This window comes from Anabaena sp. CCY 9910, from assembly GCF_963920875.1.
In the GTDB taxonomy this organism is placed as follows: domain Bacteria; phylum Cyanobacteriota; class Cyanobacteriia; order Cyanobacteriales; family Nostocaceae; genus Trichormus; species Trichormus variabilis.
Window position 1 is genome coordinate 1 of the sequence record NZ_CAWUDJ010000045.1, and the last position, 53,568, is coordinate 53,568.

Annotated in this window: 56 protein-coding genes, 24 tRNA genes and 1 pseudogene; 29 read left to right on the forward strand and 52 right to left on the reverse strand. The window is 41.0% G+C overall.

All coding sequences use genetic code 11. The features are described from left to right. Both ACM5QX_RS24240 and ACM5QX_RS24245 read right to left on the reverse strand, forming a co-directional pair. Positions 1 to 3,416 (reverse strand): NB-ARC domain-containing protein (locus tag ACM5QX_RS24240; protein WP_414755880.1); only part of this gene is annotated, 3,416 nt, incomplete at its 3' end. Positions 3,417 to 3,458: 42 nt separating this feature from the next. After that, positions 3,459 to 3,770 (reverse strand): trypco2 family protein, encoded by a 312-nt coding sequence (locus ACM5QX_RS24245; RefSeq protein ID WP_414755881.1) that lies wholly within the window; start codon positions 3,768 to 3,770, stop codon positions 3,459 to 3,461. A 446-nt stretch (positions 3,771 to 4,216) separates the two neighbouring features. Between ACM5QX_RS24245 and ppk2 the strand changes: the two genes are divergently transcribed. Beyond that, the gene (ppk2, locus tag ACM5QX_RS24250; RefSeq protein ID WP_414755882.1) at positions 4,217 to 5,134 is read left to right on the forward strand and encodes a polyphosphate kinase 2; all 918 of its coding nucleotides are present in this window, start codon (positions 4,217 to 4,219) and stop codon (positions 5,132 to 5,134) included. Between the two features lie 63 nt (positions 5,135 to 5,197). Here ppk2 and ACM5QX_RS24255 read toward each other — a convergent pair whose 3' ends face one another. From ACM5QX_RS24255 to ACM5QX_RS24270, 4 genes are all read right to left on the reverse strand, one after another. After that, on the reverse strand, positions 5,198 to 5,347 hold the full coding sequence (locus tag ACM5QX_RS24255) for a hypothetical protein (RefSeq protein ID WP_414755883.1): 150 nt from the start codon (positions 5,345 to 5,347) through the stop codon (positions 5,198 to 5,200). A 124-nt stretch (positions 5,348 to 5,471) separates the two neighbouring features. After that, positions 5,472 to 5,810: a hypothetical protein gene (locus tag ACM5QX_RS24260; RefSeq protein WP_414755884.1), complete on the reverse strand. Its 339-nt coding sequence runs from the start codon at positions 5,808 to 5,810 to the stop codon at positions 5,472 to 5,474. 1,556 nt (positions 5,811 to 7,366) lie between these two features. Then, positions 7,367 to 11,827: a MobF family relaxase gene (gene mobF, locus ACM5QX_RS24265; protein ID WP_414755885.1), complete on the reverse strand. Its 4,461-nt coding sequence runs from the start codon at positions 11,825 to 11,827 to the stop codon at positions 7,367 to 7,369. After that, the gene (locus ACM5QX_RS24270) at positions 11,821 to 12,207 is read right to left on the reverse strand and encodes a hypothetical protein (RefSeq protein ID WP_414755886.1); all 387 of its coding nucleotides are present in this window, start codon (positions 12,205 to 12,207) and stop codon (positions 11,821 to 11,823) included. Before ACM5QX_RS24270 ends, mobF begins: the two co-directional genes overlap by 7 nt. A 450-nt stretch (positions 12,208 to 12,657) precedes the next feature. Here ACM5QX_RS24270 and ACM5QX_RS24275 point away from each other — a divergent pair, with 450 nt between their 5' ends. Both ACM5QX_RS24275 and ACM5QX_RS24280 read left to right on the forward strand, forming a co-directional pair. Then, entirely contained in the window at positions 12,658 to 12,786 is a 129-nt protein-coding gene (locus tag ACM5QX_RS24275) for a hypothetical protein (protein ID WP_414755887.1), read from the forward strand. Between the two features lie 544 nt (positions 12,787 to 13,330). Further along, positions 13,331 to 13,765 (forward strand): response regulator, encoded by a 435-nt coding sequence (locus tag ACM5QX_RS24280; protein ID WP_414755888.1) that lies wholly within the window; start codon positions 13,331 to 13,333, stop codon positions 13,763 to 13,765. 870 nt (positions 13,766 to 14,635) lie between these two features. On the opposite strand, the gene ACM5QX_RS24285 is transcribed toward ACM5QX_RS24280, so the two are convergent. From ACM5QX_RS24285 to ACM5QX_RS24295, 3 genes are all read right to left on the reverse strand, one after another. After that, on the reverse strand, positions 14,636 to 17,134 hold the full coding sequence (locus ACM5QX_RS24285) for a VapE domain-containing protein (protein ID WP_414755889.1): 2,499 nt from the start codon (positions 17,132 to 17,134) through the stop codon (positions 14,636 to 14,638). Between the two features lie 268 nt (positions 17,135 to 17,402). Beyond that, positions 17,403 to 18,140 carry a hypothetical protein gene (locus ACM5QX_RS24290; RefSeq protein ID WP_414755890.1) on the reverse strand — a complete coding sequence of 246 codons (738 nt, stop codon included), beginning with the start codon at positions 18,138 to 18,140 and terminating at the stop codon, positions 17,403 to 17,405. Between the two features lie 169 nt (positions 18,141 to 18,309). Further along, entirely contained in the window at positions 18,310 to 18,489 is a 180-nt protein-coding gene (locus tag ACM5QX_RS24295) for a ribbon-helix-helix domain-containing protein (RefSeq protein ID WP_414755891.1), read from the reverse strand. A 340-nt stretch (positions 18,490 to 18,829) separates the two neighbouring features. Here ACM5QX_RS24295 and ACM5QX_RS24300 point away from each other — a divergent pair, with 340 nt between their 5' ends. The 13 genes from ACM5QX_RS24300 (at position 18,830) to ACM5QX_RS24360 (ending at position 29,874) form a co-directional block, all read left to right on the forward strand. Continuing rightward, positions 18,830 to 19,762: a ParM/StbA family protein gene (locus tag ACM5QX_RS24300; RefSeq protein ID WP_414755892.1), complete on the forward strand. Its 933-nt coding sequence runs from the start codon at positions 18,830 to 18,832 to the stop codon at positions 19,760 to 19,762. Positions 19,763 to 19,766: 4 nt separating this feature from the next. Continuing rightward, the gene (locus tag ACM5QX_RS24305) at positions 19,767 to 20,183 is read left to right on the forward strand and encodes a hypothetical protein (protein WP_414755893.1); all 417 of its coding nucleotides are present in this window, start codon (positions 19,767 to 19,769) and stop codon (positions 20,181 to 20,183) included. After that, complete coding sequence (locus ACM5QX_RS24310) at positions 20,180 to 20,338, forward strand: hypothetical protein (protein WP_190571138.1); 159 nt, start codon at positions 20,180 to 20,182, stop codon at positions 20,336 to 20,338. Before ACM5QX_RS24305 ends, ACM5QX_RS24310 begins: the two co-directional genes overlap by 4 nt. Then, positions 20,331 to 20,597 (forward strand): hypothetical protein, encoded by a 267-nt coding sequence (locus ACM5QX_RS24315; protein ID WP_414755894.1) that lies wholly within the window; start codon positions 20,331 to 20,333, stop codon positions 20,595 to 20,597. The genes ACM5QX_RS24310 and ACM5QX_RS24315 overlap by 8 nt, the downstream gene beginning before the upstream one ends. An 8-nt stretch (positions 20,598 to 20,605) precedes the next feature. Beyond that, a complete protein-coding gene (locus ACM5QX_RS24320; RefSeq protein ID WP_414755895.1) occupies positions 20,606 to 20,809 on the forward strand; it encodes a hypothetical protein in 204 nt (67 codons plus the stop codon). An 88-nt stretch (positions 20,810 to 20,897) separates the two neighbouring features. Next, the gene (locus ACM5QX_RS24325) at positions 20,898 to 21,200 is read left to right on the forward strand and encodes a hypothetical protein (RefSeq protein ID WP_414755896.1); all 303 of its coding nucleotides are present in this window, start codon (positions 20,898 to 20,900) and stop codon (positions 21,198 to 21,200) included. Positions 21,201 to 21,209: 9 nt separating this feature from the next. Then, complete coding sequence (locus ACM5QX_RS24330; RefSeq protein ID WP_414755897.1) at positions 21,210 to 21,881, forward strand: hypothetical protein; 672 nt, start codon at positions 21,210 to 21,212, stop codon at positions 21,879 to 21,881. Positions 21,882 to 21,953: 72 nt separating this feature from the next. Further along, positions 21,954 to 22,532, forward strand: a complete 579-nt coding sequence (locus ACM5QX_RS24335) for a hypothetical protein (RefSeq protein ID WP_414755898.1) — start codon at positions 21,954 to 21,956, stop codon at positions 22,530 to 22,532. Next, positions 22,529 to 24,352: a hypothetical protein gene (locus ACM5QX_RS24340; protein ID WP_414755899.1), complete on the forward strand. Its 1,824-nt coding sequence runs from the start codon at positions 22,529 to 22,531 to the stop codon at positions 24,350 to 24,352. Before ACM5QX_RS24335 ends, ACM5QX_RS24340 begins: the two co-directional genes overlap by 4 nt. Positions 24,353 to 24,560: 208 nt before the next feature. Next, positions 24,561 to 25,232, forward strand: a complete 672-nt coding sequence (locus ACM5QX_RS24345) for a response regulator (RefSeq protein WP_414755900.1) — start codon at positions 24,561 to 24,563, stop codon at positions 25,230 to 25,232. Then, on the forward strand, positions 25,225 to 25,395 hold the full coding sequence (locus tag ACM5QX_RS24350; RefSeq protein ID WP_414755901.1) for a hypothetical protein: 171 nt from the start codon (positions 25,225 to 25,227) through the stop codon (positions 25,393 to 25,395). The genes ACM5QX_RS24345 and ACM5QX_RS24350 overlap by 8 nt, the downstream gene beginning before the upstream one ends. Before the next feature lie 183 nt (positions 25,396 to 25,578). Next, the gene (locus ACM5QX_RS24355; protein ID WP_414755902.1) at positions 25,579 to 28,092 is read left to right on the forward strand and encodes a GTPase; all 2,514 of its coding nucleotides are present in this window, start codon (positions 25,579 to 25,581) and stop codon (positions 28,090 to 28,092) included. Positions 28,093 to 28,107: 15 nt separating this feature from the next. Then, entirely contained in the window at positions 28,108 to 29,874 is a 1,767-nt protein-coding gene (locus tag ACM5QX_RS24360) for a GTPase (RefSeq protein WP_414755903.1), read from the forward strand. Positions 29,875 to 30,535: 661 nt separating this feature from the next. On the opposite strand, the gene ACM5QX_RS24365 is transcribed toward ACM5QX_RS24360, so the two are convergent. After that, complete coding sequence (locus ACM5QX_RS24365) at positions 30,536 to 31,186, reverse strand: hypothetical protein (protein WP_414755904.1); 651 nt, start codon at positions 31,184 to 31,186, stop codon at positions 30,536 to 30,538. An 880-nt stretch (positions 31,187 to 32,066) separates the two neighbouring features. Between ACM5QX_RS24365 and ACM5QX_RS24370 the strand changes: the two genes are divergently transcribed. Further along, positions 32,067 to 32,498, forward strand: a complete 432-nt coding sequence (locus ACM5QX_RS24370) for an RNA polymerase sigma factor (protein ID WP_414755905.1) — start codon at positions 32,067 to 32,069, stop codon at positions 32,496 to 32,498. Between the two features lie 189 nt (positions 32,499 to 32,687). Further along, positions 32,688 to 32,882 carry a hypothetical protein gene (locus ACM5QX_RS24375; protein ID WP_414755906.1) on the forward strand — a complete coding sequence of 65 codons (195 nt, stop codon included), beginning with the start codon at positions 32,688 to 32,690 and terminating at the stop codon, positions 32,880 to 32,882. 83 nt (positions 32,883 to 32,965) lie between these two features. On the opposite strand, the gene ACM5QX_RS24380 is transcribed toward ACM5QX_RS24375, so the two are convergent. The 5 genes and pseudogenes from ACM5QX_RS24380 to ACM5QX_RS24400 all read right to left on the reverse strand — a co-directional run bounded on the left by ACM5QX_RS24380 (position 32,966) and on the right by ACM5QX_RS24400 (position 35,008). Further along, the gene (locus ACM5QX_RS24380; protein ID WP_414755907.1) at positions 32,966 to 33,097 is read right to left on the reverse strand and encodes a hypothetical protein; all 132 of its coding nucleotides are present in this window, start codon (positions 33,095 to 33,097) and stop codon (positions 32,966 to 32,968) included. Positions 33,098 to 33,134: 37 nt separating this feature from the next. Continuing rightward, positions 33,135 to 33,359, reverse strand: a pseudogene (locus ACM5QX_RS24385) (integrase); the annotation flags it as partial. 95 nt (positions 33,360 to 33,454) lie between these two features. Next, positions 33,455 to 33,901 carry a hypothetical protein gene (locus ACM5QX_RS24390; RefSeq protein ID WP_414755908.1) on the reverse strand — a complete coding sequence of 149 codons (447 nt, stop codon included), beginning with the start codon at positions 33,899 to 33,901 and terminating at the stop codon, positions 33,455 to 33,457. A 79-nt stretch (positions 33,902 to 33,980) separates the two neighbouring features. After that, a complete protein-coding gene (locus ACM5QX_RS24395) occupies positions 33,981 to 34,547 on the reverse strand; it encodes a hypothetical protein (protein ID WP_414755909.1) in 567 nt (188 codons plus the stop codon). 8 nt (positions 34,548 to 34,555) lie between these two features. After that, positions 34,556 to 35,008, reverse strand: coding sequence for a hypothetical protein (locus ACM5QX_RS24400; RefSeq protein ID WP_414755910.1), 453 nt, complete (start codon positions 35,006 to 35,008; stop codon positions 34,556 to 34,558). 592 nt (positions 35,009 to 35,600) lie between these two features. Here ACM5QX_RS24400 and ACM5QX_RS24405 point away from each other — a divergent pair. Both ACM5QX_RS24405 and ACM5QX_RS24410 read left to right on the forward strand, forming a co-directional pair. Beyond that, positions 35,601 to 35,924, forward strand: coding sequence for a hypothetical protein (locus tag ACM5QX_RS24405; protein ID WP_414755911.1), 324 nt, complete (start codon positions 35,601 to 35,603; stop codon positions 35,922 to 35,924). After that, positions 35,905 to 36,366, forward strand: coding sequence for a hypothetical protein (locus ACM5QX_RS24410; protein ID WP_414755912.1), 462 nt, complete (start codon positions 35,905 to 35,907; stop codon positions 36,364 to 36,366). Before ACM5QX_RS24405 ends, ACM5QX_RS24410 begins: the two co-directional genes overlap by 20 nt. Positions 36,367 to 36,760: 394 nt before the next feature. Here ACM5QX_RS24410 and ACM5QX_RS24415 read toward each other — a convergent pair whose 3' ends face one another. Together ACM5QX_RS24415 and ACM5QX_RS24420 are read right to left on the reverse strand one after the other, a co-directional pair. After that, entirely contained in the window at positions 36,761 to 37,609 is an 849-nt protein-coding gene (locus ACM5QX_RS24415; RefSeq protein WP_414755913.1) for a hypothetical protein, read from the reverse strand. A gap of 281 nt (positions 37,610 to 37,890) precedes the next feature. Continuing rightward, positions 37,891 to 38,910 (reverse strand): tyrosine-type recombinase/integrase, encoded by a 1,020-nt coding sequence (locus ACM5QX_RS24420; RefSeq protein ID WP_414755914.1) that lies wholly within the window; start codon positions 38,908 to 38,910, stop codon positions 37,891 to 37,893. A gap of 159 nt (positions 38,911 to 39,069) precedes the next feature. On the opposite strand from ACM5QX_RS24420, the gene ACM5QX_RS24425 reads away from it, so the two are divergent. Next, complete coding sequence (locus ACM5QX_RS24425; protein ID WP_190570265.1) at positions 39,070 to 39,252, forward strand: hypothetical protein; 183 nt, start codon at positions 39,070 to 39,072, stop codon at positions 39,250 to 39,252. Here the strand turns inward: ACM5QX_RS24425 and ACM5QX_RS24430 are convergent. The 9 genes from ACM5QX_RS24430 to ACM5QX_RS24470 all read right to left on the reverse strand — a co-directional run bounded on the left by ACM5QX_RS24430 (position 39,240) and on the right by ACM5QX_RS24470 (position 44,022). Next, entirely contained in the window at positions 39,240 to 39,740 is a 501-nt protein-coding gene (locus ACM5QX_RS24430; RefSeq protein ID WP_414755915.1) for a hypothetical protein, read from the reverse strand. The two genes, ACM5QX_RS24425 and ACM5QX_RS24430, sit on opposite strands and share 13 nt — an antisense overlap. Positions 39,741 to 39,789: 49 nt before the next feature. Continuing rightward, on the reverse strand, positions 39,790 to 40,086 hold the full coding sequence (locus ACM5QX_RS24435) for a hypothetical protein (RefSeq protein WP_414755916.1): 297 nt from the start codon (positions 40,084 to 40,086) through the stop codon (positions 39,790 to 39,792). Positions 40,087 to 40,143: 57 nt separating this feature from the next. Next, positions 40,144 to 40,359 carry a hypothetical protein gene (locus ACM5QX_RS24440; RefSeq protein ID WP_414755917.1) on the reverse strand — a complete coding sequence of 72 codons (216 nt, stop codon included), beginning with the start codon at positions 40,357 to 40,359 and terminating at the stop codon, positions 40,144 to 40,146. A 23-nt stretch (positions 40,360 to 40,382) separates the two neighbouring features. Continuing rightward, positions 40,383 to 40,853, reverse strand: a complete 471-nt coding sequence (locus ACM5QX_RS24445; protein WP_414755918.1) for a hypothetical protein — start codon at positions 40,851 to 40,853, stop codon at positions 40,383 to 40,385. Positions 40,854 to 40,874: 21 nt separating this feature from the next. After that, entirely contained in the window at positions 40,875 to 41,105 is a 231-nt protein-coding gene (locus ACM5QX_RS24450; RefSeq protein ID WP_414755919.1) for a hypothetical protein, read from the reverse strand. Positions 41,106 to 41,155: 50 nt separating this feature from the next. Further along, entirely contained in the window at positions 41,156 to 41,536 is a 381-nt protein-coding gene (locus ACM5QX_RS24455; protein ID WP_414755920.1) for a hypothetical protein, read from the reverse strand. A 178-nt stretch (positions 41,537 to 41,714) separates the two neighbouring features. Beyond that, positions 41,715 to 42,209: a DUF262 domain-containing protein gene (locus ACM5QX_RS24460; RefSeq protein WP_414755921.1), complete on the reverse strand. Its 495-nt coding sequence runs from the start codon at positions 42,207 to 42,209 to the stop codon at positions 41,715 to 41,717. Beyond that, positions 42,206 to 43,060 carry a hypothetical protein gene (locus ACM5QX_RS24465; RefSeq protein WP_414755922.1) on the reverse strand — a complete coding sequence of 285 codons (855 nt, stop codon included), beginning with the start codon at positions 43,058 to 43,060 and terminating at the stop codon, positions 42,206 to 42,208. The genes ACM5QX_RS24460 and ACM5QX_RS24465 overlap by 4 nt, the downstream gene beginning before the upstream one ends. Continuing rightward, positions 43,057 to 44,022 (reverse strand): HNH endonuclease, encoded by a 966-nt coding sequence (locus ACM5QX_RS24470; RefSeq protein WP_414755923.1) that lies wholly within the window; start codon positions 44,020 to 44,022, stop codon positions 43,057 to 43,059. Before ACM5QX_RS24470 ends, ACM5QX_RS24465 begins: the two co-directional genes overlap by 4 nt. A gap of 8 nt (positions 44,023 to 44,030) precedes the next feature. Between ACM5QX_RS24470 and ACM5QX_RS24475 the strand changes: the two genes are divergently transcribed. From ACM5QX_RS24475 to ACM5QX_RS24500, 6 genes are all read left to right on the forward strand, one after another. Further along, positions 44,031 to 44,273, forward strand: a complete 243-nt coding sequence (locus tag ACM5QX_RS24475; RefSeq protein ID WP_414755924.1) for a hypothetical protein — start codon at positions 44,031 to 44,033, stop codon at positions 44,271 to 44,273. Next, positions 44,270 to 44,725: a hypothetical protein gene (locus tag ACM5QX_RS24480; RefSeq protein ID WP_414755925.1), complete on the forward strand. Its 456-nt coding sequence runs from the start codon at positions 44,270 to 44,272 to the stop codon at positions 44,723 to 44,725. The genes ACM5QX_RS24475 and ACM5QX_RS24480 overlap by 4 nt, the downstream gene beginning before the upstream one ends. Before the next feature lie 3 nt (positions 44,726 to 44,728). After that, positions 44,729 to 45,892, forward strand: coding sequence for an HNH endonuclease domain-containing protein (locus ACM5QX_RS24485; RefSeq protein ID WP_414755926.1), 1,164 nt, complete (start codon positions 44,729 to 44,731; stop codon positions 45,890 to 45,892). A gap of 72 nt (positions 45,893 to 45,964) precedes the next feature. After that, the gene (locus ACM5QX_RS24490; protein WP_414755927.1) at positions 45,965 to 46,279 is read left to right on the forward strand and encodes a hypothetical protein; all 315 of its coding nucleotides are present in this window, start codon (positions 45,965 to 45,967) and stop codon (positions 46,277 to 46,279) included. 4 nt (positions 46,280 to 46,283) lie between these two features. After that, on the forward strand, positions 46,284 to 46,673 hold the full coding sequence (locus ACM5QX_RS24495) for a hypothetical protein (RefSeq protein ID WP_414755928.1): 390 nt from the start codon (positions 46,284 to 46,286) through the stop codon (positions 46,671 to 46,673). A gap of 96 nt (positions 46,674 to 46,769) precedes the next feature. Further along, complete coding sequence (locus tag ACM5QX_RS24500) at positions 46,770 to 47,855, forward strand: DUF3696 domain-containing protein (RefSeq protein ID WP_414755929.1); 1,086 nt, start codon at positions 46,770 to 46,772, stop codon at positions 47,853 to 47,855. Between the two features lie 136 nt (positions 47,856 to 47,991). Here ACM5QX_RS24500 and ACM5QX_RS24505 read toward each other — a convergent pair whose 3' ends face one another. Further along, positions 47,992 to 48,171, reverse strand: a complete 180-nt coding sequence (locus ACM5QX_RS24505; RefSeq protein ID WP_414755930.1) for a hypothetical protein — start codon at positions 48,169 to 48,171, stop codon at positions 47,992 to 47,994. Positions 48,172 to 48,370: 199 nt separating this feature from the next. On the opposite strand from ACM5QX_RS24505, the gene ACM5QX_RS24510 reads away from it, so the two are divergent. Next, entirely contained in the window at positions 48,371 to 49,114 is a 744-nt protein-coding gene (locus tag ACM5QX_RS24510) for a ParA family protein (RefSeq protein ID WP_414755931.1), read from the forward strand. 17 nt (positions 49,115 to 49,131) lie between these two features. Further along, positions 49,132 to 49,761: a hypothetical protein gene (locus ACM5QX_RS24515; protein ID WP_414755932.1), complete on the forward strand. Its 630-nt coding sequence runs from the start codon at positions 49,132 to 49,134 to the stop codon at positions 49,759 to 49,761. Positions 49,762 to 49,933: 172 nt separating this feature from the next. On the opposite strand, the gene ACM5QX_RS24520 is transcribed toward ACM5QX_RS24515, so the two are convergent. The 25 genes from ACM5QX_RS24520 to ACM5QX_RS24640 form a co-directional block, all read right to left on the reverse strand. After that, positions 49,934 to 50,016: transfer RNA gene (locus tag ACM5QX_RS24520), tRNA-Ser, on the reverse strand. A gap of 7 nt (positions 50,017 to 50,023) precedes the next feature. Further along, positions 50,024 to 50,097 (reverse strand) — tRNA-His (locus ACM5QX_RS24525). Between the two features lie 6 nt (positions 50,098 to 50,103). Continuing rightward, positions 50,104 to 50,177: transfer RNA gene (locus tag ACM5QX_RS24530), tRNA-Ala, on the reverse strand. A gap of 6 nt (positions 50,178 to 50,183) precedes the next feature. Then, positions 50,184 to 50,255 (reverse strand) — tRNA-Arg (locus ACM5QX_RS24535). Positions 50,256 to 50,345: 90 nt separating this feature from the next. Continuing rightward, positions 50,346 to 50,416 (reverse strand) — tRNA-Met (locus tag ACM5QX_RS24540). A gap of 1 nt (position 50,417) precedes the next feature. Continuing rightward, a tRNA-Leu gene (locus ACM5QX_RS24545) sits at positions 50,418 to 50,491 on the reverse strand. 32 nt (positions 50,492 to 50,523) lie between these two features. Next, positions 50,524 to 50,596 (reverse strand) — tRNA-Lys (locus ACM5QX_RS24550). A gap of 43 nt (positions 50,597 to 50,639) precedes the next feature. Further along, positions 50,640 to 50,717: transfer RNA gene (locus ACM5QX_RS24555), tRNA-Leu, on the reverse strand. Between the two features lie 20 nt (positions 50,718 to 50,737). Continuing rightward, positions 50,738 to 50,811 (reverse strand) — tRNA-Leu (locus ACM5QX_RS24560). 3 nt (positions 50,812 to 50,814) lie between these two features. Further along, positions 50,815 to 50,891 (reverse strand) — tRNA-Pro (locus ACM5QX_RS24565). A 1-nt stretch (position 50,892) separates the two neighbouring features. Continuing rightward, positions 50,893 to 50,970, reverse strand: a tRNA-Leu gene (locus ACM5QX_RS24570). Between the two features lie 28 nt (positions 50,971 to 50,998). Then, positions 50,999 to 51,073, reverse strand: a tRNA-Gln gene (locus ACM5QX_RS24575). Between the two features lie 5 nt (positions 51,074 to 51,078). Next, a tRNA-Gln gene (locus ACM5QX_RS24580) sits at positions 51,079 to 51,154 on the reverse strand. 5 nt (positions 51,155 to 51,159) lie between these two features. Next, a tRNA-Asn gene (locus tag ACM5QX_RS24585) sits at positions 51,160 to 51,234 on the reverse strand. Positions 51,235 to 51,243: 9 nt separating this feature from the next. After that, positions 51,244 to 51,317: transfer RNA gene (locus ACM5QX_RS24590), tRNA-Phe, on the reverse strand. A 5-nt stretch (positions 51,318 to 51,322) separates the two neighbouring features. Further along, positions 51,323 to 51,396 (reverse strand) — tRNA-Arg (locus ACM5QX_RS24595). Between the two features lie 6 nt (positions 51,397 to 51,402). Further along, positions 51,403 to 51,490 (reverse strand) — tRNA-Ser (locus ACM5QX_RS24600). Positions 51,491 to 51,494: 4 nt separating this feature from the next. Further along, positions 51,495 to 51,579, reverse strand: a tRNA-Tyr gene (locus tag ACM5QX_RS24605). Positions 51,580 to 51,705: 126 nt separating this feature from the next. After that, a tRNA-Glu gene (locus ACM5QX_RS24610) sits at positions 51,706 to 51,779 on the reverse strand. A gap of 128 nt (positions 51,780 to 51,907) precedes the next feature. Then, a tRNA-Trp gene (locus ACM5QX_RS24615) sits at positions 51,908 to 51,978 on the reverse strand. A 3-nt stretch (positions 51,979 to 51,981) separates the two neighbouring features. Further along, positions 51,982 to 52,056: transfer RNA gene (locus ACM5QX_RS24620), tRNA-Ile, on the reverse strand. A gap of 5 nt (positions 52,057 to 52,061) precedes the next feature. Next, positions 52,062 to 52,135 (reverse strand) — tRNA-Cys (locus ACM5QX_RS24625). A gap of 5 nt (positions 52,136 to 52,140) precedes the next feature. Then, positions 52,141 to 52,217 (reverse strand) — tRNA-Glu (locus ACM5QX_RS24630). A gap of 3 nt (positions 52,218 to 52,220) precedes the next feature. Continuing rightward, a tRNA-Asp gene (locus ACM5QX_RS24635) sits at positions 52,221 to 52,296 on the reverse strand. 202 nt (positions 52,297 to 52,498) lie between these two features. Continuing rightward, positions 52,499 to 53,035, reverse strand: a complete 537-nt coding sequence (locus ACM5QX_RS24640) for an HNH endonuclease (RefSeq protein ID WP_414755933.1) — start codon at positions 53,033 to 53,035, stop codon at positions 52,499 to 52,501. Positions 53,036 to 53,568 lie beyond the last annotated feature (533 nt).

Consider the following 53,568-nt stretch of genomic DNA (forward strand, 5'->3'; position numbering starts at 1 on the left):
AACAATTCTGGCAGCTTAATAGCCAAACTACTTAAGGCTTTGGCGCGATATGACTTATCGTGAATCTGCCTAACAGCAGCCAGAGCCTCACTTAACAAATCAGGAGACAGAATAAGAGCCAAACTACTTAGGGCATCGGCACGACTTGATTCAGGCTGAATTTCCCTAGCAGTAGCCAGAGCCTCACTTAACACATAAGGAAGCAGAATAGGAGCTAAACTACTTAAGTCATCGGCAAGACTTGATTTATCGTGAATCTGCCTAGCAGCAGCCAGAGCCTCACTGAACAAATCACGAGGCAGAATAAGAACCAAACTACTTAGGGCATCTGCAAGACTTGACTCAGACTGAAATTCCCTAGCAACAGGCCGAGCCTCTGATAAAAATTCTGGCAGCTTAATAGCCAACCTACTTAGGGCTTTGGCGCGACTTGACTTATCCTGAATCCGCGTAGCAGCAGCCAGAACCTCTAGTAACAATTCTGGCAGCTTAATAGCCAAACTACTTAGGGCTTTGGCGCGACTTGACTCATTGTGAATCTGCCTAGCAGCAGCCAGAGCCTTACTGAACAACTCAGGAGGCAGAATAGGAGCCAAACTACTTAGGGCATCGGCAAGACCTGACTGATTGTGAATCTCCGTAGCAGCAGCCAGAGCCTCTGGTAACAATTCTGGCAATTTATCAGCCAAACTACTGAGGGCTTTGGCACGACCCCACTCATCGTGAATCTCCCTAACAGCAGCCAGAGCCTCATTTAACAAATCAGGAGGCAGAATAGGAGCCAACCTACTTAGGGCACAGGCGCGATAATACTCATTCTGAATTTCCCTAGCAATAGCCAGAGCCTCTGGTAACAATTCTGGCAGTTTATAAGCCAAACTACTTAGAGCTTTGGCGCGACATGACTCATCATGAATCTCCCTAACAGCAGCTAGAGCCTCACTTAACAAATCAGGAGGTAGAATAGGAGCCAAACTACTGAGGGCTTTGGTGCGACATGACTCATCATGAATCTCCCTAACAGCAGCCAGAGCCTCACTTAACAAATCAGGAGGCAGAATAGGAGCCAAACTATTTAGGGCATCGGCGCGATATGACTCATCCTGAATCTGCCTAGCAGCAGCCAGAGCCTTTGACAGTGCTAATTCTTTTAGGTTTGGTGGCAAATGATTGGCTAGCTGTGTAAGCAAGTTTGCTTTATCATCTGGATTCGAGCTTTGTAGCACGTAAGCGAGTCCTTGCTCAGGAGTCCACATATTTTTTTGAACTAACGCAATTAGCAGTTCTACTGGTAGATTAGCTGCCAGACTATTAAGAGATGCAATAATCAAAGCATAGCGACACTGCAACCCAATAACTTGAGGTAGGGTTGCTTCATTCCAGGAGTCTTCTGCCAATTGCCAAGCACGAGCAACATCAGTTACAAAGTTGGCAGTTTGTCCCAAGCGATCGCAAGCCTCATACCAACCATTACCTCCTGTTTCTGAATCTTCCCGCAATAATTTGTGAATCTCTTCTACGTTTCGAGCCTTTTCCAAATGCCAAACTAGATGCTGATGGATATAACCGTCATAAGGTAGGGTATGCCACAAACCATATTGGGTTTTTTGTCGGTATTTCTCCAAAAAGGTGGCGTGAGCATGAGCAAGAGTTATACCTAGCCCTGGTAAATCTCCTCGACGCTTAGGTGTTGGAGAAGAAGTTAATAGATTGCGTGCTAAATCGTGGAATAAGTCATGTAAACGATAGGTTGGTGTTCCATCTACCAAAGGGACACCAGGCAATAATAGTGCTTTCGAGTGCAAATAATGCAATTCATCCTCTGCATCCCGCTCCTCATCCATATCCCACAGCGTTACAGCCATTTGCCTAGTAATAGTTACATCCTCCGGTAGTATTCCTAGCCAAATGAAATTTTCTCGCGTTTCCTTTGATAATCTCTGAACGCTCAAATTTAATGATGCAGTTAAACTGAGTTTTTTTAAGCAAGCTTCATCATTAGTATCTCTGGCTGCTGGATCATCAATTGTTCTTAAGCGGGCTACCTCTTGCTGCATATCCTGCACAAGAACTGTCCAAGAAATACCACCAGCAACTTGGGCAGCTGCTAGTTCCAATGCCAAAGGCAAGTAACCAAGCTCTTGAGCTAAAACTTCAGCTGGTTGAATTTCTGTGTCAGTGAAATTACGTCCTAATTTTTTAGTCAGCAGTTCCATCGCTTGGGATGGCTGCATCACATCCAGAGAATATGTGTTGGCTCCGAGAACTTGAGCAATTCCTGCTTCGCGGGTTGTTACTAAAACTTGACAACGCGCTCCACCAACATTAAAGGCTTGGGCATCTTCTGTATTCCAAACATCGTCTACAACTAACAGTACAGCTTTTTCATACAGCAATGTGCGTAATTGAATGGAGGTAGCTTCCACGCTAGTGGCTTTAAAGTTGTAGTCCCCCAATGCCTGTACCCAGCCACTAAGAAGGGATAGAAGATTGGGCTGCTGACCTAATGTTGCCCAGAGAATCCCGTCACCAAAGTGAGCTTGTACCTCTTGATCATGCGCTAAAGCCATTGCGAGGGTAGATTTACCTACAGAACCCAAGCCATGAATGGCAGTCACTACCAAAGTACGCACATCTGATGACTCTCTAAGCAAACGTTTTTTTAAGTCTTGACTATATTCTGGACGGTCTACATAGTAAGTTGGTAGGGGTGGTGCTTGGAAGGGACTTAACTTTATCGGTTGCACATCCTGCAAAATTATCTTACCGTTAGGATCATGAAGTATTTTTTGACAAAATTTCTCACTGTTGACAACCAGCGAGATAGGTGTTGCCCATAGACATTTCTCAGCAAAGCTCTTGTTAGTTTCAACAATAACACCGACTAACAAATCCTTAACGAATAAAGCAGTACCGCTAATTCCTTGCCACTCGTCAGGAGAATTTGGAATAGGAGAGGTGACTTGTAGTCGCAGTTGCTTTTCCTTTAAACCAGAAATCCAACTCAGGTATCCAGCGAGTTCTTCAGGATTCTGGCGATCTTCAATCACTTGAACAAATGGGAAACCTATTCCTTCTGCTGATAAGCTATTACATCCGAGTCCTAGCTTCCCGAACCGAATAGCAGGCTCCTGAGAAGATAAGAATTCTGGTTTATCTACTTTAAGTCTGAGGAGAGCAAGATCGTGTATTGGATCGTCCCAACATAAATCACACCCTTCTTGTATCCACTCAGTTCTTCCCTGTAAATAATCTCCAATAAAACGGATGTGGTAACTTGGTCTGAGTATTTCATCCTGATCGAGTGGAGCAATAACATGGTGAGCCGTCAGAATGAGATTATTCCGAATCAGATAGCCACTTCCACCCGATTTACAAGATGGGTTATGCACCTCTACAACACGTCGTTGATCCATGTAATTAAATAGCTGAATATTATCAGCTTATTAACTATCTGTTTATTTAAGAAGTCTATCCTGGAATTTTGAAACTTTAAGTGGTTTACCCTTTGCATCAACAGCTTGCAATGTAAGTTTAAGCTTGTGCTTGTCAGCACCTTTGACTTTAGCTTCTGCTCCACCTGCAACAATCCACCAGTTAATCTTTGCGTTTCCAGATCCCTCTTGTTCTATTAATACCTCTAGCTCAAGCTCTATAGACCCAACATTAAATTGCAGATTTTGATTTTCGCCACTTTCTTGTGCAAGTTCTAGTTCTTCTCGAAGGTTATTGATCGCGTCACTTAATCGGATTAAACCCATAATTTTCATCTAAGTAAATATTTTTAAAACGGACAATAGAGGCTAAGTAGATAGCTTCATATAGGACTCATATTTGATTATTGAAATATACGTAGGGTGCGTTAGCCAGAGCCATAACCCACCCTACAGATACTACACGCCCGTTTTTTCCAAAGCCTTAGTCGCAATGACTGTTCCAATAGCGATCGCACTAGCAGTTAATGGCTCCATGTACTACCTCTTCAGCGCAGTATTTTATCTCGGACTTACGCACTCGCCATGAAAATTAAACCTTTGCGATTGCTTCCCTACGGTCGCAATGACGAAAGTACGTTATTGTTGCGTAATTCCTGCTATCTATACCATATGGTTGATAGCGTAATTTCGCATTACACCAAAGGGCTATTTCGTGTAATCATTACCTCAAAATCTTATCAATTCATTATCGTCTCTAAAGCTTAACCCCAAAAAATTTTATGAACACTGAGCAAGACAATGGAAATCCGATTAAAGAAGCTATAGAATCCCCGCTCATAACGCTAAAAACTAAGAAAAAGAGCGCGAAAAAGCTCAAAAAACTCAAGCTTAAAAAACACACGACTGAAGGTGAAGGAAGTTCTAAAATATCCAGTCGGTTCTACGAAAAAGAAATAGCCAAACTGCAATTAGAACTGGTCAAAATGCAATATTGGGTAAAGTTTACAGGTGCGCGCATCGTCATTATTTTTGAAGGACGGGATGCCGCAGGTAAGGGGGGTACGATTAAACGCATTGCCGAGCCGTTAAATCCGCGTGGCTGCCGTATCGTCGCTTTAGGCACGCCCAGCGATCGTGAAAAGACCCAATGGTACTTCCAACGCTATGTAACCCATCTGCCTGCTGCGGGTGAAATTGTTTTGTTTGACCGCAGTTGGTATAACCGTGCTGGGGTAGAAAATGTGATGGGCTTTTGCACACAAGAACAGTACAAGCATTTCATGCAAGATTGTCCAGAATTTGAACGGATGTTGGTGCGTGAGGGCATCATTCTCTTGAAGTATTGGTTTTCTGTTAGCGATGATGAGCAAGAACGGCGCTTTCAATCGAGAACCACTGATCCAGCTCGGCGGTGGAAACTCAGTCCGATGGATCTCGAATCGCGCGATCGCTGGGTGGAATACTCTAAAGCCAAGGATGTCATGTTTGCCCACACCAATATTCCCGAAGCACCTTGGTTCACCGTCGAAGCAGACGACAAAAAACGCGCTCGCTTAAATTGTGTTTACCACATCCTCAGCAAGATTCCCTACGTGGATATGACTCCACAACCCCTGGAACTGTCTCCCCGCAAGTCTGCCGATAGCTATGTCAGACCACCTCGAAATGAACAGTTTTTTGTACCACAGACTTATTAGGTAGTCGTTTTTTGGTGTGGATTCACTTTCTAAGTAGGTTTGAGGTAGAAGTAGCATTGAACACTACTGTTCAATTACCGAGAATGGTTGATTAACCAACAAAAAAACTACATAGCAAGGTTTGAGCGCCTTAACCAAAATTTTTAGTCGATTATTACTTAAACCCTTTTCAGGCGAATAGCGCCGCTTGACAAATACTTGGTCAATTTTCATTTTTACTACGTTCTTTGGGATTCCACTTTTTTAGGAAAAAGTGTAATCGGCCATTAAAAGAGCTTCCACCTCTGCAATGAGATATTTGCAGAGGTGGAAATTTGCTCATGAAGCTTTTGACACTCTATGAAGCTACACCAGTGACTTCTCCTGTCGCCTCTGCCTCTGCCTCTGCATCTGCTTTAGGCTCCTTCACCTTCTTCTCAAAGATTTGTAACCCAGCATCAACTACTTCAAACCCCGAATCTGTTCGTTGACCCAGCTTCCCCGATATAGCTCCGGCCCAGTCCGCAAACTCAGTCGTATTGGTTTCCGCCTTGCGCCAGCTTTTCGCGTTAATCAGAGCAGTAAATACTACACCGTTCTGGTCAGTCAGTGAAACTTCAACTTTTTTATTTGCTGCTGGCTTGGCTTCTGGTAATTCACCGCTAAATTTTAGTGTGATCTCGCTCTTTGCTTGCATACCTTCCCCCGTTTCATCAAAGACTCAAATTCTCGCTCCTGATTTTATCAGGGTTGAAGTTGACCACTCTCTTAGCTGTAAGAACCTGCAATTATAAATGCCTCGACCTGCAATCATCGTTGTTTTCAGCCAGGATTATTTGCAACTATAATTTCAGTTGAGCCAGGATTAACTGCAACTGAGCCAGGATTATTTGCAACCAATCTGCAATCATCCGTTTCAACCAGGATTATTTGCAAATAAGCTCAACACTTTACTAGGGCTAAGTTTTCACTCTTTGACAAGGTTTTGTCAAAAAACTCATGTCGGAATTTGATAAATTAACTTTGAATTATTTACCGAGTTTTTTAACTGGAAAACCAACGGGTTTATGTTCTCTAAGCCTTATCAGTAAAGCAGTTAAGAAAACCTCCGTTTTTTTGACTTTTATAGTTGCAGATAATCCTGGCTCAAACCGATGATTGCAGGCTGGTTGCAAATAATCCTGGCTCAGTTGCAAATAATCCTGGCTGAAGCACAATTATAGTTGCAAATAATCCTGGTTTGAAAATGTCATGATTGCAGGTTTTAGCGATTAGCATTGCAGGTCGCTACACTTAGCTGCATGGCAGAAATATCTACTTTAAATCATGCGTTCGGCTTATGAGTTGATGACCAACCTTGCAGCATGACGCAACCGTTGAGAAGGATTGAACTTGAACACCCAACATTCTCGTCCTGTTCTGACTGACGAAAGTACCAAAGTTTCGTAGAGAAACGCTATCTCCCTGTTTTAGAGATTCATATATTTCTTAAGAGCGTGGCATCAAGAATTTCTTCAACTGTGCCACTGCCTTTACTTAAGCGTTTAGAAACGCGCCGTATCAGTTCTTTTTTATCAATAGACATCAATAGAGTTCCCTAAACAATTTTAGATGTGTTTATTGAGAAATCATACTAACAGAAACTCGTTAACGATTTTTCAATAGTTTCAGCCATAAATTATCTCTAATTTTGACTCTCACTATCAGCTTTGACAGTGAGAATTTATTGATGTCCCAATCTGACCCAATAATTCCCAACAGTTACCAGAATCTCTCCTAGAAATTTCTAATAATTCCCAATGCTTCCCGATATTTCCCGAAATTTTAAATTTTCCCTACCCTTTATTGACCCTATTATCATTAAGCATTAAACCTACCAATAATTCCCAATACTTCCCGAAAAAATCCAAGTTATCCCAAATCAAACCCAATATCTCCCAGAGAGGTTTACTGAAAAACTGCCCTAAAAACTCTCGCACAGTACGCCAAATTTTTGGAGGAAGTTTTTGAGCCAAAAAATAATTTTAGAAAAATAGAAATCAAAATATAATACCAAAACCTACATCAGCACTACAAAATGAGTCAATGGTTTAAAACTTCAACTCATTGATGAATATTGGAAGTATTTTGAATGGCGATAGATAACAAACAAGTCAATATAAACCCAGAACAGATGACATCAGAATAAGCATTGACAATGCCTGATGACAGCAAAACATTACTAGAAGACGGCTAACATAACTAATAATGTATCTACCTTCTCAAGCCTCGGCGCGGTTGTGGTGATGGCTGTTGAGAAATAGACAACCTAGCTTGACGTTGCTGTTGCTTCAGTTCTATCTCATCCTTAATCAAAGTTAATCTTGACTGTAACCCAGGAGATTTGAGTATTTCAGCCATAGTTTTCATTTCAACAGTTTGCTGTTCTTTCTCCCAAGAGTGATGATTTTCAACGAGGGTTTCATACTCCTGAATTTTTAACTCAAGTTGTTGTTTACGTGTAAATAATTCTTTGATAGTTCCGATAGTTTGCAACTGCTGGTCTAGGGTCGAGTTGTACTTGTTACTCAACTTATGAAGCGGAAAACGCTCCATGAATCTGATAGCTTTCTCTTGTTGAGCGTGTTCTAACCACAAACTATCAATTTGTGGCTGAAGCTGACTAATTTCGTTTTCAATTGCTTCTCTATTAATAGGTACTGGGACTTGAGCCACAGGTTGAGCAAAATATTCCTTGACTGCTTGTTCTAAGTACAGTAACTCTTGGTCAGTCAGTGCATCAATTGACTTCTTAAATGCCAATTGAGTCAATTGACCTCTAAAACGCTGTAGTAGTCGTTGTTTACGCTCAAAGTCACTCAACTTTTTAGGTGGTGCAGGCGGTGAATGCCGTTGTTTATTATTGTTATCCCGCCATACTTTGAGGCTTGATGCTTCGTAAAATGCCTTTTCGTATGCCAGTGGCCCATGAGTGACAATCAAATCATCAACGCCTTTATGCGGCCCCGGCAATGTCACCACGCTGACAGACGCTCCCCTTTCCTCTAACAGCCGCCCAGTGCGTGAGATGGCAATCTCTATATTTTGCTTTGTCTCTTCCCGTGTCTCATAGTCAAAGCAGAAAGTCATTTCTCGTTCTGGAGTGGCGAAAACCGCTAACTCATCCATGAGCCTAGCTTTCACCTGTTCACCCCTATCATTCTTACTGCGATAACCAGCATAAATTCCTGGCAGTCCGATGGCAGCCTGTCCCTGGCTCAACAGACTGGCTGCTTTCTTCGCTCCCTCAGTAATCGTGACTGGTATATTGTGCTTCCAAACACAGTACCAAAATCCACTTGCGCGATCGCTTTCGCTGGGCTGTACCCCATATTTTTCATAGATACGTAGAGCTATATCATCCGGCACATCTAACAGGAAGATACTAAGCTCAGTTTTGGGTGGATGTTCATACTTAATGAATTTGCCTGGTTTATCAGCTTTCTCTCTGGGGTTATTAGGTTTATAGCATCCCCATAACTTCTTATCTGGTTTATCTCCAGACTGTAGGTCAGCAAAGAATTTGGGATTAACACCCGCATCACACCACCAGCCGCCATCTTCAATGTGACCATATTTACTGATCATGCCATTGGAGAGCCTACCTGTGTTGGTGCGTGGCAACCCCTCACTGTACATGAGATATTCCCAAGCTTCATGCTCCCAATCTGTGGTTTGATGCAAACTTTTGAAGTTACGAACGGCAATTTCAGGATGAATGGCACTGCTTTCTACCAATTCTCGCCAATGAACAGAGTCGAGTCTTTCAGGGACTTCACCCACATAACTAGGAGTCCAAAATGCTACTTTTTGCTGTACTGTTTTGGGAACTGGTTTTTTAATAACAGGCTTTTGAGTGGTAACAACACTTAGGGGTGTTTCTAGCGGTTGAGTTGTAATAACTGGTGGTGTAACCTCAGTTTTTACAACTGGTTGGGGTATTGCTATTTCCGGTTGTACAGTAGCTTTTTGGGCTACAATCACAGCATTTACAACCGTTTTTCTTTCAAGCTTTGGCTGGTGCTGCTTCTCTAATTCCTTCTGTCTTAGTAGCACCAGGGCATTTTCTTTAGCCCTACTCGACTGCGCCAGGGCAAGTAAACTGTCTTTATCTTCCGTATACAGTTTCAATGAATACCTAGCACGGCTAACCGCTACATAAAAGCTTTCTTGCCCAATGGTATTGTCAGTAGCCATCAGAACTCGGTCAGCAGTTTTACCTTGACTACTATATGTAGTGCTGACAATCGCATAATCCAGGTGCTGTGCTTGTTGCAGGTTGATAAATTCAGTTCGACCACTATCTAAATAATCGATTTGAGCGTTAGAACCAGCAATGGCTTTAACTATAAACTCCTGACCGTTGCGTCGTCCTAATTGACGGTCATTTTTTGTCCAGCGCAGGCGATCGCCCTCGGCAATTTCAATATCTTGACGTTGGTAAACTGCCTTATCAAATCCCGTATCTACATGAAGATATTGACCATCACTAGCTTTGAGCGTTAGTTGGTCATTGTCCTTCCCCACGACTTCATACAGCTGACCTTTTTCCAAACCCCGGCGTTTGTAATTGCGGGTGGGCATGACCAGTTCACCCAATTCATAGTTGTGGGTGTAGCACATTTGTACCGATGTTAGGTCTTTGGCTTGCAGTTGGGTGATGGTGCTGGCAGTCCCTAAGCTGCCCTCGGTTTTTAACTGCTCTCTAATCTTTTGGGTGATTGCCAAACGCTCAAAGTTTGTTCCTGCTAATACCAGGGTTCGCGCTCTCTGTTCGGGTGTGGCTGTTATATAGTCACGGGCAATCGCCTGAATTTTGGATTCTGGTGTAACAATCTCAATACAACCGTTTTCATCAAGTCGTGAAAATCCTTCCTCAATCCGACTTTGGGCTATCAAGTCTACTGCCAATTTCAGTTTCGGCGCACGTTGTCTATTAGATTCGTTTAAGTAGCTGGTCTTGATTCCTGCCTGTTGCAGCGACTTAAAGGGGTTGCCAGCTTCTACTGCTGATAACTGTTTTGTGTCTCCTACTAACAAAACTCTGGCTTGTTCAAGGGTAGCCCGTTCTAAAAGGGCAAGGGCATCTTTAGCACCCAGTAACCCGGCTTCATCCACTACCCAAATTTGATGGGATTCAATCTCTTGGGGTGGTTCAGACACCAGTAACCTAGCAACAGTTTCTGCTTGAACTTCTAACTCTTGACTCAGGACTTTAGCCGCCATCGCACTGGGAGCAAAGCCTTTAATGGTGTAGCCCGATGCTGCGGCGATCGCTTTTAGTTCCTTGAGTGCAAAAGTTTTACCAGCACCGGCTACCCCCTGCCATGCTGTAAATTGGTCAGTTGTAGTTGCTGCATCCAGGACGGCTCGACGCTGGTCTGGGTTTAAAGCTGTTTTCTCTAGATGACTATCAACTATTTCTGGGTGGGCAAGTGGGCTAACTTGACCTTGCCCTGACTGCATCAATTTAATGGTTGCCAGTTCCCGGTTAACTGCTGCGAGTGTTGTAAAGTCACGTTTTTCTGGCGATAGGCTGAGTAATTCAGAGTTAGCTTTAACTAATGGCTCAATCTGGCTTACATCCGTCGCTAGTCCTTGGTTAAGAATGAATTTTTCTAAATCTTCTTGGGTGAAAGCCACATTTCTTTCTGAACAGTGCGCGATCGCGTCTTCTAAATTCTCATTGCTAACTAACCGGGGTTTCCGTTCTAGCTGCGCCGCCCCTGGTTGTACAAATTTGATGCCCAGTGCTGCCGCTTCCTCTCGCCACTTGGCTTTTAACTCTTGGGGGTTAATTTTCTGCTTGATGTTTCGTGTGGCAGTCCAGGCTGCTTCACGTTCTGCCCATGTTGCATTCTCTCCTGCTGCACTTAATATCTGCTGCCTTCGTTTAGAAAACTCTTCCAGGTCTTCTTCTCTAAAGCCTTTAATTTCAAACTGTCCATGTTTTCTAGCTTCTACTTCGTAACCTAACTTCTCTACCTCAAGGGCTAGGTAGTTCTGGTACACCATCCCCAGAAATTTCTTGTTTTTGAAAATCTCATCATTGAGAAGGCTATACCATGAGCCTGAAGCTGGGGTGGCTGGGGTAGCTGGGGAAGAAAGAAAGTTGTTCCAGTCTTCTTCTTCTTCTTCTTCTTCTGCTTTCTTCTTCCCCCCCCGCTTCCCCTGCTCTAGATAGGTCATATTCATGACCAAGGCATGAGTATGCAAATGCGGGTCTAGTTCCCTGGTTTCAATGTGGTCAAACTCCGCAACTACTAAATTTCCTGTTTTGGTTGCTTCCCGTCCTGTGTCTGTTGTGACTCTGGTGTAGCTGTAACGTTCTTCTATTAGTTCTAGGGTTTTTTGTACTGCTAACTGGTGGGCAGTAATTAACCTTTCATCTCCACCTACCAACGATTGCAGGCTGACACTTTTTGGTGCGGAGAATGTAAAGTCTGTTGCCGCCCGTCGTTGCGATGAGTCTAACTTTCGTTGAGTCAGGTGTTCACTGCCATCTGGTGACAGTCCATTAACGATGTTAAAGAATGTTTCTTGGTTATCTACTGGCCCCTCAAGTTCTAAAATCTCTGCACCTTTACCAGACCAGCGTGAAGTGCCTTCCTGGTAATATCCTTCCATGAAGTAATGTACTGCTTGCTGTGGCTCGGTGTTCTTTCCTGTCAGCATTTAGCTACACCCCTTGTTTTGAGTGCAGGTGTCAAACGTAATGGGTTAGCTGTTTGGCTAGAATTGTGGCTCACAAATTCCAGTTCTGTTTTTACAGAACTGTTGAGTCTGGTTGTAGTTTTTTCAAGGTGCTTAACTGCAAAGCACCACAATTTTAATACTGCATGACAGGTGGACTTTATTTCATCAAATAATTTTTCATTATTTGGCAGTCTTTTAAATACTTCTACTGCCTGAGCAGGAGATTTACAGAAGTTAAACTTTACCTCTTTTTCTCTTTTAAAACAGATAAAGCGAATTGTTACATCAGCTAATTCTTCCTTTGTAGAAGATGGGCTAATACTCCAATAACAGCTATTATTCCAGAGATTAGCCGACATGATTTGACACGCTTGAGCTATTAAAAGCGTAAGAATTATGGTCTGTAGTATTGAGTAATTCAAAATTTCATATTACTTAATACGAGTTTTTTTCACCCAATGAAATTGTAAATCTAACTCGTTTTTTCTGCAAAAACTTTTTGGCGTACTGTGCGGAAACTCAAATTTTTTCAACTGACATGAAATTCACGTCAATCTGACTAGGTTTTACCATAGATTTACCAAGGATTTGACATAAGGAAACTGCGGTCAAACTTACGGCTCCCATGAAATTTACATGGAACTGACTAAGATTTAACGTCAATCTGACATGAAACTGCCATAGATTTCACATAAAACTGGCATGGCACACTGATGTATTTTGCTACCCATTTTTGCTGTACTGAGTTGAGCAATTCATTCCTATTAGGCTCATCAAAACAGGTTTAAATGCTACAGGATTGCTCCGCAATGCACTCTCTAATCAGTTGCACGTTGGCAATAACTTCCTCTTCTATTGATAATCCAGAGGTGGAACAGGGGGTGGAACGAGAGGTGGAACGGGAGGTGGAACAGGCTTCTCTTGCTTGTGTTGATTAGCTTTGAGCCTCAACTACACTTTGTTCCACCTATCCCCTCTAAACTTTTTTCATTTACAGGTCGTTGTATTGTTTCAACTGGTGTTACTTCTGGCGTTGCTGTTGAGGGCGCTATCCCTTGAGCAGTTTCATTACTGCTATCAAAATTTGGAAAAGTTTAGAGGGGATAGGTGGAACAGGTGGAACACTTAACTCGTAAGTCATGTGTAGCAAGGGCTTGGGGCTGTTCCACCTCCTGTTCCACCCCCGTTCCACCTCCTGTGACACCTTTTATTGGGGTAAATATAGCCTTGATACCGTTGGCCAAATATTTCTTGATATTTGGAACTCCGATTTTAGCTTTACTTTCTTTACAAAACTTCATCAGCTTCAACTGGTGAATTATCAAGCTTTCAGGCTTTGATAGTCTTACGTAATGTTTCGCCTACAGTATCTACGCCTAATACTATTACTCACTCTTTTTCTTTCCACAGAGAGAACATTTGTTTGTTCTGACTAGCTGCAATAGAGATAGCTACCGTCATCTGCAATATTGGAGCTGCATTGTGACCGAACAAATCAACGCTCAACACACTCACTCCAGTTTCTTACCTGATATTTCCTCTAGGCGCATTTTGCTAGTTGAGGATGAGCCTGACATTGCCGAGTTGCTAATTCTTCTTTTAGAAGCTGAAGGTGCAGAGGTGATAACATTTCACGATGCAGAAACAGCACTTGCCCAAATCGAATCACTAAGTCCCGATATTCTCTTATGCAATGTGAAGTTACCTCATCATGATGGACATTGGTTAGTTAAACAGCTTCGTTTGCATTCCTGCCCTTTTTTACAACATCTGCCTACTATTGCTATCACTTCTTATACACGGGATTTTCCCATGTCTTTGGCTTTAAACGCTGGCTTTGATCGATGTCTCTCCAAAATTGAAAATTTAGATGAACTCGTCAGTGAGATATTTGAGTTACTATCTGAGGCTCCTTAAATTTCAGCAATTTTCCTACTTTTTCGGTAATACTACCCAAGCTCGAAAAATATATAGATATGAAAGCTTGCTTTCTTATCACCCTATATAGTACATTTGTCCTAGCGTCCTGGTTCTGATTTCCCCACAGATATTGTGGGGTTTTTGTTCTCCAGTGGCAACTCTGCCCTCCTTTTTAGCCAAAAATCTGTATTTACATGGCATAGAGCCGAGATCCCTGCTAATTCGGAAATAGACCCTGGAAAGCCTTGCCAATTCTAGGTTTCAAAGATTTGGGGACTTGTCTAGATTGCAGTTTCAAATTGTTGGGGAGTATTTGGCATCAAGGGTACATAATCGCTGTAACGCTTGAAATATCTGGTGTTTAAGAACGTTTAGCTAGTAGCGGTCGCGGTGGTTGTGGGCATATTTGCGTTCTTAAATTTAGCTTTTACCAACTTTCGATGATTGAATAGTTTCTTTCGTCATACCCAAAACCCTAAAAAATCAATGTTACTCTGCTCCTAAATACCAACTTTTACCCAAATGTTGGTATTTGAGAGAGCAAAACCCGGATTTATTAGTAACTGTGTACTAAAATTATCATGACTGTACTCAGGTAAAACTGGATGTAGCAAAAAAGCTGAAAGCTATATATGACAGGACTTTTCAGCCTCTATTTCCGAATTTGCAGGGATCTCGGCTCGATGCCTACATAAATTATCTTTGCCATGTTCATACTTGCTGGTTTTTATCCACTCTGCCATCTTTAGAGCAGAGAGTTTAACTACCAGCTATTAGTACACTTTTGCCTGTCAAATTAGCGACCCAGATTCTAAAATCAACAGGGAGAGCGCACTGCCACACAATTACTGACCCTCAGTCTCAGGTTTATTCCAATGCCTTGAGTTGCTTCACTGCCTGACGCTCCTCTGGGGTCAACTCTTTCCAAACAGCCGATTTAAACTCACTCGTCCATTCTTCTGTCAGCGTGGCAATCAAGCCCCAACACTGATCGGCAATAGATTCTCTAATTAGTGCCACATTACCCATAAGTTTCTGCTCAAAAGATAATTCGAGGGTAGAACCGGAGGTGGAACAGGGGATGGAACGGGAGGTGGAACACTCTTCTATTACTTGTGGTGATTGGGTTTGCGGCTCATCTACAGGTTGTTCCACCTCCTGCCCCTCTAAACTTTTTTCATTTGCTTCTGGTGGTGTTGTTTCTTGTGGGGTTACGAATGGCGCTACCGTTTGGGGCAGTATCCCTTGGGCAGTTTCATTATTGCTATCAAAATTTGGAAAAGTTTGGGGGGAATTAGTGGAACAGGTGGAACACTCTGGCTCTAAGTCAGTTGTAACAAGGGCTTGGGGCTGTTCCACCTCCTGTTCCACCCCCCGTTCCACCTCTTGTTCCACCTCTTGTTGGGGTCGAAGCCAGGGGCGAATTAACCTACCGTTGACCCGTTTGCGATCGCCTCTTGTCCAGCCGTGAGAACGTAAGATAGCCGCTACACGGTTTTGTTCGGCTTTACTTTGCTTGGCTAACTCAATCTTGAGTACATCGCTGAGGATTTCGCCGACGGATACTTCTTTTTGCAACTCAGCCCAAGCCATTACCGCCTCTTCCCATGTGTCCGTGCTTTGGTATTGTTTATTGGCTGCGTCTAACCATTCATCCTCAAGCTCCGTCAGTCGCCATTGCTCACCATTGCGGTAAGCAGCGACAGCAGCAGCCCAGATTAAATCTCGTTCCTCCACCAGCATCTTGATGGGTATTTTCTTGAACAGTACCTTTATCACCCAGAAGCGGCGTTCACCAGTGGGGTCATAGAGAAATTCATCTAGGTTGGTAGTGCCGACAAGAATGGATGGGCGAGGAAAATCCTCAATGTCAGTACCGTAGGGACGACGCATTGAGTCTTTCTTTCTCGACAGAAACGCCTTGAGTTGTGAGACATCCTTTTTCTTGTAGGAGTTCTCAAACTCGGCATATTCCAAAATCCAATACTGGCTGATTTTTAAAACCTCGTCTTTCTCTGTGCCGTTGAGGTCATCTGTGAAAAATTCTTCCCCGGCTAGAATTTCCCAGAATGTGGATTTGAGAGATTTCTGCTTACCTTGAAGGATGGTAATTTCATCGTGTTTGCACCCCGGCTCAAATGCTCTGGCTACAGCTGCAATTAATGTGCGTTTCATTAGTGCCGCGTGTAGTGGGTCAGTAGTGCCAAAGTAACGTTGAGCCAACTTATCTAACAAACTTACATCTACGTTGGGGTAGTGTCTTTCAACTGACTCTAAATACTCAACCACTGGGGAGTAAGAATGTTCTTGAGCCAGTTGTAAAACAATGCCTTTGGCTTGTTCTTTACTAATGTCGATATCAACATCAATGGCGACTTTTAAATCAATCCGGTCAAGTGGCAATCGCTTACCGTCGAGTTCTACTTGTTTTTTGAGGGTATTCCAGCGTAGGCGAGATCCCCACACAGCACGAATGGCATTCAATTTTTGCTTATACTTACTTTGGGCTGGTCTATCCCGTTCGACCTCCAGTTCCAGGGTCTCATTGAGTGCATCAACAACGACTCGTCTATCCTCAATCGCTTGTAGGATGTCTTCGGTTGTCGCTCCGGAGTCAATCCAATCTTGAATATCTAATCCCCCATGTTTGGGTAGGTGTGTCCAGTAAAAATCACTCGGTGGGGCATACAACCACTTAGCATCGGGAAACTCAGAGTTAATATCCTCCATGTGCTTTAGCCCTGGTTCGTCACGGTCGGGACAGAGAACTAACTTAGCACCTTCTAAAGCACTTTGGTAGTTGCCGTATGAGCGATACTTGCCAGCACCGCCGATGTTGGTAGTGGCTGCTATACCTCTGTTCCACAGGCTATCGGCTAGACGTTCACCCTCAACCACAAATATTGGTTTACCAGAGGCGATCGCCCCTTGTACTTCGCTGTAACGGTAGATGGTGACTTGTTGCTGGTGGGAGCGTTTTAATTCAGCACTTAAATCTTTAGCTTTGGCCCAACGTTTACCGTCCCAATATTCTTGAAAGACATCCTTATCTTTGACCTTACCAGGACGGATGATTGTCACTTTAATTAAGGGATTATCTTCTGTATCTGTGTAAACGTATTCTTCCTTACCTTGGGGACGTGGCGATTTTTTCGCTGTGGCTGGTGCATAGTAGGGCTTGCCGTTGCGATCTCTCTTACTTGTCCTTTCCCATCCAAAGGCGGGTTCTGCGTCTCGGTTGCAGACTGTCAGTTCACCGATGGAGTAACACCAGTCTGGTTTTCCACAGTGGGGGCATGGGTTAGTTTTGGTAACTTCTACTGGTTTATTGTTGGTAGCTGAGTCATTCAATACTTGTAACGACATTTTCCTGATCCTCCATTAAATGTTTGTTTTGGAGGAATTGGAGCTATCCTGTGGCAGTAATCTTCTATCTAAGCATTCAGCAATTCAATTTCATTAAATTCCTGAGTTACTATTCCTGTTTTGGTGGCCGATGTTACAATGGCTTAATACTCCAAAAAAGTAAGATAAAATTACTGGTAGGGATATTAATTAGGCCTGTCAAAACCCAATCCCCAATTCCAATTGAATAAATTCAGAAAACCCCCTGTCTCGTCGAGACGAGGGGTTTTCATTCTTTATTCTCTTCGTACTTGGCTAACCAAGCTCTAACCAAGTCAGTTACTTCCTCCTGTTGAATTACAAATGCAGTTCCTTTTCTCCTGAGAGCTAGGAGTCTCATACTTCCCATCTCAGAATAAAGATGTGGATTGTGGTCAGGTGCAGCCTTGGTGGGACTCCACAAGACCAAAACTTTTGCTGTCGGTGTCTTTTGAACCTCACGAGAAGACATTCCGAACAAAGCTCTATTTTTAGTTAGCCATCTCTCATAATCGGATAGCTCAACTAATGGGCAAGGTTTCCAGGTAGTTAAACCACTCTTGCTGTTCTTTCTTACCTGTAGAATTTCCCGTTTTTCGTTGTAGATCACCTCACTATCCCCCCGCGAACGAATCGAGATAATCAGGTGTGCTTTTTTGGGAAACCTCACCAATAAGTCAATAGGATGGTTATCTTCTACCTTCAGCACCGGAAAGACTTGTACCCCCTGAGTTTTAAACTCAGTTAAAAGTACAGTCATCAATTTTTCCAGTCGCGCGAGTTTTTCAACTCGGTACAATGGCTTGTAAGCCATTGCAAAAAGAACCCAGCCTAACGGATGAATCATGCCACCAGATACGAGTGCAGCACCACCAGCCGCTAGAGCAAGAGCAGATTCATAGTCTTTCGCCTCCCTAATTTGCTCTAACGCCGCTTCATTGTGCGGCGGGAGTTGAAAATCTGCTACTGGGTCTTGCACGATAGTCATTGGTGACTTTAAAGATTAATGATGATGTTAAACCAGTGCTTCCTTTACTGATACTACACCGCATTTTTAAACAAATAGCGTTCTATTAGTATCCTTATTTAGTGCTGAGAGTCAGTGAAGGTTTAATACGTCTTTTCTCAAGCTTTTACACGATAATATGCTGTCAGTTTTAATCATTATTTTCTTCTATTGCTATTTCTACTCCTCTTTGCTTCAAAGCTTCATCACATAAAATAACTACCATTGCTGATACAGTTCGTGTTTCTGCCTTAGCGATTTTTGCGATCGCATCAAAAACCGCAGGAGGGAAGGTTACATTTGCTCGTTTACCTCTATATTTTGGGGACATATTAACTCTAAATAGGCACTATTTAGTATGAGCATAACTAATGGTTTTGTCTAGAGGTATAAGTTTTTATAGTGCCTATTTAGTTGATAGTAGTGCCTACTCCGACACTATTAGTGTTAATATAACATCTAAAGAGACGTTAAACGAATAGTCGATGACTAAACTATAAAAATTAGACCGTAATAAGTATTTGTTCTGATAACAAGCTTTAAGAAAGGCTGAGTGGACTCTCCCAGCTAGGTGTAGGAAGTAACAAAAGCGCAAGCGACATAACTGGCTGAAACGGTTAGCAACAGCCAAATCTATATAGATGGCTGCTACTAGCTTTAGGAGATAGCAAGTGATCAACATTTATTTTGCAGATATTGGCAACTTCACCAGCATCACCGCCCTCAGAGGTGAGAAACCCCGTGTGATGCGCTCAGTATTTCAGGATGTTACCTACACCAGCGCTAGGGACATAGACACCGATGATTCCCCTAGCGTCAAACTAGACGACAAAGTATTAGTTTTGGGAGAACGAGCAACCAAGCAGAAAAACCCCCAGACAGCAGCAGAGAGAGGAAAACAGTTACCAGAATTTGTCAAACCCTTTACCCTAGCAGGATTGCGGCAAGATTTTGAAGGTACTGTCAGATTTTTAGTCCCAGAACGAAATCAATGGGATGAAGACACCATCCGTCAAACCCTGATTGCAGATCACCAAGTGACGGTCAACGGTAGGGGCTACAAACACCGCATCAAAAACGTTGAGTTTTACTTAGAAACAGATGTGGCAGTAGTCAACGGCTACAAAACAGGCAAGCTGGAACCAGAAGGCGACACACTCGCCATTGATATCGGCGGAGGAACAACAAACTACGTTGTTATGACTCCCGGTTGTGAAGTTCTCACCCGTCGTTCAATCCCCAAAGTTGGCGGAGTCTCCTTAGCTAACGACATCATCAACTCAGACCTAATGCAGAGTCACGCCAAGCGCGATAACGTCGCCTTTAAAGTGGCCAAGATGATGGACGCGATTGCTGACGGTTCCTTAACTTATGGGCGGAAATATGATTTTAGTTCCGTCTTTCCTGGGCTATTAGAAAACTGGTTTAACGGGCTGATGGACGGTATAACCACAGCCGCTAATGATTACTTGGCAGATGTTACCAACATCATGCTGATTGGTGGATGTGCAAATTTGGTACGTCAGAAATTAAGTGCCAAACCAGGGTTTTATATTCCTGTTAATCCACAGTTATCAAACATTACTGCATTGTTAGCTATGTGATGAAATGCAAGTACGTTTAGCGCCCTCTGTGGCGGCGAAAGTTGAGGGAATCAGACAGTCACTCGAATATTTAAAGCTGAGTGATACCGTAAATCTGCTGTTGGATGCAATCAGACATAAATGGGACTTGAAAATATCTTCTTTGTCACAGATTGAGACAAACGAGACAAGAGTGAGACTAGATAAACGCCATCATGATTGGTTGTCACAATATAGTTCACAAAGAGGGATAAATATAGCATCTGCCACGAATTTATTAATTTCAGAATACTTGGCAGGCAATGTAAGCAGTTTTCAAACACCTCTAACAAAGTCTGTAAACCAACAGCCACAAATTCAGACAGAAATTGCACCAATTGAACAAATACAACCAATCGAGAAGCCAAAAGGACAGGCATTGATGAGGAGTCTAAAGTTATGAGTCAAAAACGGATTGTTTTGGATCAAAAGTATTTGCCTAAAGCAGAAGAAATCATCACACAGACCGGAATCAGCACTTACTCACAGTTATTTACCATCCTGTTGGTTAACTACGGCGACACCCTTGTTAAGTCTTTAAGAGGCAGTCATGAATAACTTAAATAGGGTCTATGACAGCACTATCTTGAGCAGTAAAAAAGTCTACCAGATAGACAGAACGCTATACCGCTATCTCTACAAGACAGGCACAATCCAAGCACCACAATTTATTTTTCAACCACTGGCAGGACAACGAAAAAAAGCGGATTTGAAGCTGAATCACAAAGCTTTAACAAATCGTTGTTATGAGGTAGAGGGTGCAACTATAAAAAGTTCTGTCATCAGTCAAGAATCACTGCAATTATCAATTTTGTGAGGTGAATTATGAATACTCAAGCACTACCAGAATTAGTTGCACAAGCTCAGGAATTACTAACACAAATTCGTCAGCATCCACAGTTTTTAGCCTTGGATTTTCACCCTGATGTGAATGTTAGTGATGCTCAACAAGCACTAACTGAATTGGGCTGGGAACTGGAAGCACACAACAATGTTGATTTACATTGCTTTGACGGTTTTTTATCCTAAGAGAAAGAGCGAATCCATTGCCTGTTAAACATGGTGTTCGCTCCAAATGCAATTAAGCATCGTATACACTACTTGAATCTTACCAGCAATGAATAAACCACTAGGCTTTTTCACATCAACAATGCCGGGGGATGGTTCCTACCTAGATGAACTTCAGCAACAATACGGCAGCACATTTGAACAACTAAGCAAGGTAGAAAAACTCTTTCTCCTGCAAAACATAGCCCAAACTCTGCTGGGAGCCGAAATCAACGTTATTGGCAGCACAGTATCAGCGTCGGCTGTTTCAACAGTCTCGCCCATTATCCAAGGTCTTTACAAACGAGTAACTTTAGGCGACCTGTTGGGACTGGCAGAGGCATTGGTTAATCAATTGAAGTACCAGCAATAGGAGTAAAACATGGCGCGTAACTATGGCACTGCCAAACTGAAAAACCACATTCCCAGCACTGCCCCAGGTACTTTGGGAGCAATGGGCAAACTGTTTGATGTGTCGGCTGAGGAGTTCAACAAAGCCTTACAGGGAGATCAAACGGTAATCACCAAAATTGCAGACATGGCGCGACTGTCGGACACAGCTAAGGCTAATCTGCCTAAAGCTTTGGAGGCATATCGGAAAATCATTGAAACCACAGGGGACGTAAACCAAGCTTATGCCGAACTTGTGCAACTGACCCAGAAGCACGGAACGCAAACCCTGAAAGCTATCAACACCAGTAAGACAGGAGAACAGCGTTTCAAGAACGAAATGACCGAGATGCAAGCCGAACACGTCAACGCTACTACTGCGGAGGCAACCCGACACGCTCAACGCTCAAGCCTGATTCAGATAGCAGGGGCCACCGCAGACCTAATGGCGATCGCAAAATATGAGGCGGATTTAATCAAAGCGTCTAACAAAGTACCTGAAGCACAGGATACAGCAGATCGCGCCTATGAAACTGCGGTAACTAACGCACTGTGGACAAACGGCAGTGAAGCGAAGACAGATCGCATACCCAAGCCGAACTACAGCCGCACTGGTGGAATTAGCCGTGTTGGTAACTGGTTCCGCAACTTTATGGGCATCTAACCACAAGTAAAAAGCCAGAGGATGAGAGACTCTGGCTTTCATGCCCGTTTATAGGGTTAAGAAGGAATAAAAATGAATGATTTTGACACCCTGTTATCTCAATTTCACTCCAATAATGAACAGACTCCCTCTACCAATTGGGGTGAACAGCAACACACTTTGCCGAACCCGGAGGATGAAGACGGTGAAAGACTAGAGCAATCAATTAGGGATGTCTTCAGTAACAAACAACTCCTAAACAAAGCACTGGCTACATTCTTGGGCGTATTCACCGCTAACACTGGAGTCAGCCTATTAACGAGTTTATCCATTGGGGCGATCGCATCTGGCACACTGGGCAGCATTGTACTGGGGTTATTCTTCGCCAACACCCTCACCAAGATTCAATATGACGGCAGAATCCATATTGGTAAAGACTTCATGGTGGCAACTGTCCAAACTGCCAGTGTAGGGGCTTCGCTGTGGATAGCTTTTGATGAGTATCGGGTTGTGAAGGGAGCAACTAAGGCAGGTAAGACAAGGTTTTACGAGGAAGTAAGACAGTACGAGGTTAAACCAACTCCCCAAACTGAAACACCTTGGCTGTTGCTGGGGTTAGGTGCAGTGGGGTTGTTGCTATTGGCAGCAGTGCTAAAGGGGGCAAACCAATGAAACACAAGCAGTTCGAGTCATATAGAAGTTCAGGGACAGCCAACAATATAACTGTAGGGGTGCTGGCAACCATCGGTTTAATTTGTGGAGCCAAGTCATTTACAGGAACTCAAATCAGTTTGGTGGAATATTGCTTCATCCCCGAAACACTGACCTCACCAGATAACCGCGCTAGATACTGCACACCAGATAAACGATACATAATGCCGGAGTCTGAGTTTTATGCCGAAGCTTACGCACCAGCTAACCCGGAGTTTCAACGTGATAATTTTCTGCCTACCAAAGCAACCAGATTAAGGATTATTCCACCCAGTAACCCGAATAAACCGCTTTGGGGTCTAGCCGCAGTCGTGACAACTGGTGGAGCTTTTGCATTATCCAAAGCTAGGGAATGGCGATTAATGCAGCTACTACCCTCAATCAGAAATGAGCTAAAAGCCAACTGGTTGATCAGCAAAATGCGAGAAGGGCTAAGACTCCACAAAGAAAGCTACACCGCCCAACTAGACTACGAATTTCACCAATGGAGTGAAAATCGACGGGCAAGGGCAGCGCAGTTATCAAACATGACACCCCAAGAATTAGCCATATTTACTGAGCAAGTGAGGTTAAGGGCAGAGGCAGAGGCACGGGCGCAACTACAGCAGACCACTGGACAGTCAGCCGGTGCATTGCCGGGGCAGTCAATCAACGATATCGCCAGGGGTGACGATAAAGTAACTGGCTCTCAACCGCAGGAATTACACCCTAATAGCGGTGGAAGTCTTCACCCATCAGAAACTCTTGCCCTCAATACTTTGCAAGCCCTAGCCAAAGCCGATAGTTCCACTGCTTTAGTTGCTGCACCAGGAAGCGGTAAATCAGTCACCCTCAATTATTTGATTGGCAGGATTTTAGCTGATGCCCCAGGCGCGGATATCTGGGTGATTAGTGCTAAGAATGATAGTTTCTGTGGGTTACGAGAGAAAGAAAGAGTTATTGTCTTTGATCAGGAGAACCCAGACCTAGCCAAAGATGTAATTGACAGCTTTTATCTCAACTACAAACTAAGAAAACAGCTACCAGAATCACAACGTGAATCTTTACCACCATTGATTCTAATTTTGGATGACTGGTTGGTGATTGCTGATCAATTAAGCAAGCTTTACTCTGATTGGAATTATGGGAGTAAATTACTTGATATTTTACTGATTGGTCGAGAGTTTAATACTAAATTCATCGCCTCCCTACAGTCTTTTAATCTGGCAGCATTGGGCATTGAAAAGATGGATGCTCAAACAAGAATGTGTCTCAATTTATTGCTGTTGGGTAACAAGTATATTAAGAACGGCAGGGAGCAAGAATCTTATGGTGTACTAGAACTAATTTTAAATAGAGGTGACATTATTCCAGGTAAGCAAGAAAGAGAACAAATTAAATCTAAATACCTGGAAGTTAAAACAGTTTCTTATCAAAATCTCCGTCCAGTCATGATTGCTTCTGTTGGTGGTTTTGTAGTTGCATTAATGCCGAAGTTATCTAATCAAACCCAGTCTATTGCTTCGGAGCAGGAATATTTAGATAGAGTATATGAGCTTGAATTTAATTTAGATGCTGCTCATCATCACCAGCCAAAGCCCTTATCACCAGTGGCTACAAAGATTTATGAATACTTTCAGAATGTCAAATCCAAAACGCCAAAAACATTACGTGATTTGAAGAAAGCAGACAGGTTATCCGGCTATTCAGAACCGGAGTTAATTGATGGTTTAGCTGAATTAGTAGAGAGGGAGAAGATAAATTATGACGGCAATGATAACTACTCCTTGCCTGATTGGTGAGCATGATGCCGTGATGCCGTGGTAACAATAACAGATGTAAAACAGGCTTTTGTGGCTGTCTACGGCATACGGCACAATCACGGCAATCCATGCCCTGTATAGGTCATAGCCTACGGCAGCTTCACGGCAACAAGGACAGTCACGGCAGGGACACCAATAATAAATACCCGAATAAACAGCCATTTATTATTAGAAGATTATCAACATCATGCTGAGAATAGTAATTGTTGAACCAGAAATATTCACACTCTTAGGCTTCAAAAATGCCATTGAACAATCTCCTGATATAGAAGTTACAGGGTCAGCTAATTGTGGAAAGATAGGTTTTCAGCTAATTGAACAAGTAAATCCTGATGTTGTGTTAGTTGATTTAATATTGCCCGACATGAGTGGTTTAGAACTTACTCGTTCAATTAAAAGAAATACTAATAGTAAAGTGGTGATATTTACTAATGAGACTCATTCAGACTTTATTAACTCGGCTTTTCGGCATGGGGCTGATTCTTATATGCTCAAGAGTGCTGATATAGAATTGATTGAACTAGCCATCAAGAGAGCTTACTTTAATGAATGTCTACTCGACCCTAAGCTGGCTAAAAAACTATTAGAAAACCTTTATCACAACAGATATATCAACCCCAACTTCGTTGAGAAAAACTTGATAGATCCACCAAGCGAGCGACAAATACAAGTCCTGCGTTTACTGGCTCAGGGTTTAGTTTTTGAACAGATTGCTAAAGAAATGTTTCTCTCAGTTAGTACAGTCAAATGCTATGCCAGTGATTTATATAGTAAATGGGGCGTGAAGAACCGTTATGAGGCGATAAAAAGAGGGGCAATGCTTGGTTATATCGACTATAACTTGATTGTGAATGAATGATGTATTGGTGGAGAGAGCGAAAGAATTAAGTCGGGGATTGGTGGTAGTTAAATTTTCTCTATCTTCCTTCTTAAGAGAGGCTGGCTACCTACCCATGTTCATTACCCTTCTTAAAAAAAAGCCTTTGGTGATGTTCGACAGAATCTCTGTCGAGCATCTTTAAGTTCTGCGTTTAGGGCATGGATCTCGGCTCCATGCCAAAGACAGTTGAGGAATAGGAAAAACCCGATCAATGAAGCATTGCTAGAAAGTACCGCAAAAGCTTTTATGCTAAACAAGTATAATTACTGACATAAATTGCTCGGTTATTGCTTAGGCTAGGTAGAGTATTCAGATAGAGAGAAAGATGTCTGACCAAACAGTTTTAGCCCCTAAGCAACTAGACTATGGCTTTTTACTCCTCACACACATAGTCTGCGCCGACCAACAAATTCACAGCGAAGAAGCAAAGATCCTACAGGAACTAGCCAATAATAGCAAAATGGGAGAGCGCACTATTGAGGAAATGGAGAAAATCCTCGCGCAAGCAGAAGACTTTTTATCAGTAGAAGATGTAGCTCGGAAAGTTCCACCTGGTAAGCAAAGTGAAACTATGCGACAAATACTAGCACTGGCTTATCTTGATGGTTTCTTCTCTCCCTTAGAACGAGAGATGGTTGATCAGATAGCAGGAATTTGGAGTTTTTCTCAGGGAGAGATAGAAAGACTAATTGAACAAGCTGAAGGCTTTGGTACTCCTAAAGATACTCTTCAAGAGCAGTCAGCACTATCGTTGGGTGCGCGCATCTTAAAGGGAGCAGATTCTTTATTGTCCAGCGTATTGGTGGATAATTTAACAAAAATTGCTCCTGAGAATTTAGGACGACAAATTAAGCAACTACGTCAAGAAATTTTATTATCAGGCCCTGAATATGATAGAGCTATTCAGGAATGTGCAGCGATCGCCACTGAAGATTATAAGTTTGCAGAATTAGCTCTCACAGGAACTAGACAAGCACTTTACAATTTGGGAAAAGGTATCGAAGAACAACTTACGACCATTCAGCGTCAAGCGTCTGGTAAAGGACAAGCGAAAACCGCAGTAGAAGTAGCAAAGCAGCTTGAGGATACTAAGAAGGCTCTTACAGTAAAAATTATTAAAGAAATTGAAAGTGTGCGTCAGTCACTTGCGGCTAAACAACGCGCTCTCAATCATTTCAGCATAGCATTTATGGGTAAAACCAAAGCGGGAAAAAGTACTCTCCATGCCATTATTACAGGAGATGGTTGGGATGGAATTGGTGTAGGTAAACAGCGTACTACTCGTTTTAATAGAGTATATGAGTGGAAAAATATTCGGATTATCGATACCCCTGGAATCGGCGCGCCTGGGGGTAAAACAGATGAAGAAATCGCTGAAAGTGTGATTGAAGAATCTGATGTAATTTGTTATGTTGTCACAAATGATAGTATTCAAGAAACAGAATTTAAGTTTCTCCAACTGTTAAAAGAAAAAGCCAAACCACTAATTATTTTGTTAAATGTCAAAAATAACTTGCGTGATTCTCGGCGCTTGGAGCATTTCTTAGCCAACCCTGAAAAACTATTTGTTATAGATGGACAAAATAGTTTGGGTGGACATATTGAGCGTATTCACCGCTACGCTAAACAACATTACGCTAATGACTACTTTGAGATTATTCCTGTCATGCTTCTGGCGGCACAAATGTCCTCTGAACCAGAACATGAAGGGAATAAGGATAAACTGTTCCAAGCAAGTCAGATTCAGAAGTTTCTGGACTCTCTTCGCTTGTCTTTAGTTGAGTATGGAAAAATCAGGCGTTCACAAACTTTATTAGGCTCTACTGTAGGTGCAATTGACGAACCTAATCAATGGGTAACAGAACAAGGTTATATATATCAAAAATTAGCTGATACCCTAAAAGATAAATACAAAACTATTCGCAAAGACATTCAAAAAGCTGCAAGGGATAATCAGCAATATTTATTGCAACAAATTCAAGCTATTTTCCAAGATGCTTTTAACTCTATTCCATCTTTTGCAGAAGAATATTGGGATGCAGATGAAAGTCGAGCAAATCAAGGTTGGGAGCAAAAGCTTAAAGTTATTCGGTTTGAGCAACGGCTGAGAATTGCTTATGAAGAAAGTAGTCAAAACTTCAATCAAGAAATTGGAGAAATACTTGAAGAAGTTGGTAATGAATTACAAATTGTTGCTCGATTAACTAATAATAATTTTAAATTTAAAGAACAGGATACAGATTTATTCCTGCGGAATTTAATGAAAATGGGTGGTAATCTCCTTGTCATAGCAGCACCTCTTATAGGCTTATTCATCCCCCCCGTAGCGGCAGTTGTAGGAATTATAGGTTTTGCTCTTCACCAAATTTCTGGATGGATAAAATCTAAAGAACAGAAGCGACGTGAGGCTGTACAAAATATTTCTAAATCTTTGTCTAATCAACTTACTAATCATCAACAAAATATTATTCAGCAAGCTCAGAATGATTTTAATAAATATACTGATGCAGTAGCTGATAGTATTAATATTTATTTTCAAGAAATGATTAAAGGTTTGGAAATTATTTCTAAACAACTTGAAACAGCTAAAAGTAGGTTAAATGATAAATCCAATTACATTAATCGTGCTTATGCTAAACGCATAATTGATTGGGGTGTTGGCAAGCATGAACCCCTCACAGACGAAGTAATCATCAAAATAATAGCGAAAGTGGAGCGTGATTTTGGTAGTAGTATGAAAATTCATACTAAATCTAAATTACGGTTAAGCAAATCTTTAAGAGATATCACACGAATTTTACAAGAAGATATCTCTATTCAAGCTAGTAACGAAATATAGGAGAATAAAATAACCATGAATCAGAATAAACAAATATTGGATGCTGCTGCTGTTAATGAGAAATTCAAAAATATCTTAGTGAAATTTGATCACATACTAGCTCAAAGTAAACATATTGAATTATCAGCTATTCGTAAAAAACTGCGTGAGGACTTAAAAGCTTATCATCAAGAGGGAATTTTATCATTAGCTTTTGTTGGTCAATATAATGCTGGTAAATCTACCACAATTTCTGCTATTACAGGACGACGTGATATTCGCATTGATTCTGATATTGCAACAGACAAAACTGCTAGTTATGCTTGGAACAGCATCAAAATTATAGATACACCCGGACTTTTTACAGACCGAAAAGACCATGATGAGATTACCTATGATGCTATCAATAAGGCGGATTTATTAGTCTTTTGCTTGACATATATGCTGTTTGATTCGGTTACGGTAGCTAATTTTTTAAAATTAGCCTATGAAAAAGCTTATCGCTTTAAAATGATGCTGATTGTCAATAAAATGTCAGATGAAGCAGGAGAAGAAGCGCAAAAAATTGCTAATTATCGTCAAAGTTTGAAAGAAGCAATTAAACCTCATAGTCTAGATGAATTTCCTGTATGTTTTATTGATGCTAAAGATTATTGTGAGGGTGTAGATCAAAATGATGATTTTCTCATTGAAATTAGTCGATTCCAAACTTTCTTGGATGAATTGAATAAGTTTGTTAAAAACCGTTCAGTATTAGCTCGGTTTGATACACCAATCAGAATAGCACTCAGTTGTGTTGATGAAGCTCAGTTGATTTGTACACGCGATGATAACCAAGATTCAGCTTTTTTAGAGGTATTAACGCGCTTATCTCGCACAGTTCGGAAAGAGCGTGAACGCCTACGTATAAAAGTTAATAATATAGCTCTACAGATGTCAGTAGCAATAGCGAAGGAAGGTACAATTCTTGCTGCTGCTGTTGGAAGTGAGCAAGATTTTATAATGCTAAATAAACAGACTGAAATCAATGTAAAACAGCACTATGAAAAAGCAGAAAGTCAACTTCAAGATGTCATAAATACAGCAGTTGAAGATATTCGGCAAGAAGTTGAAGAATTTCTTCAAGGTAATCTCGTACAAACTTTCATAACTTGCTTAGAAAAAAGACAAAGTATTTTTGCTGATAGTGTTAACGGTGATATGGATTTAGAACGAATAAAAAGTCAAATTAATTGGCTCAAAGATATTGGTGAAAAAGCAGGAGTTGAAGTCAGCAATTTTGCCAAACGAGAACTTTTGTCTACGGCTAGTAGTAGCGGTGGTTTTTTGCGTTCTATGGATGTAGCAGGTAGTGGTTTACATCAGACAGTATTAGCTGTAGGACAATTTGTAGGCTTTGATTTTAAGCCTTGGCAAGCGGTTGGTATTGCTAAAAATATCGGTAACGCTGCGATGTTTCTTGGGCCAGCAGTGGCGTTGATTTCATTAGCAACAGATGCTTATACAGCACAACAGGAACAGCAGCGAGAAAAACAAATGGCAGATGTTCGTAGTGATATCACTAGCCAGTTTCAAGCAATTGCTAAAGATTTAGAAAATCAGATTGAATCACAACTACGGGAATTTGAACAACAAGTTTACGGGGAAATTGAACAGCAAATTGCAACAGCTCGTCAGAAAGAAGAAAGTGCGATCGCAGCTTCTAATACTTGGGTTAAACAATTATTAGAAGTACGCAAAGATTTTGATTTGATTCTCCGCTATATAACCAAGGCGACAGTCCACACAGCAAAAGCTCATTAACCTCAATGGTATTTCTCAAAAAATGGGGACGAAAGACCTGATTTGTTGTTACTCCTTGGTTTTTGTATTATTTGTAGTTTTGATAGCAATATTGCTATCAACTATTGCCATCCCTACCTCTGCTAAACACACACTTTTACACCCTAACCCCGAAAGATGGATAGTGGTGTTCGTTGACCGTCAAATCACGTACTACTTCGTCAGCCCTTACACTTTCATCGCCGAAAATTTGCCCCTATCGTCCTCCCTAACTGTCAATTATCTGACAAATACTTTTCAAACCCCTCCCCCTCCCTTGTTGAGACATAGTGTGAAAAGCTATACTTCCCCACTTTGTAGTACATTTGTACAAACGAGAGAACTATTCATCACAACCCCTAGTGAGCTATGGGGTTTTTTCTTGGGAATATTGATATATTCCTTATCGTTAATGTAACTACTGTTTCACTTAACAGCAAACAATCAGTTAAGAAGTTATAATTTATATTGGTGCTGCTTCTTATGTTTGTCTTCTGTGAGGGAATAGGCGTTTTGGAAAATTCATAAACTTTTGCAAAAGTTAAGTAATTACTTTATTGATCTCTGTTGTGAAAAGATAAGCCTGATTGAATTTTGATAACAACATTTAGTATGCTAAAAAGCATACTAAATTAATAGTAATTTACTTCCGGCTAGACAACAAGTATATAGACTCTTCATGCTTAACCAAAGGAGAGAAAACGTTTGTCCGACGGCAACTTCTTTTCTCTCCTTTAAAATTATTACCGTTCTTTAACCAATTCTGCCTCTTGTTTTTCTTGGAATAATTTATTCTTTGGAAACCTCTTAATGCTCCTTCAACAGCAACCCCAGAAATCATGAGTTTTATATCTTGCTTGTTTGTAGACTGGTTACTTGTTTTATTATTTCCCTGTTGTGCTAATGGTAATTTAAATAAATTACTTACTGAACCTTCTTGACCCTGACTTCTAGTGGATAATTTACTTTCTTCCATGCCATCATGCTTCCATAAATCAGAAAAAATGGTCTCTCGGTCTAAATCAGAATCATCTGTCATTTGAAGAGCCAAATCATCTACAAGTAAATCCATGTCGTAGGCGATTTGTTCATCTATACAATCAATTAAGTCACTTAACTTTATGTTATTTACAGCTATCTCCAAGATTTTCTCTATACGCTTGAGTTCATAATCAGATGGAGATTCTATTTTTACTAAACTGTAATATTCTTGGGCTATTTTATTAACCAAGCATTCTGATTGAGTGAAGGCATTTTCTCCTTTTCGGTATATATCTAGGCTATTAACGTCCATTGCTTTAAACAAAATATTACTAGAATAAAGTACATTGTTTACATTATGAACACAGAACTGTTCATAGTAAGAACTAATTAAGTGTGGGGGAACCACTTTGTCACTGCTTATATTAGTGGTGGCTAAGTCTACATTTGTGACATTGCTGGTGATAAAAAAAATAAAATTTTCATAAAACTCTATATAAAACGTTTTTGAGTAAATGTACTTAAAAAATGTATTTCCAAGCAAACTGCCCAGGATGACAATTTTTAAACGTTTTAAACTTAATCATAGTAAGCGTTTTCTGCTTTTTATATCTATACAAAGTAATACAAGCGTTACAAATAAACTAGTTTAATTTATTTAACAACGCTTCAATAAGCTTCACTGCGTCTTTCAGGAGAGTTGTTAGAGCTATATCCTCAACATAAGCCCGAACTCCTCTGAAAGCCTATTGTTCCGTTACAAGATTCTACTGGCTATTTTATGCGATAGCTAGTGTAGTGGTTATATCTGGTGATGTCACTAGTCACGTTTTAGCTGTTAAATACCACTAGTAATTTACACGCATCACTTGAACTGGAGTAAACCACGAACCAATCAGTATTTGTTGTAAGTAGGGCAAGCGGCAAAGGCAACCTCTCCTCAAAACTAGCTAGGCAGTTCATTTTGGTATACTTTCGTCACATTTTTTTAGTCAACAACCACTATTTAGTTATCAGTCTGTGAAAGGCAAGCAATATATTTTTACAAAAATCCTTCTTAAGGGAGATGATAAGTCAAGAACATGACAAACGCAAGATCCAGCAACATCCAGGCGGTTCAGCAAATATTACGGGCCAAATGGCTTTTAATCCACATTAGAAATCGGTTACACACGCTAAAAATTAATACTGTCTTGTCAGAGGAAGATGTGATTCAACACGTAATTCTGTGTTTAATTGAGGCACTCCGCGCTGGCACACAGATTAATCACCCAGTAGCTTGGGCAAGGTTAGTCAGTGAGCGTTATGTCAATAACAAGTATAAAAAGTATAGAATGACTGAAGCTACAGAATTAGACAAAATTGAGCATCTGGCAACCCGGAATAATCAAGAAAATCGTTGCTATGAAGACGAAGCGGATCTGATGCAAAAAATTGAGCAGTTAAAGCCTATTAGCAAGCAAATTTTGATAATGCGCTTTTTTGAAGGTTTATCTTGGAATGAAATAGCTTATCTTCTCTCAAAGCAAGAGAATAAAAATCTTAATGCAGTAACAATGCGTAAACGTGGAGAAAGAGCTATTAATGAGTTGCGCTCATACTATGTAAATGAATCAACTGCTTGATTTTCCAGCAATTTAGCAAGTATTGATAATTTTTGATATTTTAGGTATGAACTGCCTCCATCAACTAATAGGAGGCTCAAAAGCCTGACTAATATTTTAATATTTATATTTTCTCAAAAAAATCCTAAAATCCAATTAGTATTTGTCACAAATTAAGATTTCTTACTACTAAATAAATGTAACATTTAAATGGAGAAAGCAAAATTTATGAGAGCTAATAATTTGAAAGATTTAGTTTTAGCATCTGTTGTATCGATTTTAGTATTAGGCTCATTAGCACTAGCAATAATTGATGAAAATTACCGCTCTACATTTGTAGACTTAGCTAAGGTTGGAATCGGTGGTTATATTGGAATAACAATTCCTAAACCTCCTACTAAATAATTCGGATGTAATGCCCTGACGGTTAACTACCGCAGGTAAACTATTTTAGGGAATGAAACGCCGATAACAAATAGATTTCAATTTTATGAACGCTGCAACACTTGAATTCTTGTATTCCGATTATCTGAATCGCTTGTAATTCCGGCTAAAAGTTTGCCATCAGGACTGACAACGAAGTGATGCCTACCAGAATCAATAAGGCTTTGAGTTTCCATTTACCGGACTTGAAAATTTTCATCTGATTAACTTTTCTCACTCCGAATCCTTCAACATCCCCGTTAACAACTCCGACATTTCCCACAAATCTTTATTCCGGTTGTCATCATAAATCATCAGCGTTCGTGGGTTAGCATGACGGCTCAACTTCTGCACCTTTCTGATATTCCCATCAGTGGCATCAAGTGCCGCCGTAATCGCCGAATGCCTGACCCTGTGCGGTGGTGACATTGGTTTCTTTACACCCGCTTTCTTAAAAGCCGTTTTCTTGGCATTACCTGATTCTAAAACTGGGGAACACAACTCAATAATAGTAACAAGCTTACTTAAGGAGATTACCAAAAATTAGCTAAAAATTAATACCTGTGCATCTGTTTGATATAGGAATAGAGAATTTCGCGTTCGTCTTGAGGATTGACAATGAAGCACTGTTGTCCAACTGCATGATGGCAGAGAACAACAACACGCCCTTGTGGACAAACTCCTAAACAACTGGTGCTAACTACCCGATATTTCCCCCACAATCCATCAAATTTTAAACGAGATTTCAACCAGTTTTGTAAGTCTTCGGAGGCTGTTGTACTTCTATTAATTCGATGAGAACTGCCGTTAAATTGCTCGACTGCACACTGCGAACAAACTAGCACTAAACCGTTGTGCCACTGAGGAACGAAAGTGGGAATGGGAGGAATAGGAATCGCTGGCGGGTGAGAAGCTGGAGGAGAACTGGGTTGCTGAGTGGATGAGAACTGCTGAACAATTTGCCGTAGTAGTGCCAAGATACGTTTAAGCAGTTTCTTCATAAAGAGTGGCTTTGCTATTTCTCCAATAGCATCACCTAAATTGACCGTTAAGTTTGTAATCTAGGATAGTGTTGAATAATCACCAAGTCCTATCAGTCCCAATCTCATGGGCATCTATTTCGATAAAGCAGCAATCCATGTCAGCATGAGAGTCCATTTCTTGTATTAAATCCCAAACTTGCTTATCCAAGTCCTCATCATTTTCGTAGGGGATAGTGAGAATGTACTCATGGCTATTAGGAGTAGTTTTTTGAGCATTGTAGAAAGATAGGCAGAAACGCTCGATATGTTCTCGAACTTTCTTTTTACGCCGAATAAATTTATTATTATTTTCTACTCGCAACCACAGCCGAATTTGTGCTGATTGCTTAACTACTTCTGACTCAAGTCTTGGCTTATCCACCAGTGGGGCTGTAGTTTCATTGTGTATAGATGCAGGTGTTGAAGATTCGCCATCAGTGGTCAATTCAGCAATAAACTCATCTAAAGCTTGGGCAATGCGGTCTTTTGACTCAGTACGTTTTGACACACGCCACTGTTGCACAATGCGATCGCGTATTGCCTGATAATCAGTTACAGATACTTTGTTATGTAACTTATCTTTTATCTGTAACTGGCTCTGTAACTCTTGCCTAACAACTGACAATTCCGCCGTTAGGCTATCAACTTTCCCAAAGCTTGTGCTAACAATTCCGACTTTCTCTGTAACTCATTCTGTAACTCGACCACTTCTGCTGTTAATTTCTCCACATCCTCTGGCTTGGAAAAAGACTTTATCTGTGTAACTTTCTTTTTAGGAGTAGGATTGCTCAGTTGGTAGGCGATTTCGTCTAACTTGGTTATAGATAAATCTTCACCTCGCCCTATGTAGCATTTTCTGAGAACACCGCCAACTTTTCTGTAACCGTACCAGTAACTAGCTTGTCCTTTGCTTCCTTTCTCTTTACGAGCAGTGTAAGGTGGTTCATTGTTATTGGGAACATAACGAAAAGATTGTGCAGTCTCTAACCACTTCTGCCACTTGTGCCACTGCTTATTTATTTCAATAATGTTCGTGCTGTTATGAGGTGAAAGTAACCCCTCTCCTACTACTGAAAGTCTACTCATCCTAGTTACCGATAATTTATCTGTAACTACTGTATCTTTAACTCAAATACTTTGTAGCGATTGCCCTTTGATTTCCGTCTAGACTGCCGTGTAGACGCTGGTGGAGAGAAAAATGATATCGGTTTTGATAGCAACGATGGAGTAACCAGGGGTGTAGAAGCGAGTATAGACAGTTGAGACAGCCCCAACATGAACGAATACTATTAGTGCAGACCATACCTCTAAGTGGTCACTGTGTGTGCTGCAAGGATAAGCAAGTTTTATCAGCCAACGGAATAATGAGGGTTGTAGCGTTCACGCTGTAGGGCTGATTGATAAGCCTGAGTTAAGCGTGTGTCATCGCTGACGAAACAATAGGGTTTTCGGGCAGTTACATTGTTTAATTGTCCGAAGTCAGTGAGGAAGCAGCCGATTTTTTGGAAGTCTGCGGATAAGTCTGAACAACTTATCCTTACACAAGTGAGGTGCGATCTCTACTGGATGCCGCATTGGGAGCAATTTAAAGGGGTTGGTATTGAGCCAATGCCTATTACGTAATAAGGGTGTGTTATTTTAATAAATGTAAAACTTATAACTAACTGTCATTAGTAAAATGACTAGTACAAAAGGAAACAAACCTAATAATAATGATAACGAACTGATAAGATATTTTAAGGAAAGAGGAATAGTATTTGCTTGCATAGTAATAGATTGTTTTTTTATTGCAATTTGGGTATTAGCAGTATGGGTTACAGATAAATATGTAATTACTCCCCTTGCCCTAAAAGGTGTCGATAAGTTAGCATTAGATATTTTTCAATGGGTATCAGGAATAGCTACATTACTAACTCTTTTAGCTTATACAGTAAAAGATTTATATGTAGTTTTTGTTAAAATTCGGGATGAGATAAATGATAATGGAAAGAGAATACCATAATAAATTACCTTTAGAATATCCATTCAAGAAAGCTATTAGAATTTATTTAAGTAGATTTAATATAATATTATTTGAATTAGTTATTTTTATTGTCATACTAGGATTAATTACGCTTTATTCCTATTTAGGATTAGCAAGTGTATGGATTATAGGTATTGCTTTATTTATAATAATTTTTATATTAGTTGACAAGCTAAAACTTGCAACTGAGTCTGTAGATAAACAAAAAAAGCAAAGTTTAATAGTCAGGGATATTTCACCTATTTTAGTTATCCTAGTTGCTGGTTCGCTTTCTTTAGCAATTATTAATAAGGATAACACCCCTGTATATGTTGATATTGTAAAAATAGCAATGGGTTATGCTTTGGGATCGAACATGATAAAGCTTCGAGAGAGCAAAAAATCGAAAGACAATGATGAATCTAAAGAGAAAAATAATTGAAGATCCAGAATTACATCGTCTCATAGCTGTTAGTAAATTTAGATAAAGACTTGACAGTTCAAAAATGTTGAGGCATATATTTAACTGCTTGGATACAGTTGGGTCAAAATGACCAGCGAACGCCTTTTTCCCCTGCCGACTTGGTGGTAGTTCCGGGTTCTCGGCAGGCGTTACAGGGGCATTAGTGACAATCGAGCAAAAACTAGGTTAATGTGATATTCTAGCTTTCAAAAATCTTGTTTCTGCTTTTCTATAATCTTCTAAACTAGATGCCAGAATCATCTAAACTAGCAACTGTTCCAACCAGGATCGCCAAAAGTGGACAAGACCCTTATTGTGGTTTTTTAGCTATGACGTGATTGGTAAATCGCAATTCTAAAGATAGAAGAATTACCTAAATCTTATTTGTACTTAGCCAATTTATAAGCTCATAAACTTTTTTCAAATACTCAGGGAATGTTACTAGATAGGCATATAGAGGTTCTCTGCGTATTTCTTTTCCTGTAGGATGACCAGCATCATTTCTTGTACTTCTAATTATAGAAAACAGTCCAATTAAATAGTTATCCAAGTTCTCTTTTAAATCTTTTGGTAAAGATGGCATGATTTTGGTTTTTAGAATATTTTGAAATTCATCATGTTTTCTCTTGATTGCGATAGTGTCTGTCTTCTTTTCAAAGTCTGTCTGCTCAGTGGGATTTGATATTGCTGCTTTACAAGCCTCAATTAAAAGTAGAATAGCCTTTTCAGATGCACATCCTAATGTAATTACAGATGACAGAAGACAATGAATTCTAAATGCCTTCAAGCTTTCTTCTAAATATGCAAGTATTACATCATCAATGTTGGGTATAGTCCGAATCGCCGCTAAGTAGCCGTCTGGATCATAGGGCTGCGGTGGTTGGCTAATGAGAACAGTTTTTCCGTACTCTGAAATATGATACCAAGGTAAACCCTGGTTTAATCCGTCTCCTAAGCCTGGTCTAACTATTCCTTCTGTTATCAAATCCCAAATAATGTCCTCTACCCAAATTTTATATTTTCTTGAAAGTTCATATCTTGGATTCAAATGATTTTCTCTAGATGGATTCTCTGCAATACCTTTCCGAACTGCTAAATTAGCAATATTAGAATATAAACTTGATATTTGTCCTGAGATGGAAGTTTTTAACTCCTCAATAACTAAAGTTCGGGTTTGTTCATACGATATATCTAATTGAACTGTTAAATCGTTAGACAACATAAAAACTCCGCTTGAACTTAGTAAAAATGTAATAAGGTAAGGCTGCTCTGATATTGACAATCAATTTCCATCTTGCTGTCTCTATTATCTACCTGAGCTAGCCTTCAATATAATTGCTATCTTGAGAAAATTCAAATACCTTTAAAATTACGGTTAACCGTAAATAAAAGTAGGAATTGTATAGTAGTTGTAGCGGGTTAGTTGAAATAATAACTATATTCTCTATCTTTTCTTATACCGTGAGTCTGTCTAGCTTTTAAAAGCTGGTATCTGAATTACTATTAATCATCCTTCTTCAGCATTCCGGTCAACAATTCCGACATCTCCCACAGGTCTTTATTCCGATTATCATCATAAATCATCAGCGTTCTGGGGTCAGCATGACGGCTCAACTTCTGCACCTTTCTAATATTCCCATCAGTGGCATCAAGTGCCGCCGTAATTGCCGAATGCCTGACCCTATGCGGTGACATCGGTTTCTTTACACCCGCTTTCTTAAAAGCAGTAGCCACTATTTTATAGATGGCATCCGTAGTCAATCTATGCCCAGTATTATGAAAATCTAACGCCGTAAAAATTGGTAAATTGGGATTCAAATCCCCTCGCGCAATTAACCAATCAGCTATCGCCGCCGCCACATCTTTGGACATATCTAAATATTCTTCATTCGTTCCCTTACCCTTCCCCAAAACCCTCAACTTGCGCCCATAAAAATCAAAGTCACCCACATTTAATTGACATATCTCCTGGCGACGTAAAGCCAAACCCCACAGCACCAAAAAAATCGCATAGTTGCGCTTACCAATCAAACTCTCCCGGTCAAACTGCCCAAGCACCAGTGCTATTGTCTTGCTATCAACACCTCGCGTATCTCGATATGCCTTGACCTTCTCCCCTTCCACATCCTCCAAGGAATAATTGCACACCCCCAGCTTGCGTCCCATCTTCGCCAAGGACTTAATCGCCGCCAACCGCCGATTAATGGTTGCCTCCCGCACAAGAGAAGCTATCAATTTCGCCTTATATTTCAGCACCACCATCACCGCTTGCTCTCGCTGCAAGTGCAGAAACTCCAGCACACTATCCCCAGTCGGTGGCAAGCCCGTCATCTTGATAAAGAAATCCCGCAAATCTTTCTCGTAAGCACGCCGAGTATTGGGGTTACGCTTGTCTGCCAACAACTGCGCCAACACATCCGGGTCTTTATCAAGCTGTGCGTCAAAATATCGAGCGATCGGTGCATCTAAACACGCCTCCAACTCAACTTTTACTAATTCCCCAAACATTGGCTCATTAGGCATAATTGCTCACTATTACGTTATTGATAATGTATGTTTCCAATAACGTACATCATACCTCGGTGGGTGACGGCATAAATGTTTACACCTCGTAAGAGTAAAATACGCCTTGCGGAAGTAGTCAGGTGTCATTTGGCTATGCTAAGTCTGTAATTTCCGGCTTTGATAGCAAAATTGATAGCTAAAAGTGGGAGATGTGGTGCAGATGTCTTTGAGGCAAGTCAGTTTATAAACCACCCTAGCAACGCCACCCATGCCTTGATGAAGCGAAGCGATCGCCGGAAGCCAAATAATTCTGGTTATAGTTTTAATTTATTAATCAGCTTTCTAGATTATTTTTCATGAAACTTAGAGTGTAGTGCATGAGATGGGAAACCTTCACGCACTAAAGTATGACCATTCATGTAGTCGTTATCTAATATCCCATAACATTTAATTTTTTGTGCTATTTCTATCACAAAATCATTATTGAATACTACCCCAAAGTATGTGCTACCCTTGAAATTCTTACCTATCCACGTTGGATCAATTACTTCTCCATTACTATTGACAAGCCAAGCATGAGATACAGCTATAGAAATATCATCACCAATAGCAAATCCCTCGCAGTAATTTAATCGAGAGAAATTTATCAGTGCTTTTAAGCAGTTTTCAAAACATGATTTTGGTTGACCTTTAAATGGAGATTTGACCTGTTTTTCAAAAGATTTACCATTGGCTAATATCAGACTTTGGATGCTTTTATGGCGAAAATCAGAACGAGTATTAAGGTTATCAATTAAGTCAGCTTGCTCTTTTAATATTGCCAGCAGACGGTCTAAATTATGATTCATGACTATATTAATAATAATTAGTATGTATTTATGAATTTTTCTGTATTAGCTAGATATTAAACCACCAATACTTATGAAGTCCTGTCATTTTGGAGCCAGCTACAGCGTGTTCATCAGCCCATGTTAGTGTACTACCATCTCCACACTCGTAACCATCCCCACCAAATTTGCTTACCCCCTCTTCTACTACTTGCATCATCACTTTAATAATCATTTTCTCACTTACAGAAATATTATAATGTTCTAATAGTAAAGCTTTGATATCTTTAGTATTAACATGGTCAAAAAATCTAGGCTTTTCTTGAAGAATACTAATAATCAAAGTTTTTAATTGTTCTGATTTCATTGTTTTACATAGGCATTACCATATTTTTATTTTATACCTATTGTTTGACTCAAAACATCATTTTATAGGTTTTAACCAACCAACACATTTTTCATAATGAAATTTCTCAGATTCACAATCAGCAATTCTAACAATATCTTTTTGATGGTAAGGAAAAGAGAAAGAGCCGAGATATCCTTGTTTTATTGAACCATCTTCTAATAATAAAAAATAAATTCCATTGTCTTCTGGTATCCCTTCAATTAGTTCAAACTTTAATATTTTATTTGACATTTTAATTATCCTTGAACGAATCGCTAAAATCCTTGTTGTTCTAAACTCTTTAGTTTTTCTAGTTTCCGATTCAAAAGGGCTGCATCTGTCTCAGGTTCACCATCTTCACCTTGCCTGCGTTCCTCTTCCAGCCATTCCAACAGTTCGGCTTTGGGACGAAATGAGATTATAGGACGTTTTTGATTGTACTTTTCTTGTGACTCATAAACTCTATCTCGGTTAGCTTCATTCCAAAGCTGTTGGTTAGACTTAGCAGACGATTTGGCTTCAGAAAACTCTGACATTACCTCAATTTTGAGATAGCCTCCTTTACTCTTAAACTGCCAATTATTGTTGTAATAATCGAAGTGTTTTTTAGCTCCTTTTTCTGTTTTCCATCGCTTGCACAAATGTAAATCTTTATTAGTCCAAGCATATTCAAGATTAGAGTCAAATGTGTATAGCCAACCCAAAGGCTCATCATCTTTGGTATAGCAACAGTATCCGTAGTACATTTTATAAAATTGCTAACCTGATTAATTAATAATGCTTACTTTTTGTTGCAGGGAATATGCAAATTTTATCGCTTCGTCAATATTCTCAAATTCTTGTTCACCGACGAAATTTTTCCAGTCCAACATAAAGTTAATGACTCCACGTTTCATACCAGGATAGAAAGTTACACTCACTGAATGCTCTCCTTGCGTTTTATTCAGTGGTTCAAGAATCTTAAAAAGTTCGTCTATTTTGGACTGTGCATTAGTCATTTTAATTGAATATAGTTTTTACTTCTAATATGTTCATCTTTTTCTATTTGTCACGACATTAAACTCAATTCCAGCATTGCCTCAGTTTGCGTTAACAACCTACCAGAGTACGGCGATCGCCAACAGACTCCCGGCTGTTCTGAGTTCTCTTCCTTACACCATCCGTTTGCATATAGCTTTTGTGCGTCAGCATCACGTTGAATAATCCCTGCAACGATTTCTCTAGCCTGTGCAAGTGTATCCACTCGCCGCAGCTTGCTTTTCTGATTGCTACTAACTAGAAATGGAGTTGCCCCGCTTCTATCTTTAATCAACCAACCCTTATTTGTGTTACTTCTTCCAGGTATCCCATTGGAATAGTAAGTATTGCAGACGTAAAATCTGCCATCAGGAGTCAGATATTCACCTGTCTCAATGCGTTGCAACTTCATGATGATTTTGGGGATAGCTAAAATGTGCGATCGCTTACTCTAATATTTTACATAGTTTACTATGAATTTACAATCTATGCGCTTAGTTAAATAGCAACTACAAACACATTTTCATAATGCTAGCGTAAGCCTTCTAAGCACTTTTGATGGACTGATAGTTGAATGCAAATGCTGGGCTTTAATTAAGGCGATTAGCAATAATCTCTATTAATTTTGCTATTTCATCAGGTTTCGCATCCTCTGAAGGGATAATAGATATTAAAGACAAAGAATGTCTATCCAAGACTTTTTGTGTGTGGACTGGAAGATTAGCATAAGTGCATCCGTTTAATTCTGTCCTAACTTCTAATCCACTTAAAACTAATTGATTACTGTAAAAATCTACAATTGCTTTTAATTTTTGTTTACCATCAATCACTTTGTATGTATGATATGACATCTCGTAGAGAACAATTGGCATTACAGGTAAATTAAGAATAAAAGATTCAATTAGCCGAGATTTTTTAACCTCACTCCAATCAACAGCAGATTGACTATTACTACCAATTATCATGTAGTTAGGATTAGACCTGATATTTTCAAATAATCTAGGTAACTTTATCCTGTCAATTTCTTGAAGTAATCTATTTACGCCGGATTCATATTTGGCATTGATTTCATCGTTTGTCATCATGATGATTCTTTTCCACCCATTACAAGAACTGGCTCAATCCAGACTAATTTTCTTTGCTGTCTGCCTTCTCCATAAGGCTGATTACGTAAAAAGCCTCTGCGCCAGTGGACGCTTTTAGTGCCATGTGTACCGCTACTGCCTTCACTGTTTTGTGTCCCTTCACGTTTGAATCTATATCCTTGTCCTAGCCAAAGTGGTTGATAAAAATCCTGCGCTTGCTCCTTACCAAACCCTCTATTAACCCTAACTACCTCGCTTGTTGTATCTACAAGTTCAGGACGACATTCCATTATCAAAATTAATCGGAGTAAAATGGAGTGCAAATACTCATTAAATCCTGCGACTACTTTTGGATCAATATCTTGAGAATCGGTATAAGTAAGTTTTTGTGCATCAAGTTTAAATCTGCGGCAAAAGAAACTAGATCCATCAGTTGCTGTCCAATAAAGGATACCAACTTCACTGTCATAATTCCAAAAAACAGCATCAACGCTCTTATTTTCAGGAGAAAGAATTACACCTTTGGGCAGCATAAACATTCCTGTTTTCATTGCCCAGTTTAAACTGTCAATTTCAACAGTTAAATCCGATTGCAGCAATGCTTCTAGCAAATCTTTGTTCACCCAATATGCCGGACATTTAGCTTGACCAACTTTAAACAAAGTATAGATAGTAATGTACCTTGACTCTCCAGGGTCAGTTATTAATTTACGTTGCAGTTTTTGTTCTTCTACATAGTAGTAAATATCTGCAACCAAACCACACATTTTCTCATAGCTTTCATACCCATCTACAGGTAAAGTAGGACGAATAACAATTTGCTGGTACCAACCTTTGGGTTTTTTGATCATGCAGCACGCCTTGAAAACTCTTCACGATGCCATTGTAGTGAATCCCGCCTTGGATAATACTGCTCTTGGGCAGGTAAAATTATGCGATCGCCCTCAAACTCTCTCATTGGTTTAGCATTAGGGGAAACTTCCCGCAGGTTATCAGCAACGATGATGCTGTAATCGTTGTCAATCGTGAACCAGAATCGGTCAAATGCCCAATGATGATTTTTGCACAGTGATAACCCGTTATCAATGCGGTCGTCGTAGAACTGGGAAAATGGTTTGATGTGTGACCCGTCCACAATGTTCTGTCCGAGTGAGTCAAGCACCTGTAACCCGCAGAAGGCGCAAGTGTGATTGTAAGTTGAGACAACGATTTTACGAAACGCCCCATCCCGCACAATTAAATCTTGCTCGTCCTTGAGGTCTTCTGGTTTGTAGACTTTACCACCAGTGCGTCGCAACTGTTCTTGAAGTTCAGCAAAAGCATTGACTGTTAGTAGCGGTTCGATATCCTGTGTACGCTCGTTAAACCACGAATCAATGAGTGTGTGGGTTAATACAGTGCGCTCACTCTCGTTTTGCAGCAGTGACCACAATTCATCATCAAGGTAAGCATACTCTACTGTTTCCATAATGGTGCTGGGAGTCCTGATTTTTATTTTGGTAGCAATTAGTGATTCAAATCCCAGTTTCATTTGGTAATGCCAAAATCCATCACTGGTAAGGTGATAGAAGGGTAAACCTATATCTGGCTTGCGCTCTGTTTCTAAATGACTCCACAGTTTGAGAAACGTGGCGATGAGTTCAGCAGATAGGGGAATTTGATTTTTAACTATCTGCCCAGTACTTATCATTTCAATTACTGACAGTAGCAAAATTGGCTTATTTGGCGCACCAGGGCTAACATTTAAGCCTTTCTTTCCAGCAACAGATCGAGGAGAAAACTTCTTAACGTAGTAAGCTAAATCTTTATTCATTTGCAGCCATGCGCGAATATCGATGTACACGTAACGCATTATACTCACACGACTGTGCTGGGCGTGATGACCTAAGAGAACGCCAGGGGCATTACATCTGGGCAATCAACGAAGAAGCTGCATGGCAAGAAATGGCACGGCGGTATCCAGATGAAACCGAAGCGGGGTTTACTGTGGAAGAGTGGGAAAGTTTTGAAGTTAAGGTAGTAGAAATCAAACGCGATGAAAACGGGGATATTATTGATTCATGAAAACTCTGAATTGGATTGACAAATCTGCATGGGCAGAGGGTGAATGGCAACAAGAACCAGACCGAATTGAATGGGTTTATCTGGGATTACCTTGTTTAATAGTCAGGCAAGACCCAGGTTTTTTGTGTGGCTATGTGGGTATTCCTCCAACTCATCCTTATTATGGTAAGGATTGGACAAACAACGGATTAAGTTGCATTCAAGTTCATGGAAAAATTACGTTCTCTAAAGCATCTCAGCAAAGTGATGACCCCAAAGCAGTTTGTCATCAACTATTACCAATAACTGATAATTATTGGTGGGTAGGCTTTGACTGTACCCATAATGAAGATATTTCTCCAATTATTGTGAATATTTTTAATTATGGGGATGCTACATATAAAAATTTAAAATTTGTCAAAAATCAAGTTGAATATTTGGCACAGCAATTAAGTACCTTGAAAACAGAATAAATTATGTCATCAGGCAGCATCATTATTAGCACAATTCTCAAACACGATAATAAGGTCGCAAGTTATAAAATCGCCTTGCTACGTGCCATTAATGATGTCGTCCTCAGCTTCCCTGACTTGCGGAACAGGAACGCGGATGTAGCTGTTCCTTTACGGGTACTGGCTCAGTTTTGGGTTGCTTATTATTGGCCTTTTGTTAAACCAAATGAACCCATTTTACAAGGGACAAGAGCAATGCTTGATGGTCAATTGCGAAATGATATCTTGTTTCGCCCTCAACTAGAGAAATTACGCTGTAAATGGGAATTAAGTGTGGGTGGAGCCTCAAGACCCAGCGATGGATTTTACCTCATAAATGAAATGAGAATCCCTCGTAAATATCAAGGCTACTCAAAACCTCTACATAAAGCTTATCAAGCTGCCCTCACTGCTATTAGTAAAGCAATTGAGCAACCAGTTAAATATACAGGGATTGGACATTGGAGTGTGTTTGATAAACCCTTAAAGTATGCACAAATTAGCTATCAAGTTGTAGCAATTCCTGGTACTAAAGCCGAAGACAAATGTTTAATAATTAAATCTGACCTATGGCAAACTTTTGGAGAAATGTCATTATGGATTGAAGCCCTTTGCATTCATGAATGGTGTTTGTTCACAGAGAAAGTGCAAAAGGAAAATCAGTCAACAGTGCATCGAGGTTTTATTTATCAGCTATTAACAGATAGACCAGACACCCGCAGACCTTTAACTTGGGAACGTAACAATGTAGATTTACTGTTAATGGAAGGAACTGAGTTTGATTGCCCGTGGACACACAAGCGAATTGCTTCTGGTACTCGGTATGATTTAGACCACCTTTTACCTGTATCTCTCTACCCCATCAATGAACTTTGGAACTTAGTACCTGCTGACCCTAATTTCAATTCACACACCAAGCGCGATCGCTTACCTTCTCAGGCGAAATTACAGCAAGCTAAACCTTCTCTGGAGTTGGCTTACAGAAACTACAGCACCTCTGGGTTACTCTCACTAGCGCTTCAAGAAGATGTGGCTGTCAGATTTTCGAGTGTCTTTGGTGATGCTGCTTGTTTTCCTGGTGTACTATCAGCTGCTGTTGTTGACTTGATTGATATTTTTGCTGAATCTCGCAACCTAGCTCGATTTTGACAATTTGGTGACGGTACATTATGTTCTGGACGATATGCTACTTTGTGGCTATGCGATTAAAAGAGAAAGCAAATGAATCAGAGAATACAAGAAACTAGGGCAGGCGTAGCCAGTCTTAGACATCGCCCCCCGCTTTTAATGGAAGCATTGGATGAGGTCAAAGCTAGTGGATTGTGCAATATGTTCAATTATGCTTGTGTCATACTTGCACTTGAAGACCTTGGTTATGGCTTACAGGCAGATTGGTTAGAGGAAAATATTTATAGTTATAACGAGATTTTAATACATGAATTTTCTCAGTGGTTGCACGCCAATCCTCGCCCCTTTAGAGAATCTGTAGCTCAACGGGTTGCAAGAGAAACTGGGTTGGAACTAATTGAGGAGTAATAAAGTGACACAAAGAGAAATAATTAAACAACTCCTTGACCCCTATGATTCTTCTCAAACTGAATGTGATGGTATGACCCGTATCTGTCACACTGTACTAACTAATCACGGCATTGATCATCAGTCAATGTTTGGGGTATTGACTCTGCAAAATCAAGAAATTAAGCCGCATTTTTGGATTGATTTATCAAGTGGAGAACGCATTGATTATCGAGCAAAGATGTGGTTAAAAGGAGATAATATTCCTCATGGAATCTTTCAACCTCAGCACTTTCCAGAAGTCATTTATACTGGTGAACCTATAGAGTTAGATGTGTTGCCACCAACACTATTTGAAATACTGACACTTAGGTGTGATTGGCAACAGTTTCAGCAAGTTGAAACTGTTGACTAGCATTTTATCCAGGTTATACTGTAATGTAATGACACAAAATCGCTTGAGATAAACAAACTATAATAAAATTGAAGAACATCTGTATTTTAAATATTAATGATTAGCTCATTACGGCTGCTAAATTTTAAAGCATTTGAAAATCAATTGATTGATTTCAAATCACTTACTCTACTCTCTGGTTATAATAACACTGGTAAATCTTCTGTGTTGCAAGCATTGTCACTGCTGCATCAATCTTACCAGAAAGGTTTACTACAAAACCCTAGCTTATTACTAAATGGAAATTTGGTAAATATTGGCAGGGCAAGGGATGCTTTGTATGAAAATGCAAAAGAAGACTATGTTGGATTTGAGCTTAGTTTAAAAAACGGAACTAAAGGAACATGGCACTTTAACTACAACTCATTAGAGAGAGAGGCTGATGTTTTAGAACTTGGATTCAACTCTGTTGATGCCGATATTTATCAGTCCAGCATTTTCAGTGGAGAATTTCATCATCTGCAATCAGAACGTGCAACAACTAAGTTCGGAATCTTAAATTACCAAAGGCAACAACTTAGACAAATTGGTGTGCTTGGCGAATATACAGCACATTTTCTCTATACTTATGGTAGTCAACCAATCCCCATCACTCAACTTGCTCACCCACAAGCCAAATCCATAAATTTGATAGACCAAGTTGAGGCATGGTTGGGAGAAATAAGTTCTGGCTTCCGTATTCAAGTTAACGCACATTTAGATATAGATTTGGTTAACTTAAAATTTAGTGACCATGTTGGATACGGCATTACCTATGTTTTACCAATTATCGTAGCAATCCTTGCATCTAGTCCAGGTGCTTTAATTCTGATTGAACACCCAGAAACCGGACTCCACAACCAAGCACAAACAAAGCTGGGTAAGCTGTTAGCGCTGGCTGCTAATTGTGGTGTTCAAGTTGTGCTAGAAACTCATGGCGACCATATTTTAAACGGCATTCGTCTTGCGGTGCATGGCAGAAAAATTGAGTCGGATGATGTGCAATTACATTACTTTCAACGTCAAGAACAACAAGGTAAAACTTTCATTCAAGTTGTGTCACCACGCATTAATCGGGACGGCAGAATTGACCGATGGCCTGATGGGTTCTTTGATGAGTGGGAAAACATTTTAACTGTTCTATTAGAACCTGCGAAACTATAAATCGCTTCTGTTATAAGCTGTGATTGCTTCTTCCCCACTTTCCCCTAGAACCAAACCTATTAACAAGTTCTTGTGGGCGATGCCTGCGGCGGTAAACTACGCTCATCAATCAATTCCACTGTGTCATTTACTATACTTACAACTCTCGTAGCAGTGCATCATTTCTCCTTTGTGCCTCCTCCCCATTGGTTTCTACCACATCAAAAGCTTCTTGAACAGCAGCTTGCACTCTAATGGGCAGTGCTTCAAATTTCTCGGTGTTGAGTATAGAAATGCGGCAACCGATGTAGGGCATAAAGTCAATAAATGGCTGCATTCCAGATTTAATCAACAGTTTTGATAACGCAGATGGCTAACTTATCAAGTTGTTCTTATTACAGACTTACCAAGAAACTTGCTAACAATCTAGCTGGTTGGCAACCCAACTTGTTAACAAGTCGGCTGGTTATCAACCTAACTTGCCATATTCATGACTTGCCAGTAATCTCGTAAGCAAAATGCTTGGTTAAAATTCAATGATTATCGCATTGGCAAATCAGAAAGGAGGGGTAGCAAAAACTACTTCTACCATCTCTCTAGGAGGACTGCTGGCTCTTAAAGATACTGTCCTGACTGTTGACCTTGACCCTCAAGGTAATCTGACTACAGGGCTGGGGGTGGAAGTGGCTAATGACCAAATTAGCTGCTACGACGTTATTACAGAAAAAGCAGAAGTCATCAATGGAGTAGTTTCTACTAAATTTGGACTTAGCTTATTGCCTGCTGACATCAACTTAGCTAAGGGAGAAACAGAAATGCTTATGAAGGTAGGTAACTTCTCCATCCTTAAAGAGCGACTGACTCCCGTACTCAAGCAATTCAATCACATCTTAATTGACTGTCCACCTTCTTTGGGACTATTAACGGTTAATGCCTTAGCTGCTGCGGATGCAGTTCTTATCCCAGTACAGTGTCAATTTTTCGCTTTAAAAGGGCTGGCTGCACTGTTGGAAACAGTTGCAAGTGTTCAGAAACGTCTTAATCCCCAATTACAAATACTGGGAGTGCTGCCAACAATGGCTGAGAATACCGTCATGACTCAAGATGTCTTAGCCTCCTTAAATAAGAGACTACAAAACATTCGGATATTTGAACCTGTTCCAAAGTCAATCAAGTTTTCTGAGTCAAATTTAGCTGGTGAGCCAATTCACATCTATGCTAAAGACCCCAAACTGGTGCAGCCTTACCAGATTATCGCTAATTTAATTGCTGCAATCTAATTAAGGTGAAAAGACAGATGGCAAAACAACGCGCCAGATTAAATGACGATAATGATCCGTTGTCCTCGACCGATAAAGTTTTAGCTGGGTTTGAGCAAATTAGCAAGTCAGCAAGTCAGCAAGATGGAATGTCAACCAGTAGTAAATCTAACAAGTCAGCAAGTCAGCAAGATGGAATGTCAACCAGCAAGGAAGCTGACAAGTCAACCAGTCAACAAGACAAACCACCAACTAGTCGTCAATATAACAAGTCAACCAGTCAGCAAGATGAAGTGTCAACCAGTAAGGAAGCTGACAAGCCAACCAGTCAACAAGACAAACCACCAACTAGTCGTCAATATAACAAGTCAACCAGTCAGCAAGATGAAGTGTCAACCAGTAAGGAAGCTGGCAAGTCAGAAAGTCAGCAAGTTAATATAGAAAAAGTTTCATTGCGTAAATCTACGTTTCAAATCAGTGAAGATGTACTGCATCAGCTAGACAAACTGCACCTTACACTCCAGTTAGAGCTAGGAAAACCTCATGCTCCTTATAAAGAAGTGATTGTAGAAGAAGCTTTAGTACAACTGTTAGAGTCCTTTAACTCTGATCGTGCAGCTTTGATAGAGGTATTGATGTCAAGGCAGAAAAGTCGGGACAAACTTTGAAAGATGAGTGTGCGATGGCGTAACCTAACCCCCCACTTCTTGCGATCGCCTATTCTAATATTTCGGTTTGCAGAAGGCGATTGTCTACTAAACAAATCCACCAGGGAGGTACTGCCCCTCCTATGACTGTGTTATCAGCACAGCGCCTCACTTTTCGGCTTCAGGTGGAAGGCGGAAGATGGAGGAATCGAACCCCTACAGTTACCTGTACCCCGGTTTTCAAGACCGGTTGCCGACCATTTAGCGGCATCTTCCTTAAAGGGGTGTCTGACGGGACTTGAACCCGTTATGACTGGTTCCACAAACCAGCGCCGCGACCGCTTTGGCTTCAAACACCAAAAGTGGAATCAAGGGGATTTGAACCCCTAACCTCCCGCTTGCAAGGCGGACGCTCTAGCCAGTTGAGCTATGACCCCAGACAGCAGGAGTGAAGGGACTTGAACCCCTACAAATCGATTTAGAAGATCGATGCCCATCCATTAGGCGACACTCCCATAAATTGGTAGCCCTGACAGGATTTGAACCTGTAACCCTCTGTTTGTAGGACAGTTGCTCTGCCGCATTGAGCTACACCAGCATTTGGAAGCGGGGGTGAGAGTTGCACTCACCGTTTGCAGCTTATGAGACTGCCGAGCCGCTCTTGCTCTATCCCCGCATACCCCTGACAGGAGTTGAACCTGCAACAAACCCGGTTTAAGCGGGCTACGTCTGCCAATTGCGTCACAGGGGCATCATTTAGTGGGTCGCCCAGAAGTAAACTTATGGGGTATACAGGAGTCGAACCTGTCTGAGTCGGATTAAAAGTCCGATGCACTAGCCGCTATGCCAATACCCCATACGTAAAGCGGTTGTATATCCGCTCTACCAACGACCCAATTTGGTACTCCCGACAGGATTTGAACCTGCAAAAATTCCGTCCCTCAAACGGAAGCATTTACCAATTTCGCCACAGGAGCATGGTTGGGCAAATGCCCAGTACCCTTGGTGGGAGTCGAACCCACAAAATCTGGTTTCTAAGACCAGCACGTTTGCCAGTTTCGTCACAAGGGCAAATGGTCGGAGTGGCAGGATTTGAACCCGCAACCTTCAGCTCCCAAAGCTGCCGCGCTACCAAGTTGCGCCACACCCCGTTGGTACTCCTGATGGGATTTGAACCCATACACAGACTGTTTTTGAGACAGCCGCCTCTGCCAGTTGGGCTACAGGAGTATAATTTGTCTGCTTTATCAAAGCAGAACTGGGAAGGCAGGAATCGAACCCGCGAGATCCTGAGCCAAAATCAGGTGGCTTTGCCAACGTCGCCTACTTCCCAATAATTGGATGCAGGAGTTGGGGTCGAACCAACCTCTCCTTGATTCAGAGTCAAGGCGACTTACCAATCGTCCATCCTGCAATTAATGGCTGCCCCAGTAAGAGTCGAACTTACAACCTCGCGGTTAACAGCCGCTTGCTCTGCCATTGAGCTATGGGGCAATGTGCCAGTCCCCCAGATCCGGATTGAACGGATGACCTCCTGTTCTTCAGACAGGCGCTACTACCAACTGAGCTACCAGGGGATAGGCGAGAACGGAGGGACTTGAACCCCCAACCTTCAGGTTCGTAATCTGAGATGCAATCCAGTTACACCACGTTCTCATAAGGCGGAGAGAGTGGGAGTTGAACCCACAGTGAGATACTGAATCTCACGACTGTTTAGCAAACAGCTTGCCCTGCCAATAGCAATCTCTCCATAATGGGCCGGGTAGGATTTGAACCTACGAAGCACAGAGGCATCCGTTTTACAGACGGCTTCCTTCAACCGGACTTGGATACCGACCCAAATCAATGTCCACTTGATAGAAATACATCTACAAGGGATGGAGTGAAGGGGAATCGAACCCCTATCCAGCAAGCGTCCATTTGTTGGTTTCGTTGCTGTCGATCACCATTCGTCACCCCATGAGGCAGTGCAGACGGGACTCGAACCCGCTAATTACACGCTTGAAAGACGTGCCGCTCGACCACTTCGCTTCTGCACCATGTATGCCGTGTAAGTTGAAAAAGCTGTTGATTCACACACAGGAATTGAACCTGCTCACGACTGTTTTAGAGACAGTTGCCTTACCATTAGGCGAATATGTAAGCTTTTTCGATTAGGACACAGCAACGCACAGACAAGGATTTGAACCCTGACTAAAGGTTTTGGAGACCCTAGTGCTGCCATTACACCATCTGTGCATTTGGTAGCAGCGACGGGAGTTGAACCCGTATACTCTCGGTTATGAGCCGAGTACCTTGCCGTTAGGTGACGCTGCAATGCTTGGAGTCCAGGGCGAGAATTGAACTCGCACAGTCGGTTTTGCAGACCAATACCCTACCGTTAGGCGACCTGGACACATTTGGAAGCCTCGACGGGAGTTGCACCCGCTCCTCCGTGCTTGAGAGGCACAGCGACTTATCTATTTGTCCACAAGGCTACACGGGGATGATGGGATTTGAACCCACGGTCTTTCGCTCGACAGGCGACTGCTTTGAACCGGACTAAGCTACACCCCCACGTTGGGTGGCAATTATTCAGTTTTCATGGTTCTGAGGTGTTTGCTCTATGCCTTGTTGAGAGCCTGTAGTGCTTCACTACATACATACTACATAATGTATTACAAGGTGTCAAGGGCATACTACAAAGTTTTTTTTGAGAAGTGAGAGGACAGTGTGATTTAATCGCGGTATTGCCCTCTCTGATTGAGTTTGAAGTCAATTACTCAGATTCACTCAGGCGTTGTGCGTTCCAGAATTGTTCAGCAAATGCAACTGCTGGGTGAATCGGGGCTTTGGGCCTGTTTTTCAGTACCATTCCCGCTTCATGCGGCAAGCGATCGCTCTTGGTTGAGTTGCATTTTTCACACGCTGTGACAACGTTGTCCCAGGTATGCTGTCCACCCTTTGAGCGGGGGATTACATGGTCAAGCGTTAAATGCTTGGTGCTACCGCAGTATTGACAGGTGTGATTGTCTCGTCTCAAAACTTCACGACGGTTTACAGGCGGTACTTTCCAATGACGTTCGGGATTGCCAACGGTTAAGCGGATGTGTTCGGGTACTTGTAGTACAACACTGGGAGAACGTACTTCCCACTGTTTTGTACTACCAAAATTCAACGATTCAGCCTGACCCGTGACTAACAGCACGATTGCTCGTTTGATATTGATGCGTGCTAATGGTAAGTAGTTTTTGGAGAATACTACGACTGAATTTTGTAGTATTTGGGATTGCTGAAAAGGTGGTTGAGCTTCCATTAGTTAATTCACTCCTAAAAAATAACCCCCGCCTCTGGTGAAAAGAAGCGGGGGTCAGTTAGTTGATACTCTCTGCACTATGTCGGTGCTAGACAACATTTGCACCTCCCGCTAGGGATAAGTTGATCTCGATTCAGCCAAGAGGCTAACGCTCCAAAAATGCCAACACTTGTAGATTCCTCGCCAATGAACAGATACATTCCCTCAAACGCAAACAGCGCGATTGCTCTGCCTAAATCCCAATAGGGTTGGCAATGCACCGCGTTATTAATGCTTGAAGAGAACTTGCTGATCATGGAACTTTGTAGTATTTGTAATTAAGATACTTTTAATAATACATCTTGTATTATAGGTTTGTCTACTACAGATTTTAGAAGATATAAAAGGGCAACAAATTTTCCGAAATAGTAAAGCTTGGGGTGTAGTAAATATCAGAGTGCTGAATTATAAATAAGTTCTATAAATAACTAGGGGAATATAACCCTTTGTTGTCACTTCCATGAGAGAATAATTAAGTAAAAACGCCGAAAGTA

Bases quoted from the DNA above. Each gene is read 5' to 3' on its own strand.
- ACM5QX_RS24245 (WP_414755881.1), bottom strand. From the start codon at position 3,770: ATGAAAATTATGGGTTTAATCCGATTAAGTGACGCGATCAATAACCTT.
- ppk2 (WP_414755882.1), top strand. From the start codon at position 4,217: ATGAACACTGAGCAAGACAATGGAAATCCGATTAAAGAAGCTATAGAA.
- ACM5QX_RS24255 (WP_414755883.1), bottom strand. From the start codon at position 5,347: ATGAAAATTGACCAAGTATTTGTCAAGCGGCGCTATTCGCCTGAAAAG.
- ACM5QX_RS24260 (WP_414755884.1), bottom strand. From the start codon at position 5,810: ATGCAAGCAAAGAGCGAGATCACACTAAAATTTAGCGGTGAATTACCA.
- mobF (WP_414755885.1), bottom strand. From the start codon at position 11,827: ATGCTGACAGGAAAGAACACCGAGCCACAGCAAGCAGTACATTACTTC.
- ACM5QX_RS24270 (WP_414755886.1), bottom strand. From the start codon at position 12,207: ATGTCGGCTAATCTCTGGAATAATAGCTGTTATTGGAGTATTAGCCCA.
- ACM5QX_RS24275 (WP_414755887.1), top strand. From the start codon at position 12,658: ATGCACTCTCTAATCAGTTGCACGTTGGCAATAACTTCCTCTTCTATT.
- ACM5QX_RS24285 (WP_414755889.1), bottom strand. From the start codon at position 17,134: ATGTCGTTACAAGTATTGAATGACTCAGCTACCAACAATAAACCAGTA.
- ACM5QX_RS24290 (WP_414755890.1), bottom strand. From the start codon at position 18,140: ATGACTATCGTGCAAGACCCAGTAGCAGATTTTCAACTCCCGCCGCAC.
- ACM5QX_RS24295 (WP_414755891.1), bottom strand. From the start codon at position 18,489: ATGTCCCCAAAATATAGAGGTAAACGAGCAAATGTAACCTTCCCTCCT.
- ACM5QX_RS24305 (WP_414755893.1), top strand. From the start codon at position 19,767: ATGCAAGTACGTTTAGCGCCCTCTGTGGCGGCGAAAGTTGAGGGAATC.
- ACM5QX_RS24310 (WP_190571138.1), top strand. From the start codon at position 20,180: ATGAGTCAAAAACGGATTGTTTTGGATCAAAAGTATTTGCCTAAAGCA.
- ACM5QX_RS24315 (WP_414755894.1), top strand. From the start codon at position 20,331: ATGAATAACTTAAATAGGGTCTATGACAGCACTATCTTGAGCAGTAAA.
- ACM5QX_RS24320 (WP_414755895.1), top strand. From the start codon at position 20,606: ATGAATACTCAAGCACTACCAGAATTAGTTGCACAAGCTCAGGAATTA.
- ACM5QX_RS24325 (WP_414755896.1), top strand. From the start codon at position 20,898: ATGAATAAACCACTAGGCTTTTTCACATCAACAATGCCGGGGGATGGT.
- ACM5QX_RS24330 (WP_414755897.1), top strand. From the start codon at position 21,210: ATGGCGCGTAACTATGGCACTGCCAAACTGAAAAACCACATTCCCAGC.
- ACM5QX_RS24335 (WP_414755898.1), top strand. From the start codon at position 21,954: ATGAATGATTTTGACACCCTGTTATCTCAATTTCACTCCAATAATGAA.
- ACM5QX_RS24340 (WP_414755899.1), top strand. From the start codon at position 22,529: ATGAAACACAAGCAGTTCGAGTCATATAGAAGTTCAGGGACAGCCAAC.
- ACM5QX_RS24345 (WP_414755900.1), top strand. From the start codon at position 24,561: ATGCTGAGAATAGTAATTGTTGAACCAGAAATATTCACACTCTTAGGC.
- ACM5QX_RS24350 (WP_414755901.1), top strand. From the start codon at position 25,225: ATGAATGATGTATTGGTGGAGAGAGCGAAAGAATTAAGTCGGGGATTG.
- ACM5QX_RS24355 (WP_414755902.1), top strand. From the start codon at position 25,579: ATGTCTGACCAAACAGTTTTAGCCCCTAAGCAACTAGACTATGGCTTT.
- ACM5QX_RS24360 (WP_414755903.1), top strand. From the start codon at position 28,108: ATGAATCAGAATAAACAAATATTGGATGCTGCTGCTGTTAATGAGAAA.
- ACM5QX_RS24365 (WP_414755904.1), bottom strand. From the start codon at position 31,186: ATGGACGTTAATAGCCTAGATATATACCGAAAAGGAGAAAATGCCTTC.
- ACM5QX_RS24375 (WP_414755906.1), top strand. From the start codon at position 32,688: ATGGAGAAAGCAAAATTTATGAGAGCTAATAATTTGAAAGATTTAGTT.
- ACM5QX_RS24380 (WP_414755907.1), bottom strand. From the start codon at position 33,097: ATGGAAACTCAAAGCCTTATTGATTCTGGTAGGCATCACTTCGTTGTC.
- ACM5QX_RS24390 (WP_414755908.1), bottom strand. From the start codon at position 33,901: ATGAAGAAACTGCTTAAACGTATCTTGGCACTACTACGGCAAATTGTT.
- ACM5QX_RS24400 (WP_414755910.1), bottom strand. From the start codon at position 35,008: ATGAGTAGACTTTCAGTAGTAGGAGAGGGGTTACTTTCACCTCATAAC.
- ACM5QX_RS24405 (WP_414755911.1), top strand. From the start codon at position 35,601: ATGACTAGTACAAAAGGAAACAAACCTAATAATAATGATAACGAACTG.
- ACM5QX_RS24410 (WP_414755912.1), top strand. From the start codon at position 35,905: ATGGAAAGAGAATACCATAATAAATTACCTTTAGAATATCCATTCAAG.
- ACM5QX_RS24415 (WP_414755913.1), bottom strand. From the start codon at position 37,609: ATGTTGTCTAACGATTTAACAGTTCAATTAGATATATCGTATGAACAA.
- ACM5QX_RS24420 (WP_414755914.1), bottom strand. From the start codon at position 38,910: ATGCCTAATGAGCCAATGTTTGGGGAATTAGTAAAAGTTGAGTTGGAG.
- ACM5QX_RS24430 (WP_414755915.1), bottom strand. From the start codon at position 39,740: ATGAATCATAATTTAGACCGTCTGCTGGCAATATTAAAAGAGCAAGCT.
- ACM5QX_RS24435 (WP_414755916.1), bottom strand. From the start codon at position 40,086: ATGAAATCAGAACAATTAAAAACTTTGATTATTAGTATTCTTCAAGAA.
- ACM5QX_RS24440 (WP_414755917.1), bottom strand. From the start codon at position 40,359: ATGTCAAATAAAATATTAAAGTTTGAACTAATTGAAGGGATACCAGAA.
- ACM5QX_RS24445 (WP_414755918.1), bottom strand. From the start codon at position 40,853: ATGTACTACGGATACTGTTGCTATACCAAAGATGATGAGCCTTTGGGT.
- ACM5QX_RS24450 (WP_414755919.1), bottom strand. From the start codon at position 41,105: ATGACTAATGCACAGTCCAAAATAGACGAACTTTTTAAGATTCTTGAA.
- ACM5QX_RS24455 (WP_414755920.1), bottom strand. From the start codon at position 41,536: ATGAAGTTGCAACGCATTGAGACAGGTGAATATCTGACTCCTGATGGC.
- ACM5QX_RS24460 (WP_414755921.1), bottom strand. From the start codon at position 42,209: ATGATGACAAACGATGAAATCAATGCCAAATATGAATCCGGCGTAAAT.
- ACM5QX_RS24465 (WP_414755922.1), bottom strand. From the start codon at position 43,060: ATGATCAAAAAACCCAAAGGTTGGTACCAGCAAATTGTTATTCGTCCT.
- ACM5QX_RS24470 (WP_414755923.1), bottom strand. From the start codon at position 44,022: ATGAATAAAGATTTAGCTTACTACGTTAAGAAGTTTTCTCCTCGATCT.
- ACM5QX_RS24475 (WP_414755924.1), top strand. From the start codon at position 44,031: ATGCGCGAATATCGATGTACACGTAACGCATTATACTCACACGACTGT.
- ACM5QX_RS24480 (WP_414755925.1), top strand. From the start codon at position 44,270: ATGAAAACTCTGAATTGGATTGACAAATCTGCATGGGCAGAGGGTGAA.
- ACM5QX_RS24485 (WP_414755926.1), top strand. From the start codon at position 44,729: ATGTCATCAGGCAGCATCATTATTAGCACAATTCTCAAACACGATAAT.
- ACM5QX_RS24490 (WP_414755927.1), top strand. From the start codon at position 45,965: ATGAATCAGAGAATACAAGAAACTAGGGCAGGCGTAGCCAGTCTTAGA.
- ACM5QX_RS24500 (WP_414755929.1), top strand. From the start codon at position 46,770: ATGATTAGCTCATTACGGCTGCTAAATTTTAAAGCATTTGAAAATCAA.
- ACM5QX_RS24505 (WP_414755930.1), bottom strand. From the start codon at position 48,171: ATGCAGCCATTTATTGACTTTATGCCCTACATCGGTTGCCGCATTTCT.
- ACM5QX_RS24510 (WP_414755931.1), top strand. From the start codon at position 48,371: ATGATTATCGCATTGGCAAATCAGAAAGGAGGGGTAGCAAAAACTACT.
- ACM5QX_RS24515 (WP_414755932.1), top strand. From the start codon at position 49,132: ATGGCAAAACAACGCGCCAGATTAAATGACGATAATGATCCGTTGTCC.
- ACM5QX_RS24640 (WP_414755933.1), bottom strand. From the start codon at position 53,035: ATGGAAGCTCAACCACCTTTTCAGCAATCCCAAATACTACAAAATTCA.